Origin of the sequence: Streptomyces sp. 8K308 (assembly GCF_004348315.1) — a bacterium.
Classification (GTDB): Bacteria; Actinomycetota; Actinomycetes; order Streptomycetales; family Streptomycetaceae; genus Streptomyces.
Genome location: NZ_SMKC01000021.1, coordinates 1 through 42,094 on the forward strand (window position 1 = coordinate 1; position 42,094 = coordinate 42,094).

The window sequence follows — 42,094 nt, forward strand, 5'->3', positions numbered from 1 at the left end:
GCAGGGGGCGCGGGGTGCGGACGAGCGCCTGGTCACGCTCGTCACCGGCGACCGCGTCGTGCTGAACGACGCCGGGGAGGCCGCCGGCCTGGTCCGGGCGCCGGGGCGGGAGCGGATACCCGTGCAGTCGTGGTACTGGTTGAGGCCGCCGCTGTGCACCAGGGAGACCGTGAAGTCGTAGTAGCGGCCCTCGACCAGGTTGTGGCCGTCGTCCACGTCGTGGTCCATGCACCTGCCGTTGCCGCCGATGCTGAAGCTGTCCACGGTGTAGTTGTGGACGGTGTCGTAGACCTCGACCTCGACGGCCCAGCCGTCGGCCTCGATGTCGCAGATCTGCACGATGTCACCGAGGGCCTCGAACCGCAGGCGGCCGCCGGGGTCGGCGTCGTCGGTGTGCAGGGTGTGGTCCCAGTCGATGGCCTGGGCACTGGGGGTCGCCAGGACGGGCAGGGCGACGGCGGCGGCCAGGACGGCGCCGGCGCGCAGCACGGTTCTCTTGGTGGGCCTGCGGAGCTTGGGCATGGGTGCTCCCTGTTCGGCCACGGCCCGGACGCGCGCCGGCGAACCTGCCGGCGTGTCAACGGGGCCGTGGTGCAACGGACTTGTGGCGGGAGATTAGCGAGAGGTGTTCCCGGAGGTGAATGCCGTCTGACGTTTCTTGAGCATTTCCTGAGGTGTGGCTGCGTCGGGCGTGTGCTTTCGCGAGCGGTCGGGCCGTGACGGCGCCGACCGGCGAGGGGCCGGTGCCGGCGAGCCGTCAGGGCTCGTGCATACGTGGTATATACGCAGTATGCATCTGCTCTTCTCCCAACGATCACACCGGCCGTGGGCGAGCGCCGCGATCGCCTGCGCGGCCGTGACCGCGACCCTCGCCGCCGGTCCCGCCGCCTCCGGAGCCGCCGCCGAACCCGCGCCCGGCGCGTCGGCCGGGCAGGGGGCGCGGGGTGCGGACGAGCGCCTGGTCACGCTCGTCACCGGCGACCGCGTCGTGCTGAACGACGCCGGGGAGGCCGCCGGCCTGGTCCGGGCGCCGGGGCGGGAGCGGATACCCGTGCAGATCGTCAGGACGGCCGACTCGACCCTGGTGCTGCCGGCGGACGTGCGCCCGCTGCTCGCCGACGACGTCCTGGACCGGCGGCTGTTCGACGTCACCGCGCTCAGCGGCGCGGCGGACGGGCTCCGACTGCTCGTCGACCGCGAAGGGGAGGCGCGGGACGCCGCCGGCGCCGAGGCGCTGACCGTCGCGCCGGAACGGGCCGCCGCGGTGTGGCGGTCGTTGACCGACCCGACCGGCCGCGACGGGACGCTGGCCGCCGCGCCCGGTATCGCGTCGATCGCCCTGGACGCCCCCGCCGAGGACACCGCCGCCGGCCGGACCGACGGTGAGGAGCCGCTCGTCGAACTGACCGTCCGCGCCACTGACCGGGAGGGGAACCCGGCCGTGCCCTCGTCCACCCTGGTCGCCGACCTCGACCGGGGCGAGTTCCACGAGCTGGAGCCGAGCGACGACGGCACCACCCTCACCGGTCGCGTGCCGGCCGGCCGGTACTCGGTGGAGGCGACGCTCCTGGAGTGGGCCGACGACGGCACGACGCTGCTGGGCTCCGACTGGCTGGTCCGGCCCGACGTGACGGTCGCCGACGACACGACGGTCCGCCTCGACGCCGCCGACGCCCGGCCGGTGAACCTGACGGGCCCCGACGAGGACGCGACGCAGGAGTCCGTCATCCTGACCAACGAGTACGTGGCCGAGGACGGCGCCTTCGGCATGGCCGCCACCTGGCTCTACCCCGGCGCGCCCGAGGGCCACCGCACCGCGCAGCTCGGCGAGCTCGCCGACGGCTGGCGGATGTTCGCCACCGTGAGCACCTGGTGGGAGAACGGCGACCGCCGCTACCACCTGGTCGACCGCGACGAGGACGGCTTCTACACCGGCCTCGACCGGCACGTGCCGCTGCGTGGCCTGGCCAGGATCATCACCCGGCAGGGCGCCTGGGCCGAGGGCCGCCGCGGCGAGCTGTTCACCAGGTCGTCGTTGGTCGACTTCGCCACCGCGCAGGCGCGCGAACTGCCGCGCGTCACCGAGGTGTTCGTGCAGGCCGGCGCGGGCCGGTGGAGCCAGGAGCTGTGGCAGCTCGACGCCGGCGGCGACCAGGAGTCCTTCCACCGCTCCGAGCCCCGCGAGTACCGCGCCGGACACCGCTACCAGGAGTCCTTCAACACGGCCGTGTTCGGCCCCGCGCCGCACACCCGGGACGGCGGGATCCTCCGCACCGGCGACGTGATCCACGGCGGCACGAGCCCGTTCGGCGACGGCGCGGGCCACGCGGGGGGCAGCCTGGCCGAGGGCGCGCGCGTCACGCTGTACCGGAACGGCGAGGAGTACGCCGTCTGGGACGAGTCGGCCGACTGGTTCGAGTTCGCGGTGCCGGGCGACGAGGCCGCCTACGAACTGGTCGTCACCGCCGTCCGTCCGGGTGCGACGGCCGGCACGGAGGTCACCGCCTCCCACGCCTTCGAATCCGGCCCGGTCGGTGCGGACGAGACGGTCCGACTGCCGGCCGCCGCCGTCCGCTTCGCCCCCGCCCTCACGCCGGAGAACACCTCACCCGCCGGCCGGACCGTCCAGGTCCCGGTGGCCGTGCTGGGCGCCGCCGCGCCGGCCTCGCTCACCGTCGAGGTGTCCCACGACGGTGGCGCGACCTGGACCGGGGCCCGGGTCCGCGACGGCCGGATCCGGGTGACCAACCCGCCCGCGGGTGGCACGGTCTCCTTCCGGGCCGAGGTGACGGACGCGGACGGCAACACGACGGTGCAGACGCTGATCGACGCCTACCGGACGGCCTGACGCCGCGCGCCCGCGGCATACAGCAGGGGACGCGCAGCTGCCCCTCGGGCCTGCGCCACCAGCCGGGCGCCACCTCGGTCATACCCTCTCAGCGCGGCAGCACGTCCCAGTCCGTCTCCCACGGCCGGTCGACGTCGACGGTCAGGCCCGCCGCGCCGAGCACGTCGACGACGGTGTGCGTCCACTCGTGGCTGACGGTGGCGCCCTCCACCAGCGCGCCGCGCCGGGAGGGCGCGTACGTCCGCCGGCTGTCGAACGTCGTCGGCGGCCCGCCCGACAGGTAGTCGTGGCGGAGCGTCAGCGGCTCGGCGAGGCGGCGGACGCCGGGCCGGCCGAGGGAGTTCAGCAGCGGGTGGAACTCCATCACGTAGGCCAGGCCGCCGGGGGCCACCAGCGCGGCCACGACCTCGGCCCAGGCCCGAGGTCGGGCAGGAACATCAGGGAGCCGCGGCCGGTGTACACCAGGTCGAACGTCCGCCCGCCGAGCGCCGCCACCCCGTCGTACACGTCCGCCGCGACGAACTCGACGGCCACCCCAGCGGCCTCGGCGTTCCGCCGCGCCGCCGCGAGGCCGGCCTCGGAAAAGTCGAGACCGGTGACCCGCGCGGTGCCACGCTGGGCGAAGGCGATGGTCTCCACGCCGTTGTGGCACTGGAGGTGCAGCACCGACCGCCCGTCGAGGGGCCCGAAGTCCTCCCACTCCCTGGGGTGGAAGCGCGCGGCGGCGGGGCGGGCCGAGGGCTTAGGTCGCAAGACCGGTGGGGAGTCGATCCGGCGCCGGAACCGGGGCGGCGGGTCCTGGACATAGCGTTGCGGACATGAGTTCGTCGCTTGCATCTGATGTCGCCTCGGAGGGCGCCGGCCCGGCCGCCGGCCTCGACCTGGGGGCCTATCTCAACCGGATCGGCTGGTCGGGGCCGCGGGTGGCCGACGCCCGGACGTTGCGGTCCCTGCACCGCGCGCACGTGTCGGCGCTGCCGTTCGAGAACCTGGACGCCGTGGTCCTCGGGACCGCGCCGTCCCTGGCGCTGGCCGACCTTCAGGACAAGCTGGTCCTTCGGCGGCGGGGCGGCTACTGCTACGAGCACAACACCCTGTTCACCGCGGTCCTGAGGGCGTTCGGTTTCCGGGTGACGGGCCTCGCCGGTCGTGTGCGGGTCGGCGCCGCTGGCGCGGTCAGGCCGCGCACCCACATGACGCTGCTGGTCGGGGTGGCGGGCGAGCCTGAGCCTTACCTGGCGGACGTCGGGTTCGGGGCCGCCGGCGGTCTGTTGGAGGCGATCCCGCTGGTGGCCGGGCGGGAGTCGGTCGTCGCGCGGCGCCGCAACCGGCTGGTGCGCGAGCCGGACCCGGCCGGCCTCGAGGACCGGTGGGTGCTCCAGGGGTTCACCGACGGCGCCTGGCGGGACCAGTACGCGTTCAACCGGGAGCCGTTCGAACCGGCGGACTACGCCGTGATGAACTGGCACGTCGCCACCCACCCGCGGTCGCCGTTCCGTCGCTCCCTCCACCTCCAGCGCACGACCCCGCTCGGCGAGCACCGGGAGATCGCCGGCCGCGCCCTGACCGTCACCGCGCCCGACGGCTCCGTGATCGAGCGGCGGGAGCTGGCCGGCGATGCCGAACTCGTCGCGCTGCTGCGCTCCGACTTCGGCATCGACCCGCCCGATGGCACCCGCCTGACCGACTGACGGGCGCCGCCGCTCACCGGACGGCCGGTGACGACGCCCTGGGCGTCGGCCGCCGCCAGGCTCGTCGCCATAGTGAAGCCGCGCGACGCGGAGGGCAGGGCGGTGCGGTCGGTGCCGCTCCACTGGCGGAGGCGGGTGAACCGCGTCACGCCTCAGGCGGCGCGTCGGGCGGGGACCGACCGCCGCGGAGCCGGGCGTCCGTTTAGCCTGGGAGTCGGCCCGCCGTCACTTGTCTCCGCTGTCACCCGGTGACATCGTCGGGCTGACAGTGCCAGTGCCAGCCAGGGGGGTCGACGAGATGAGTCAGATGGATGTGCAGGGTCCCGCCGACATGAAGCCGCTGGGTTCCCGTGCGCCGAAGTTCGTGAAGCGCTCCCGCCCCCTCCACCTGGGCTGGCAGGTCGGCGTGTTCCTGGCCGGCCTCGTGGTCGTCGTGGTCGGCGTGATACTGCTGCCGCTGCCCGGCCCCGGCTGGCTGGTCATCTTCGCCGGCATGGCGATCTGGGCCACCGAGTTCGTCTGGGCCCAGCTGGTGTTGCGGTGGACCAAGCGCAAGGTCACGGAGGCCGCGCAGCGCGCCCTCGATCCCCGGGTGCGCCGCCGCAACCTCATCCTGACCTCGATCGCCGTCATCATCTGCGCCGTGCTGCTCTCGGTGTACGTGTGGCAGTTCGGCCTCGCCATGCCCTGGACCATCAGCGACTGAGCGCCTGGGGGTGGAGGGACTCCGCCGCCACCGTGGCGACGGTCTCGGCGACCAGCGCCAGGGCCGGCACGTCCAGCTTCCACTGCTGCCAGTACAGCGGCACGTCGAGCCGCCGCCCGGGCGCCAGCTCCGTGAGGGCGCCTGAGCGCAGCAGCGGCTCGGCCTGCGGCTCGGGGACCAGGCCCCAGCCGAGTCCGGCGGCCACCGCGTCGCGGAACCCCTCGGAGGTGGGCACGTGGTGGCGGAGCCGGCTCGCGCCCCGGCCGCCGGGCGTGAGGGACCGGACGAACCGGTCCTGCAGTTCGTCCCGCCGGTCGAAGACGATCAGTGGCGCCTCCGGCAGGCGGCGCTCCAGCGGCCCGGCCGACAGGTGGCGCGCCACGAACGGCGGGCTCGCCACCGGCAGATAGCGCGCCAGGCCGAGCGGCCGCACCGTGCAGCCGGCCACCGGCTCGACCGACGAGGTGACCGCGGCCATCACCTGCCCCTCGCGCAGCAGCCTCGCGGTGTGCGCCTCGTCCTCGCGGTGCAGCTCGAAGCAGACCGGCGGGTCGCGCGGCACCCGGGTCAGGGCCGGCAGGAACCAGGTGGCCAGGGAGTCCGCGTTCACGGCGATGGGTAGCCGGGCCGGATCGGACTCGGCCGCGATGCCCAGCTCCGTCCGCGCGTCCCGCTCGAGAACGGCCAACTGACGCGCGTACCGGACCACCACCTGCCCGGACTCCGTCGGCCTGACCGGCTTCGTGCGGGTGACAAGCACCCGCCCGACGCGCTGTTCCAGCGTCTTGACCCGCTGGCTGACCGCGGACGGCGTCACGTGCAGGGCCGCCGCCGCGGCGTCGAAGGTGCCCTCGTCGACGACGGCGAGCAGCGTACGGACCTGGTCGTAGGGCAGTTCGGCCATCACGAGAGCTAATGATAGGTAAGAAACATTAGCTGTACTGATGCTCCGGCGGTCCCTAGCGTCGGACCACATGACCAGCGGGTTCCTCCCGGCGGCCACCGCCGGATTCGCCACCGGCCTCTCCCTCATCGTCGCCATCGGCGCCCAGAACGCGTTCGTCCTGCGCCAGGGCGCGCGGGGCCAGGCCGTCCTGGCGGTGGTCGGCATCTGCGCCGCGTCCGACGCGATCCTGATCGCGCTCGGGGTGGCCGGCCTCGGCGCCGTGGTCACCGCGTGGCCCGCCGCGCTGACCGTGGTCGGCCTCGCCGGCGGCGGCTTCCTGATCGGCTACGGCGTGCTGGCCGCCCGCCGGGCCCTGCGCCCCGCCGCCGGACAGGCGCTGACGGCGAAGGGCGACCCGGTGGGCTCCGTCCGCACCGCGGTGCTCACCTGCCTGGCGCTGACCTGGCTCAACCCGCACGTCTACCTGGACACGGTGCTGCTGCTCGGCTCGGTCGCCGCCGACCGCGGCTCGTTGCGGTGGGTCTTCGGCCTCGGCGCGATGCTGGCCAGCCTGGCCTGGTTCGCCGGCCTCGGTTACGGCGCCCGGCTCCTCGGCGGCGTCCTGTCCCGCCCCGGCGCGTGGCGGGTGCTCGACGTCCTGGTCGCGGCCACCATGCTCACGATGGGCGTCCTGCTGCTGGCCCGCACGGTCTGAACGGACCGGCCGCCGGGCGGGCTCAGCTCCACGGGTCGGTGAACGACCGGCCGGGCACCGGCTTGGCGATGAGCGCCACCGCGACGAAGAAGTTGACCTGCCCGATCGCGAACATCAGCGTGGCGAGCGCCTTGGGCTCGTAGTGCTCGGCCGCCAGCGCGTACAACTCGTCGGAGACCCGCTCGCCGCCCGCCGGCGGCCAGAGCACGGCCTCCACCAGGGCCAGCGCGGCCCGCTCGGCGCTCGTGAAGTACGGCGAGTCCCACCAGGACGCCACCGAGGTGATCCGGTCCTCCGACTCCCCGAGCTTGCGGAGGAACCCCGTGTGCAGCACGGTCAGATAGGTACTGCCGACGATCTGACCGGCGCGCAGCTGGACCAGGCTGATCGTGGGGCGCGGCAGCGAGCCGTTGCCGACGACCCGGAACAGCGCCGCCGACACCTCGGCCAGCTCGGGCACGAGCTGGGCCGGGTCCTCGGGCATCCGCGGAACCATCGGGATCTCCGCCGTGATCGATGCCGTGACCGATGCCGTGCTCGAACGCGTTTCCATCGCCGCCTCCTCGGGGGCTCTCTCTTCGCTGTCACCCCACTGACGGATCGCGAGGGCGAGATGTGACGGACGGCGGACGGCCGTCGCTCCCGGGCTAGGGTGTGATCACGGTGAGCGGAGGAGAGCGGATCACCATCGGCGTCGATCCAGGACGAGCATGACTGACAGCCCGGGCGGCCCACGCCGTCGTGACCCCGACCGGCGGGAGCGGATCATCGCCGCCTGCCTGGACGTGATCGCCGAGGCCGGCGTCGCCGGCACCTCGCACCGCAGGGTGGCCGCCGCGGCGGACGTGCCGCTGGGGTCGATGACGTACCACTTCTCCGGGATGGACGAGCTGCTGCACGAGGCGTTCGCGCGCTTCGCCCGGTCGGTCAGCGACCGGTTCGAACGCCGGATGGCCGCGGCCGAGGACGTCGAGGCGGCCAGGCGCGCGGTCGTCGCGATCGTCACCGAGGAGGCGTTCGGCACCCGGCGCGACCTCGTCCTGACCCACGAGCTCTACACGCTCGCCGCCCGCGAACCGGCGTTCCGCAAGCTGACCAACGCGTGGATGGCCCGCAGCCGCGCCGCCCTGGAACGCCACTTCGACCCGACCACGGCCCGCCTGCTCGACGCCCTCATCGAGGGCCTCACGATCCACCGCGCCCTCGACACCGAGCCCCAGGACCCGGCCGTGGTCGTCGCCGCCGTCGAACGACTCACCTAGACCAGCGGCCGGCGCTCATGGGCGGGTGCCGGCGCCGAAGCCCGTCCAGCGCAGGTCGGGCGGCAGGTGGCCCATGTCGTTGTAGAGCAGCACCGTCGGCGGCCCGCCGTCGCGGTACTCGATGGCGGTCAGCGCCGTGTTCCCGCAGTTCAGGCCGAGCCAGCGGGCCGGCGGGGCGTCGAGGGCGTGCCGGACCAGCCAGGCCACCTGGTAGGCGTGGGTGACCAGGACCTCGTGGGTCTCGGACTCGGCGGGGCGCGCGAACCTGGTCGTGAGGGCGGCGGCCTGCCGCTCGCCGGCCGCGGCCTCCTCGGCGTCGTAGCCGTCGAAGAACGCCGCCCAGGCGGGAGGGGGTTCGGCCGGCACGTGCGGCACGTGGTCCACCAGTTCCGCCGCCTCCCGCACGGTGGCGCCCGGCAGGTGGGTGCCGATGATCCGCGCGCACCGCACCGCCCTGGGGAGGGGGGAGTGCCACACCGCGTCGATCGGCAGCGCGGCCAGGCGCCGCCCGACCAGCTCCGACTGGCGTGCCCCGACGTCGGTCAGTTCGCCCCACGGGTCGGCCGCGCCGTGCCGCAGCAGGTAGACGTGTCGAGTCGGCATCGCCGAGCTCCTTCCGATGTCGGTCACTCACGGGACGCCAGCGCGGCCTGGGCCGCCGCGAGGCGCTGGGACTCGTCGCGTTCCGAGCGGTCGCCCGAGACGTCGTCGGCCCAGCCGAGCAGCCGGCGGAGGTGGTCGCCGGCCGGGTCGGCGACGACCAGGGGACGGCCGAGGGCGACCTCGCCGCCGGTGCCGTCGATGGTGACGAGAGTGCCGTCGCGGAGGGTGCGACCGCCAGCCGTCACGGTGCCCCCGGCGACATCGACGACGAGGCCGGCGACGCCCACGACCGCCGGCTTGCCCATGGCCCGCGCGACGACCGCGGCGTGGCTGGCCGGCCCGCCGCGCGCCGTGACGATCCCGGTGGCGGCGGCGAGGCCGCGCATGTCGTCCGGGGAGGTCTCAGGGCGCACCAGGACGACCGGCGCCTCCCGGGCCATGCGCACCGCCAGGTCCGTGGTGGTCGCCACCCGGCCGACCGCGACGCCGGGGCAGGCGCCGGTCCCCCGGGCGAAGACGTCGACCTCCGCCGACGGGGCGACGCGCGGCGTGCGGACGTGGACGAGGTGCCGGGGCGAGACCCGGCGCAGCGCCTCGTGCCGCCCGATGACCCCCTCGTCGACGAGATCGGTGGCGACGCGGACCGCCGCGCCCCCGGCGAACCGCCCCGGCCTGACCTGGAGCAGCCACAGCTCGCCCGACTGGTAGGTGAACTCGACGTAGCAGGCGTCCCGGTAGTGCGCCTCGATCCGCCGCAGGGCGGCGTGCAGCTCGGCCCACACCGCCGGCTCCCGTTCGGCGAGCGCGCGCAGCGGCCGGGTGGTCGTCCCGCCGGAGACGACGTCCTCTCCCTGGCGCCCGAAGAGGACCTCGCCGAACGGCAGGTTCTCGCCGGTGGTGGGATCGCGGCTGAACGCGACCCCGGTGCCGCTGTGGTCGTCGCGGTTCCCGAACACCATCGCCTGGACGATCGCGGCCGTGCCGAGGTCGTGCGGGATGTCGTGCACCGCGCGGTAGGTGCGGGCGCGTGGCGCGTCCCAGGAGGAGAACACGGCCTGGAGCGCCAGCCGCAACTGGCCGGCGGCGTCGTCGGGAACCGGGCCGCAGGCGGGGACGGCGGCGGCGAGGCCGGCCAGGAGCCGTCGCCGCGAGTCGAGCGCGAACGGCCGGTCGCCCGTCTCGACGGCCAGGGCCTCGGTGGTCCCGGTGGTGAGGCCGAGGTCGAGGATCGTGGCCAGCATGCCGGGCATCGACACGCTCGCGCCGGAGCGCACCGACACCGCGAGCGGCCTCCCCGGCCCGCCGAAGGCGCGCCCGGTGGCGCGTTCGAGGTCGGCGACGGCGGTCATGAGCTCGTCGTCGAGACCGGCGGGCAGGCGCCCGTCCCGCAGGAAGGCGCGGCAGGCCCGGGTGGTGACGACGAATCCGGCCGGCACCCGCAGGCCGAGGCGGTGCAGCAGGGCGAGCCCGATGGCCTTGCCGCCCAGCGTCTCCGCCTCCTCCCCGAGCAGTTCGGCGGAGATCGCCCGGATCCACCTCATCGCCGCTTCCCCAGGGTGGTGAGCAGGTCCTCGTGCAACTCCGCCCACACGGTGTGGTACGAGGCGGTGCCGTCGGTCACGTACTCGAGCGCGCCGGCCCGGGCGCGTTCGAGGGCGTGGGTGAGGCGGAGGCGGTAGCGGTCGAACCGGGGCAGGGCGGCGGCCAGTTCGGCGCGGACCGGGGCGAGGCGCCGGTCGAGGTCGGCGAACCGGTCGAGTACCCGGGCGTCGTAGGCCGGGTCCGAGTGGTCGTTGGCGGTCACGGCGCCGTCGACGGTGTGGAGTTGCCAGGCCGCGCAGAGGTCGAGCAGCTCCGGGTTGAGGACGAGGAAGCGGTCGAACGCCGCCGTGACGGCGCCGCGGGCGCCGGCCGAGTCGAGCTCGTGGGCGATCCGCTCGGCGTCCGCGGCGCGGCCGGCCTCGGTGAGCAGCCAGTCGGGCAGGTCGGCGGAGAAGCGGGTGACGAGGCCCTCGACCCCGAGGTCGATGAGCTGGGACTCGAGGTCGGGCTCGGCGAGGCCGGTGACCGCGTGGAGCCTGGCGAGGCCGGCGGCGCCCGCGCAGCGCAGGGCGTGCAGGACCAGCAGGGCGGGGTCCGTGGCCCGGGTTTCCGGTGCGGTGTCGTCGATGGGCATGGGTTACTCCTGGCGGCCGTAGGCGCGGACGGCGAGCGGGCAGAAGACGGCGAACAGGACGGCCGACCACAGCAGGGTGCGGCCGACGCTGCCCGCGTCCGGGGTTCCGTTCAGCAGGGCACGGCAGGCGTCCATGACATGGGTGACGGGGTTGACGTCGGCCCAGGCCCGGAGCCAGCCGGGCAGGGTGTCGGTCGGGGCGGCCAGGCTGCTGCCGAGCTGGAGCGGGAGGAAGGCGACGAAGCTGAACGCCAGCACGGCCTCGGCGCTCCTGACGAGGACGCCGATGAGGACCGTGAGCCAGCTGAGGCAGAAGCCGAAGAGGATCGCGAGCCCGGCGGCCCCCAGCGCGGCGGGGGCGCCGCCCTGGGGGCGGAACCCGAGCAGCGCGCCGATGGCGAACAGGACGGCGACGGCGACCAGGTAGCGGAGGACATCGGCCAGCACGGAGCCGAGCAGCGGTGCCGTGCGGCTGATCGGGAGGCTGCGGAACCGGTCGGTGACGCCGTTCCTCAGGTCGAGGTTGATGGCCGAGCCGGTGGAGATCATGCCGGCGAGACCGGCGCCCATGACGAGGATCCCGGGGAACAGGTACTGCGCGTACTCGGCGGTGGAGCCGGCGACCGGGCGGCCGAACAGGTACAGGAAGAGGACCAGGAACAGCGCGGGGGTGACGACGCCGTTGACGACCGGGCCCGGGTTGCGGCTGGTCTTGGCGAGGCTGCGTCGGGCGAGGACGGCGCTGTGCCGGAGGGTGGCGAGGCGGCGGGGCGTGGTCATGCGGCGTCCTCGACGGTGGCGGTGGCGGTGGCGGTGGCGCCGGTCAGGGACAGGAAGACCTCGTCGAGGCTTGGCAGCCGGAAGGCGAGCTCGCCGACGGCGACGTCCCGCGCCCTGAGCCGCTCGGCGATCTCGAAGAACTCCGCGTCGCCGGCGACCGGGACGACGAGCTCGTGCCGGCGTGACCGGCCGGGCTCCCGGCCCGTGACGTGGGCGAGGACGGCCGCCGCGGCGTCGAGGTCGGCGACGTCGGCCGGCCGGAGGACGATCGTGTGCCCGCCGACCGCGCGCTTGAGGTCGGCGGGTATGCCGGAGGCGATCACCCGGCCGTGGTCGATGACGGTGATCGAGTCGGCGAGGGCGTCGGCCTCCTCCAGGTACTGCGTCGTGAGCAGGACCGTGACGCCGTCCTCGGCGAGCCGGCGGATCATCCGCCACAACTCGTCGCGCTTCCCCGGGTCGAGGCCGACCGAGGGCTCGTCGAGGAACACCACCTCGGGCCGCCCCACCAGGCTGGCGGCGAGGTCGAGCCGGCGGCGCGTCCCGCCCGAGTAGGTGGCGACGGGCCGGTCGGCCGCCTCGTCGAGGCCGAAGCGGGACAGCAGTTCGCCGGCCCGCCGGTGGGCGTCCCGCCGGCCGAGGTCGAGGAGCCGGCCGATCACGACCAGGTTGGACCGCCCGGACAGCTCCTCGTCGACGCTGGTGTGCTGGCCCGAGAGCGCGATGCGCCGGCGGACCCCGGCCGGATCTCGCCGCACGTCGACGCCGGCCACCCGCACCCGGCCGGCGTCGGGGCGCAGCAGGGTCGCAAGCACCCGGACGACGGTCGTCTTGCCGGCTCCGTTGGGCCCCAGCAGGCCGAGCACCTGGCCGCGCGGGGCCGAGAGGCTCACCCCGTCGACCGCGGTGGTCCGGCCGAATCTTCTGACCAGCCCCTCGACCTCGAACCCCTTGTCAGCCACGCCAACACTCCGATGCTCATAGTTTTCCGATGACGACGCCATCTGGATGTCGGTTGTATCATGCCACGTCGGAGGCGGAAGGGGACACGATGGTGAGGCTGACCCGGGCCCAGCAGCAGGAAAGGACGCGCGCGGCGGTGCTGGTCGCGGCGCGCGAGGAGTTCGCCGAGCGGGGCTACGTCGACGCCAAGGTCGACCGCATCGCCGAACGGGCCGAGCTGACCAGGGGCGCCGTCTACTCCAACTTCACCGGCAAGCGCGCGCTCTACCTCGCGGTGCTCGCCGACGCCGCCGAGCGGGCCCGCGCCGCCGCCGAACCGCCGGCGGAGTCGCCGGACTCGGCGGCGCGGGCGCTCGGCGCCTTCGCCCGGGTCTGGCTCGAACGGCTGCCGCTCGCCGGCGACACCCCGGAGAGCGGCCATCTTCAGCTGCGTTCGCTGTCCGGCGTGCTCGACACCCCGCCGGCCAGGGCCGCGCTGGCCGAACTCGTCCGGTTCGAGGCCCTGCTGCTCGCCCTGGCGCTCGAGTCGCGCCCAGCGGCGCCCGAGCGGATGGTGCGCCCCGCCGAGCTGGCGCTGACCCTGCTGCACGGCGCGGCCGGCCTCGCGGAGCTCGTGCCGGGGGTGGGCGACCCCTTCGACCTGGCCGGCGCCGCCGAACACCTGGCCGGCGTCGCCCTCACCGAGGACGCGGAGCCGCCGCACCTGCCGTTCGTCGCCCCGGCGCGGCCGGCGGCGGACCGGTGGACGGCGCCCCGGGGCCTGCGCGACGAGATCACCGGCCGCCAGGTCGACCTCGGCGACGACGGCGTGGTCGTCGTGCTGGGCGTGGCCCGGCTGTCCGCCGCCGAGGAGGCGGTGCGCGCGGCTCGCCCTGGCGACGCGGTGACGATCGTCGTCGTGACCGGCGACGCGGCCGAGCTCGGTCGGCTGGCCCGGCTCAGGATTCTCGATCTCGTCGGCTGCCTGCGGCGGGTGTTCGCGGCCGGGGAGCTGCCGTGGCCGCGCGTCGTCCTCGACGACGGCGGCGCGGTTCCCGCGGCCCTGGGCCGCGGTTCGGTCGACGACGGCGTCGAGTTCGCGGTCCGGGTGGGCGACGGTCTCGTCGTGGCCCGCGCCGAGGGGCGCGGCGCGGGCCACGCGGCGGCCGGCCATGGCGCCGCACGGCACCGTGACCGGCGGGCGGGTCCCGCCTGAGGCCCGGTCAGTCGGGAACGGGGAAGTCGCCGTGGAAGGTGACGGGCTTGCGGCCGGTCACCGGGAGGGCCTCGGCCAGGGCGCGCTGCCTGGCGGCGACCGCCTCGGCGGTGGCGGGATCCGTGGGGATGGACGCGCTCTGCAGGCCCTGCCGGGCCCACCAACGGGTGACCGGTGACCGGCACCGGGTCGGTGGGCCCGGGTGGGGCCTACTCCTCTTCTTCCTCCCTCTCCCCGCCCGGCCGCGGGCAGGTGATGTTCGGGTTGATGTGCTCGAACACGCCGTTGGGGTTCTCCTCCCAGACCCAGGCGTGCAGCGTGTGGTAGGGGAGGGTGGCCGGCGGGGTGAACTCCTCGCCGAAGAGGCTGGCCTCGCGCTTGGAGACGTAGCCCACGGCGACCAGCCGCAGGCTGCCGTCCGGCTCGGGCGCGTACACCACCGAGTTGGGCTCGGTGATCGCCAGCTCCTCCTGGCTCTCGGCCACCTCACGGACGAAGTGGTAGCCGAGGCCCGGGATGCAGGACTCGCCAAGCGTGTAGCCGTCGGCCTCCGCCAGCCGCACGTCGTGGTAGCGGGCGGTGGCCCTCCTGACCTGCTCCAGCTGGGCATCGAGATCGGCGGTCTCCTCCTTGGAGGTGTCGCCGTCACCGACCTCGTCGTGGTGGGAGCCGGCGGCCCGGTCCCTGGGGGCCTCCCAGGCCAGCGCGAGGCTCGCCGGGGTGAGGGCGAGCGTGGTGGCCAGGCCGAGGGCGCCGAGGGCCCTGAGCGAGCTTCTGTTCATCTCTAACTCCTTGCGCCTAGTGGCGGTATGTGAGGGAACGTCGTGGGATGAGTCTTTGGTTCTTTTCGTCGGGTCGCCATCGGGGCAGGCCGAACGTGTGGCGGGCGGTCGACCGTGTGGCCGACCGTGTCCGGCCGGGGTCCGGGCTTCCGTCGGGCGGCCACACCGGTCATGCTGGCGACTCGTCACGGACCGGTGGAAAGGAACGGGGTGGGGGCGTGAGCTTCGAGGATCCGGGGCGGTCGGCGGACCTGTTGGCCGCGGTGTGCGGGCACGCCAAGGAGATCCGCGCTGATCTCCTCCACGGTTCGGGCGGCGGCGCGGCGCCCCTGGACGACGTGCTGGCCGCCATGGCGGCCGGCGACGACCTCGCCGCCCCGCTGGAGGCGCTGCACGCCGTGCTCCGGGCGTCGGGCGACGCGCTCGGCCTGCTCGGCTACTCCGACCACGTCGCCACGACCCGCGGCCTCGAGCCGGCCGGCATCGTCGGCGTCGAGGACGGGCTCGTCGAGACCGTGTACCTGTGTCCGGCCGGCCGCTGCACGCGCTACTGGTTCCCCGTCGGCTCGGCGCCGGTCCCCCACTGCCGATTCGACGACGTGCCGCTGCGCGGGGAGCGCCTGTAGCCATGGAAGTCCTGCTGTCCGAGCTCGGGAGCAAGCTCGCCGAGAGGTGGCTGTCGCTCCTCGTCCTGCCCGGGGTGCTCTATCTGGCCGTCGTCGCCGCCGCCCGGGAGTTGGGCCACGCGCGGCCGTTCGACGTGGCACGCCTCGCCGACCGGATCGGCGAGGTGGCGGAGCACCCGGCCACGGAGACCGTGGGCGGTCAGGTCGTCATCCTCACCGCCGTCCTGGCCGCCGCGGCGGCCGTCGGCATCGCGGCACGGGCGCTCGGCTCCCTCGTCGAACGGCTCTGGCTGGCCGCCGAATGGCGCTCCTGGCCGCGCCCGCTCCGGGCCCTGGCAGCGCGGCGGGTCAGGGCGCGGCAGCGCCGGTGGTCCGCCGCCCACGACGCCTGGCGGCGGCTCCGCGCGGAGGCCGCACGCGCCAGGGCGCTCGGGCGGCGCCTCCCGGCGGCCGAGCGGCGGGCCGCGCGGCGGGCCATGGAGCGCGTGGCGCCCGAGTACCCCGACCGACCCACGTGGAGCGGGGACCGGGTGCACGCGGCGGCCGTGCGCGTCGCGCGCGATCAGCGGCTCGACCTGGCCACCGTCTGGCCACACCTCTGGCTCGTGCTACCCGAGGAGAGCCGCGTCCAGCTCACCACCGCCCGCCAGGACCTCGGCCGCGCCACCGCACTCGCCGCCTGGGCCCTGCTCTACCTGCCCGTCGCCGCCTGGTGGTGGCCGGCCGCGCTCGTCGGCCTCGGGCTCGCCGGCACCGGCTGGTGGCGCACCCGCGCCGCGGTGGCCGGCTACGCCGCGCTGCTGGAGGCCGCGGTCCGCCTGCACACCCTCGACCTGGCCCAGCGTCTCGGCCTCGACGTCACCGGGCGGCTCACCGCGGAGCAGTGCCTGGAGCTCAACCGGCTGCTCGAGACCACGCCCGAGCCCGCCGACGAGGAACGCTGAGCGGTCGCCGGACGGTGCGCCCGGCCGGGATCAGTCGTGCGGCGGCAGGGAACGGATCTGGTGGTCCGCGACGTTCAGCGCCTCGTCGACCAGGCGCCGCAGGTGCCCGTCGCGCAGCGAGTAGACGACGCGGCGGCCGTCCTTGTGGGTGGCGACCAGGCCGGCGAGGCGGAGCTTCGCCAGGTGCTGGCTGACGGCCGGCCTGGCGGCCCCGATGTGCTCGGTGAGCGTGGTCACGTCTGCCTCGCCCCGACCGAGCCGCTCGAGCAGCGCCAGCCGGGTGCGGTCGGCGAGCAGCGCCAGGACGGCGGCGGCGGCCTCGAGGCGGGCGACGTCGTCCGGCCGCCGCGAGTGCGGCGCGTCCGCGGTCTCGCTGCTCGTGCTCACCCGCACATCCTAGGGCCGCGCCCCCTCCGCGTTGAGGCCCAGTTCTCCCGCGCGCACCCCGGCCTGGAAGCGGGAGTCCGCGCCGAGCGCGGCGAGCAGTTCGGCGACCCGGCGGCGGTAGGTGCGCAGCGACATGCCGAGCTCCCGCGCCGCCGCCTCGTCGGTGACGCCGGAGCCGAGCGCGCGCAGGACCGACCGGCTCCGGGCGTCGAGGTGGGGCTGCTCGCCGCGGAGGAACACCTCGAGGTCGGTGGCCGTGGCCCAGGCGGCTTCGAGCAGCGCGTACACGGCGCCGACCAGGGCCGGCCCGGTGGTGACGGTGTACTCCCGGCCGCCCGGGGTGACCACTCCGGCGAGGATCGCGAACCGGCGGTCGATGATGATCGTCTCGTGGGGCAGGGCGGTGGCCGCGATCCGCACGTGGGCGCCCCCGGCGACGAGCGCGCGCAGGTGCGCCCGGTCCCGCTCGTCGGCCAGCGCGGCGGCACCGCACAGCTTGCGGACCCGGTGCGAGCCGCCATCCGGCGCCCGGCCGCCGGCAAGGTGTGACCAGGTGGAGAGATCATCGACGGCACAGAGGAACTCCTCGCGGATCGAGGAGAACAGGTGCTCGGTGCGGGCGACGAGGTCGAGGTCGCCGCGGATCGTCATGGTCTCCGCCACCCGTTCATTGTGCCCGTGGCAGCAAGCTGCCACGGGTGGCGGCCCGAGCGTGCCGCCGCCGAGCCTTGGGGCCATGAGCGACACCTTCCGCCTCGGCGGCGACCTGCCGGTCCACCGCGTCGGCTTCGGAGCCATGCGCCTGCCCACCAACAGCTTCCGCGGTCCGGCCCGGGACCCGGAGACCGGCCGGGCCGTGCTGCGCCGCGCGGTCGAACTCGGCGTCGACCACATCGACACCGCCGCCTTCTACCGCAGCGGCGACGGCACCGTCCGCGCCAACGCCCTGATCCGCGAGGCGCTCCACCCCTACCCCGCCGACCTGGTCATCGCCACCAAGGTCGGCCCGGTCGACACCCCGGACGGCGGCCTGGCCCACACCACCGACCCCGCGGTCCTGCGCCCGCTGGTCGAGGAGAACCTCGAAACCCTCGGCGTGGACCGCCTCGACCTGGTCTACCTGCGCGTCGGCCAGCTGGAGCCACCGCACGGCGAGTCGATCGCCGCCCGCTTCGAGACGCTGGCGGCGCTGCGCGAGGAGGGCCTGATCCGGCACCTCGGGCTGAGCAACGTGGACGTCGACCACCTCGCCGAGGCCCGCGCGATCGCGCCGGTCGCGGCCGTCCAGAACCACTTCCACGCCGGCCGGCGGGACGACGCCCGGCTCCTGGCCGCCTGCGAGGAGGCCGGTGTCGCGTTCGTGCCGTTCTTCCCGCTGGGCGGCGGCACCGGCGACCTCGCCGACGGCCGCCTGGCCGAGGTCGCGGCCCGGCACGGGGCCACGGTCCCGCAGCTCGCGCTGGCCTGGTTGCTCGCCGCCTCGCCCGTCACCCTGGCCATCCCGGGCACCGGCTCCCTCGCCCACCTGGAGGAGAACCTGGCCGCCGGCTCGATCGCCCTCACCGCGGCGGACCTCGCCGAACTCGGCTGAAGCTCCCCGCGCCCGGCCGACGCGCCGGGCTTCGGTGTAATGCGCCGCTCGGGGACGCCTCCCGCGCCACCTTCGGGAAGACGCCGGCTTCAGGTGGCGGCGAGGAGGAGGTGGCGGAACCGGCCATGGCTGAGGAGAGAGAGTGGACCGGTCGGAGAGCTTCGGCGAGCGGCTGCTCGACCGGGCCAGGCTGATGCCGTCGCAGCTGATCGCCCCGCTCATCGCCGAGGAGGTGGCCATCATCGGCGGCCGGGACGTCTCCATTGCGTCGAAAGCCTCAGAGAGGAGGAGCCGGCCGGGGTGCGGGCGCATCTGCGCCGGCTCTCCCACCAGCTGCGGCGGGAGCGGGGCGGGCGCACCAGCGACGACGCCACCCTCTTCATGGTCCAGTGGCACGGCGGCGGCCCCGAGCACCTGGCGGGCCTCGACTGACCCCTGGGCGGTGGTGGTTGTCGTGCCATACGATCAACCGTGCTTTCACCGAGGGAGAGTTCGGTTCGTCGGGTGGTGGGTGCCGTGGTGCTGCTCGCCGCGCTCGGGGTCGCGGCCCCGGCCGGGGCGTCGGACGCGCCGGAGGCCGCGGTGACCTTCCAGGCCGGGCTCACCCACACCCAGCAGAGCGTGGACGGCGACCCGGAGTCGCGGGCCAGCGCCGAGGCCCTGCTGGAGACGGTCGGGCCGCTGCAGAACCAGCACCTGATGGGCTGGGGCGCCGAGAACCCCGAGCCGGAGCCCGGCGTCTACGACTGGTCCAGCCTCGACGAGCGCATCGCGCTCATCGAGCGGACCGGCGGCGTGCCGGTGATCACGCTGTGCTCGGCGCCCGGCTGGATGAAGGGCGCCGACGACTGGGACATGGACGCCGCCCCCGCCCCCGAGCACTACGACGACTTCGCCGACCTGGCCGTGGAGACCGCGCGGCGCTACCCGCAGGTGCGCTACTTCCAGGTGTGGAACGAGCTCAAGGGCTTCTGGGACGAGGAGCGCAACCGCTGGGACCACGAGGGCTACACGGAGCTCTACAACCTGGTCTACACCCGGCTCAAGGAGCACGACCCGGACCTGATCGTCGGCGGCCCCTACGTCTCGCTCAACGTCTACGCGGACCCGGAGGGAATGAGCCACCCCTCGGACCTGAGCGGCGACTGGGGGACCGTCGACCAGCGTGACCTGGACGCCATCCAGTACTGGCTCGAGCACAACGCCGGCGCCGACTTCCTCGCCGTGGACGGCTGGTCCCGCACCAGGGACGGTCACCACCCCCCGGCCGAGCGCGCCGGCGACATGTTCCGCGCCGTCAGCGAGTGGCTCGTTGACCGCTCGGAACTGCCCGTCTGGTGGTCCGAGTTCTACGCGCCCCTGGCGCCCGACGGCTACGAGAGCTCGCCGGCCGCGATCCGCTCGGTGCTCGAGGGGATGCGGGACGGCGGGGCGTCCGTCGCCCTGTGGTGGGGGCCGGAGTGCGACGGCTCCGGCTTCCCCTGCGTCTGGACCTCGACCCGCGAGACCGGCGGTGGTCGGCCGACGGACTACCTGCCGGTGCTCCAGGAGTTCGCGGCCGGCTGACCCCGGTCCCGCGCGAACGGTTTACAGCCTTTACAGCCTCCGACTCCCTGTGCAATATCACACGTGACACCCGCTCAGCCCGCACGGTCTCCGTCCTCACGTCGCGTCACGCGGATAACGCAGATACGGAGGAGAGAACGTTGCACAGACGACGAACCGTCGCGACCGCCGTCACCGCCCTGCTCGTCGCCGGCCTCGCGGCGGCGCCCGCCACCTCCGCCGCCGAGTCGAGCGCCGCGCGGTGCAGGCTGCCCGCCGCCACCGACGACCTCGGCTCCGGCTTTCCTGTCGACGAACAGGCCCTGCCCGCCGTCGGAACGCTCAGGGCGGCGATGATCTTCGTCGACTTCGAGGACCACCCCGCCCCGCGCGGCTCGCTCCTCAAAGCCGAGGCCAACCTGCGCTCCGGGATCGAGTACCTGGAGGACGTCTCGGGCGATGACCTCGACATCGAGGTCACGAGCTCCGACGCCTGGGTGCGGATACCCGAGCTGTCGACCGCCTACCCCTTCGACCGGGGCCTGAGCTACGAGGACCACGTCCGGTACATCGGGGACGCGGTCGAGGCCGCCGACGCCGACTTCGACTTCTCGGACACCGACGTCGTCTGGGTGGTCGCCACCGAGGAGGCGGAGAACATCAGCTTCTCGCCCACCACCAACCACCTCGACGTCACGGCCGACGGCAACCACCTCACGCACGCCGTCACCTTCGGCCACGACCAGTGGCGGTGGGGCGGCCTGGTGCTCGCCCACGAGACCGGGCACACCCTGGGCCTGCCCGACCTGTACCTGTTCGAGGCCCCGCCCGACGACCCGGGCAACTGGGACGCGACGGTGGGCGGTTGGGACCTGATGGGGCTGATCTCCGGCCAGGCGCCCGAGTACTTCGCCTGGCACCGCTGGCAACTCGGCTGGCTGGGCGACCGGCAGGTGGTCTGCGCGGCGCGGGCTCGGCGAGCGCCACCCTGGTCCCGGTCGAGGAGTCCACCACCGGCCGCCCCTCCGACGACGCGATGCTGGTCCTGCCCGTCTCAGAGACCAGGGCCGTCGTGGTCGAGAACCGCCAGGCCATCGGGTACGACCGGGAGATCCTGACCACGGGCGCCCTCGTGTACACCGTGGACACCGCCGTGCGCACCGGCCGGGGACCGCTCCGGGTCGTGGACGCGACCCCAGGATCGGCCGAGGGCCTCGACGACGCCCTGTTCCAGCCGGGCACGTCGTGGGCCGAGCCCGCCACCGGCACGGTCATCTCGTTCGACGCGGCGCGCGGCGACGACCTCCGGGTCACGGTCGACCCCGCCGGTACGCAAGACCCGTCCTGAAAGCCTGAAGCACGCAAGCCGAAAGGTGGGACCCCCATGACCAGACCGCCGTCACGCCGCACGGTGCTCGGCATCGCCGCGGCCGGCGCCGCCGCGCTGCCACAGCTCGGCAGGACCGCCGCCGCGGCCCCGGCTACCGCCGCCCCCGCGAACACTCCCGCCGCCAACTCGCTTCCCGTCCCGCCCACCTGGCGGGTCCATCCGTTCCGGCTTGACCAGGTCGCCCTCGGCGACGGCGTCTTGCGGGCCAAGCGCGACCTGATGCTCGAGTACGCCCGCGCCTACCCCGCCGACCGGATCCTCGCCGTGTTCCGCGCCAACGCCGGCCTCGACACCAGGGGCGCCAACCCGCCGGGCGGCTGGGAGACCGCCGACGGCAACCTCAGGGGCCACTACGCGGGACACTTCCTCACCCTCGTCGCCCAGGCGTACGCCGACACCCGCGAGCCGGCGCTCCGCGAGAAGCTCTCCTACCTCGTCTCCGCGCTCGGCGAGTGCCAGGCCGCCCTCGCCGCGTCCGACAACCCCCCGAGCCACCCCGGCTACCTGGCGGCCTACCCGGAGACCCAGTTCATCCTGCTGGAGAGCTACACCACCTACCCCACCATCTGGGCGCCCTACTACACCTGCCACAAGATCATGCGGGGGCTGCTCGACGCCCACGTGCTCGGCGGCGACGAGGAGGCGCTGCGGATCGTCTCCGGCATGGCCGACTGGGCGCACAGCCGGCTGAGCCGGCTGCCGCGCGAGCAGTTGGAGCGGATGTGGGGCATCTACATCGCGGGCGAGTACGGCGGGATGAACGAGGTGCTCGCCGACCTGGCCACCCTCACCGGCAAGCCGGAACACCTCGCCGCCGCCCGGCTCTTCGACAACACCGCGCTGCTCAGGGCCTGTGTCGAGGACCGCGACGTCCTCGAAGGACGGCACGCCAACCAGCACATCCCCCAGTTCTCCGGCTACGTCCGGCTGTACGACGAGACCGGCGACGCCGACTACCTGACGGCGGCCAGGAACTTCTGGGGCATGGTCGTCGGCCACCGGACCTACGCGCTGGGCGGCACCGGGCAGGGCGAGATGTTCCGCGCCCGCGACGCCATCGCCGCCACCCTCGACGCCAACAACGCCGAGACGTGCGCCGCGTACAACATGCTGAAGCTCAGCCGGTACCTGTTCTTCCACGACCCGGAACCGGCGTACCTGGACTACTACGAGCGGGCGCTGACCAACCAGATCCTCGCCTCCCGCCTGGACCGGCCGTCCACCCGCGACCCGCAGGTGACCTACTTCATCGGCATGGGCCCCGGCGTCACCCGCGGCTTCGGCAACACCGGCACCTGCTGCGGCGGCACCGGGATGGAGAACCACACCAAGTACCAGGAGACGGTCTTCCTCCGCTCGGCCGACGGCGAGGCGCTGTACGTCAACCTGTATGTCGCCGCCACCCTGGACTGGGCCGAGAGGGGCCTCGTCCTCACGCAGCAGAGCGACTTCCCCTACGAGAGCGACCGTGTGCTGACCGTGCGCGAGGGCGGCGGTCGCCTCGACCTGAGGCTGCGCGTGCCGCACTGGGCCACCCACGGCTTCACCGTCACCGTCAACGGCGTGCGGCAGCGCCTCGCCGCCCGGCCCGGCACGTACGTGAGCCTGCGCCGCACCTGGCGGCGCGGCGACGTGATCCGCGTCCGGACGCCGTACGCGCTGCGCACCGAGGCCGCGCTCGACGACCCGACGGTGCAGTCGCTCTTCCACGGCCCCGTGCTGCTGGTGGCGCGGGACCCGGCGACCGAACTGATCGAGTACTCGCTCTACCCGCGGCTCGCCCTGGACGGCGACCTGTCGGCGGCCGTCCGACCGGCCGGCGAGCCGGGGCACTTCACCCTGGACGGCCGCACCCTCGCCCCCTTCCACCTCGGCGACGAGGCGCCCTACCACGCTTACTTCCGCCGCTCCGAGCCGGTCATCGCCTTCCGCGGCGCCCACTCCGGGGTTCAGAACCGCGCGGACGCGGACGGCACGACCTACCTGGACCGACTCTGGTCCCAGGCGCCGTTCCGCGACCGGTCGGCGTTCCTGCGCACCGCCCGCACGGTCGCGGACGAGTGGCGGGCGGCGGGCCGACTCGACGCCGCCGAACGGTCCGCCGTCCTGGCGGCGGCCGAACGCGCCGACCTGGAACCGTAGCCGGCCGGACAGCTGAGCAGGTCGGGCGCGGTCCGCTTCGGTGTGGCCGCTTCGGTTCGGCGGCGCCCCGAAGGGACGCGGGGCCGTAACGCTGAGCGGCTCCGCCGTGTGGGCGCGACCAGCCACGACGGTGCCGCAGACGATGAACGATCCGCTGCGGCACTCCAGCGGAGCGCTCACGCGTCCGCCCCGTCACTCAGGGCGGAGGTCAGGCGCGCGGCGAGGGCGGCGACCGCGGCGCGCAGTTCGGGGCCGCCTTCGACGCGGAAGTCGAGCGGCACGTTCGCCAGCCACTCCTGGGCGTACATCGTCGGGTTGCGGGTGCTGCCCACGAGCACGCACCCGTCGCCCGACGGTTCGAGGCGGCCCATGGGCGGCCGTATCCAGGGCGCGACCCGCTCCGGCGGGGCGTCAAACACCACGCGCGTGGCGAACTCCCAGCCCTTGCCGAGGTGTTCCTCAAGGGTCGCGACCGGGTCCAGGTCGGCTGGCGGCTCGAACTCGCGCGTGGTCTCGGTGACCGCGCGCACCCGGTCGATCCGGTAGGTGCGGATCGCGACCGCGCGGTGCGAGTGGCACAGCAGGTACCAGCGCCCGTGGCGGGCGACGACCGCCCAGGGGTCCACCTCGGCCGCCCACTCGTCGCCCGAACCGGTGCGGTACGTGACCACCACCCGGCGGCGGGCCGCGACGGCGGCGACGAGCGCGCCGGTGGTGTTGGGATCCGGCCGGGCCGCGTACCGGTCGGGCGTGGCCCTGGCGTGCGCCCGAAGCGCGGCCGCCTGCCGTCCGACGGTCTCGGGCAGGGCCCGGACGACCTTGTCCAGGGCGGCGCCGACGAGGTCGTCGCCCTCGACGGCGGCCGGGTGCCCGTCGAGCACCGCCATGACCAGACCCAGCGCCTCGGCCTGCGTGAAGACGATCGGGGGCAGCCTCGTGCCGCGGCCGAGCCGGTAACCGCCGTGCGGGCCACGGACCGACCGGACCGGTATGCCGGCCTCCCGGAGGATCCCGACGTACCGGCGCGCGGCGCGCTCCGTGACGCCGAGGCGCTGGGCGAGTTGGTCCGCGGTCGTGCCGGGGCGGGTTTGGAGGATCTCCAGGGCACGCAGGGCACGGGCGGTGGGGCTGGTCTCGGTGGGCACCCGGGCAGGTTAGGCAGTCAGGTCACATACCGGAAGTAGATCGTCCGGAATCGATCCTAGGGTGACGTGTGTGATCGCGTTCGGCGGCCGGCCGATCGCACGAGGAATGGAGATCGATCATGGACATCGTGCTCGTCGCGGGGATGTGGCTCGACGGGACCGCCTGGGACGGCGTCGCCGCCGAGTTGGCGGCGCTCGGCCACCGCCCGGTGCCGGTCACCCTTCCCGGGCAGGGGGACGGGGCCGTTTCCGCCACGCTGGACGACCAGGTGGCGGCGGTGCTGGCCGCCGTGGACGCCGTGGGCGGGCGGCCCGTCGTGGTGGGGCACTCCGCCGCCTCAACCCTGGCCTGGCTGGCCGCCGACGCGCGCCCGGAGCGGATCGCCAAGGTCGTTCTCGTGGGCGGCTTCCCTGCCGCCGACGGGCGGCGCTACGCCGACTTCTTCGCCGTCCGGGACGGCGCCGTGCCCTTCCCCGGCTGGGAGCCCTTCGAGGGCCCCGACGCCGCCGACCTGGACGAGGAGGCCAGGCGGCGCTTCGCGGCGGCCGCGATCCCGGTTCCCGAGGGGGTGGCCATGGCGGTGGTGCGGCTGAAGGACGAGCGCCGGTTCGACGTGCCGGTCGCCCTCGTCTGCCCCGAGTACACGCCGGAACAGGTCGGGGAGTGGATCGACGCCGGCGAGTCCCCGGAGCTGACCAGGATCCGGCAGCTTGAGCTGGTCGATCTCGACGCCGGCCACTGGCCCATGGTCACCAGGCCACGCGAACTCGCCCGAGCGCTCGCGGAGGTGGTGCCTGACGCCTGACGCCTGACGCAACGATCCCCTGATCATTCCGTCGAACGGTCAGGAAGGCGGCCTGGGGCGGCCGGTGACGTTGATACTCTTTGCCTTATCCTTACCTTGGAACCCGCCCCCCCGCACGTCTTTCCCTGGCATCCGGTACCTGCGTACGCGGTCTTGTCCAAGGGGAAACCATCTACATAGCGTGGTTGATATGCCCCTTACTGTTAACGAGCGCATCGGCCACCGCATCAAGAGGGTCGAGCAAGAACTGGTGTCGGCGAAGCACTCGGCGCTGCGCCCGTTCAAGGTCAGTGTTCCGCAGTACAACGTGCTGCTCGCGTTGGCCCATGAGTCAGGGCTGTCCGGCGCGGCGCTCGCTCGCAGGTGCATGGTCACGCCGCAGACCATGTCCTCGGTCCTCGCCACGCTGGAGAGCCGGGGGTTGGTGGAGCGCAAGCCCCACCCCGTGCACCAGCACGTCCTGGAAAGCCGGCTGACCCGCTCCGGGCGCACGCTACTCAACCGCGCCGACGCGGCCGTCACCGAAGTGGAACAGAAGCTGACCGATGCCTTCACACCGACGGAGGCGGAGTTTTTTCTCGCGCAATTGGACCGATGTCTCAAGGCGCTCGGTGGCGGAGCGGTCGAGTAGCCACATCGGGCGCAGTGACCGATTCCGATAGGTGTCCTCGCGTGAGGTGAGGCGGTTTTCGGCCGGGAGGCGGATCGGTGGCGGGTTTTCGACCCGCGCCGCGTCCTTCTCGGGGGCTCCGGCCGCTCCTCCCGTGTTCGCCGAACATACCCGAAACCTCATCCGGTAGGCTCCCTGACGGGGGGTCTGTATGAGGCATGTGAATGGACCGGACCTGGGCTGCCAGGTCGCCGCGTCACCGAGGGGGTCGGGCGGCACCGTCCGGAGAAAACCGGACGGTAAATTTCCGTTTTGCTGGGTGGCGCCATCTGTTTCCGTACGCGATTCGCCAACCGCGCACAAGATGCACCTATCGGAAACCAAATTCGGCCATCCGAGGGGTATCTTCTCCATAGCTGTGAGGGGCCGTTCCTGCCGGCCGCACGTTCGTCTGTGGTGGAGGTCTTAGGAGAATGTCGTCCACGAAGCAACCACCGAGAGAAGTCCAGGCGGAGATATCGGACACGCACCTGCGGTTGATCCTCCGCGGCGCCCGGCGCATCCCCTCCCTGCACCGCAAGTACCTGGACAGCCTCGAGTCGCGGGAGCCGCTGTCCCTGAGGGACCTGCCGGTGCTGACGCCACACGAGTTGTCGGCCGCGACCACCGAACTGCTGCGCGACAAGGGGCCGGACGACGGCTCGGTCATCTACGTGGGTGGTGGCACGCTGGCGAGACCCAGCATGAGTCTGCTGCCCCAGGGCATGTTCGTGGAGGAGATCCACGGCGCCTGGGGTGCCGTGAGCCCCGGTGACGTGGTGGCCAACTTCTTCCCCGCCGGGCGCACCTGGCCGACCCACTGCTTCTACAACAAGCTCGCCACCCATGCCGGGGCCTCCGCACTGTCCGTCAACGAGGTGCCGGAGGACCAGTTCGACCGCTGGCTCGGCTTCTGCGCCGAGTACGGGGTCAACGTGATCGCGGCCCCGCCCGATATCGTCGGCCGGCTGCTGCGCTACAGCGCCGCCGGCCATTCGCTGCCGTGGCTGCGGAAGTTGCTGATCGGCGGCGCGTTCCACGACCCGACGCCGGTGCGGGAGATCGCCAGGCGGCTGCCGGGCGTCGAGGTCTGGCAGCTCTACGGCTCGGCCGAGGCGTGGATGGTCGGCCACCGCGGCCCCGGCTGCGCCGACGGGGTCTTCCACCTGCTGCCGCACCAGCACGCCGAGATCGACGGCGGCCGGATCCTGGTCACCACGACCGGGGTGCACCGGGCGCCGCCGCTGATCCGGTATCTGATCGGCGACCGGGGAGCGCTGACCGACTGCGACTGCGGGCGACCGGGGCGCGCCATCCAGGTGCTCGGCCGGATCGCCCCCTCCGTCGTCTACCAGGGGCGGCCGGTCCGGGCCCGGGAGTTGGTGGATCTCGCCCTGGAAACCGGGGACGTGACCGCCGCGCAGGTGGCGGTCCTCACCGCCGACGGCGGGGACGGGACCGCGGGGACCGTCGAGTTAAGGGTCGTCCTCGCCGAGGGAGTGCCGGACGACCTCTACACCCGCGAGTGGATCAGGTTCCAGGCGTTGAGTGGCCATCTGGCCCTTGACCCCAGGGCCGCCGAGCACACCGAGGGCTTCCAGGTGGTCGTCGTGGACGGGTTGGAGGACGACGGGTCGGGCGAGCCGCCGGTGCTCGTGGTGGAGGAGTCCGGGTGACGCCGCCGCGTCGGCGGACGGCCTGACGAGCGTGCGGCTCACCTCGCTTCGGGAGCGTGGTGAGCCGCTCGTCGCGGTCGTCGGGGCCGATGGGGCGCCGGCCGTCACGCCGTCAGCGGCCGGGCGGCGGCGTTGACGCGGGCCGCGGTGCCGGGCAGGGGCCGCCGCGAGACCTCGGGCTCACCGAGCAAGGTGGTCAGTTCGGCCCGTAGCCGGCCCAGGTCGCCGGCGTGCCCGTGCGCGGCGATATGGCCGTCGGGGCGGACGAGGTAGTAGCCGCGCTGCCCGCACCCGGTCAACCGGCGTGCCGTGTCGGTCTCCACGCCGACCAGGCTGAGCCGCTTCCGCTCCGCCACCACCGCGTCGAGGCGCGCCTGCCAGGCGCCCGCCCCGGTTCCGTCGACTGCGACGAGGCTCCAGCCCATCGGATCAGCGCCGGGCCCGGCGATGCCGAGCGACAGCGCCAGCTCCCGGGGGAAGACGGAGCCGATGCGGAGCCGACCCGGGAGCCGGCCGAGGAGGCGGCAGGCCGACTGCCGGCCGCCGGGACGCTGGGTGTCGCGCACCGGGGGGTAGGCGATGCGGCGGCCCGCCATCACCGGCGCGTAGAGGCGGGACATCGCCCCGGTCCTGTCGGCCCACCGGAACGCGGCATCGCGGACGATCACCTCGGAGCGCCGCTTCACCATCCAGGCCCGCGTCTGGATGTCGGTGTCCCGCACCACCTGTCGTGCCACGGCCGCGCGTTCGGGGCCGTAGCTGAGCAGCAGCTCCGACGGGGCCTCCTCGCGGATGACCGCGGCCAGCTTCCAGGCCAGGTTGTGGGCGTCCTGCATGCCGGTGTTGAGACCCTGGCCGCCGGCGGGGCTGTGGATGTGCGCGGCGTCGCCGGCGATGAAGACGCGGCCCAGCTGGAAGTCGGTGGCGTGCCGGGCGTGCACGCGGAAGACGCTCTCCCACACCGGGTCCGTGATGCGCACGCCCTTCGGGCCGCGCTCGTCCACGATCCGCTGCATGCTCGCCACGCTCACCCGCTCGCCCGGGGCCAGGCTGCTGAAGAAGCGGAAGACGCCGTCCGGAAGCGCCACGATGACCAGGGCGCCGGCCGGGGACTGGTAGTAGAGGGCCTGGTCGCGCGGCAGCGAGCCCTCGATGCGCGCGTCGACGAGCGCGAAGGCCGACTCGTAGGTGGAGCCGGTGAAGCCGGTGCCGATCAGGCTGCGGACCGTGCTGCCGGCGCCGTCCGCGCCGATCACGAACGGGGCTCTGGTCCGCTCGATCCGGCCGTCCGCGTGTTCGAGGATCGCGGTGGGCCCCGGCACGCCGTCGACGCGTCCCGAGAAGTCGAGGCCGTCGAAGTTGAGCAGGCGGACGCCCCGTTCGACGGTGCCGCCGAGCCGCTCCAGGCAGCCGCGCAGGATCCGCTCGGTCTCGTTCTGCGGCAGGCACATCGGGACGAGCGGCTCGGGGAAGTCGAAGGTGGCCAGGCGCTCGCGGTCCGAGAAGTAGCTGAAGGCGTTGATCGCGAGCCCGGCCTCGCGCAGTTCGCCCAGCGCCCCCAGGTCCTCGAAGAGGTCGAGGCTGCGCGGCCAGACAAGCAGCGCCTTGGGGAAGGGTGACGGCTCGGGCGCGCGGTCGATGATCCGCACCCGGATGTCGCGGCGCAGCAGCTCGCAGGCGGCCATCATCCCGACCGGGCCGCCGCCGACGATCAGCACGTCGTATTCCTTCTCCCGTGTGTCGCCGAGCGGTGTCCCATCAGCAGTTGTCATGCCCTGACTCCTATCCGATTGACGACAAGCATCAGATCTCTTATGGTCGTTCGTGATCATATGATGGATCGGCCCCTTAGGCTAGGGAGCGCTTCGCTGACCACGAGGCGTGGGGGCTTGGTCGTCAACCCGGTCGACGCGGACCGGGAGTCAACGGGGACGGTGGCGATTCGAACGATCCACGGAAGAGGGCCGCGTGCTGCCTCGGCGCAGCGCCGCCGGCCCCCCGACCCCACCTGCTCAAACCAAGTACGGCCAGTACCAGTGGTGAAGGACTACCCCGGACAGAAAGGTCGCACGTCATGAGCACCACTTCGTTCACCCGCCGGCACGCGCCGGCGGCGATCCCGCCGAACGAGCCTGAGCTCGACTTCAGCCGCACCGTGGACCGGCTTCTGGTCCATCGGGACGCGCTGGGTGAGGTGTTCCTCACCGACCTCAAGCGGATCGACGACGAGAGCTACGCCGCGGCGGCCCAACTGCCGCGCTCACACGCCTACTACGGGGACCACCAGCTCCGTCCCAGCTTCCACGACCCGCTGCTGCTCCTCGAGGCCTGCCGGCAGGCCAACCTCGCCGGCGCGCACCGCTTCTACGACGTGGACGAGGACAACAAGTTCATCCTGACCCACCTGCGGCTGACGTTGACGCACCTTCGGTCGCTGGTGGTCGGCCCCGCGCCGCTCCCGCTGGTGATGCGGGTCCGGGTGGTCAACCGCAAGGAGCGGGACGGCCGGGTCACCGGCCTCGACTACGCGATCGAGCTGTCGGTCGACGGCACGGTCATCGGCACCTCGGAGATGGGCCTCCGGTTCAAGACGCCCACCGACTACCTGACGCTCCGGCTGAGCAACCGCGCCGGCCGCGCCCTGCCGTCGTCCGCCAACCACCCGGACGTCACCCCGGGCACCCCCGTGGCGCCGCACCTGGTGGGCCGGTCGGCGCCGGAGAACGTCGTCCTGGTCGACGCGTCCACCTCGGGCACCACCGGCAGCGCCGGGCTGCGCATCCCCGCCGACCACCCGAGCATGTTCGACCACCCGCAGGACCACCTGCCCGGCATGGTGATCACCGAAGGCGCGCGCCAGCTCGCCCTCCTCACCGCCCTCGACGTGTGCGGCATGTCCGCCGCCAAGGTCTTCCCGACCGACATCGACGTCCACTTCACCCGCTTCGGCGAGCTGGAGGACGAGACCGTCCTGACGGCCGAGGCGAGCGAGCGGCTGCGGATCCCGTCCGAGCCCGCCGACCCGGGGGTCTACTACACGCAGGGTGGCGTGCTCGAACTCCCCGAATCCGGCGAGGAGTCGGTCCGGCTCGGCGGGGGCGCCGCGCTGGAACAGCTCCCGGTGCGGGTGGAGGCGCGGCAGCGGGGCGAACTGCTGTGCGTGGTCGGCCTCACGCTGACCCGCGTCTCGCTCGGCTGACGGCGAACCAACGAGGCGGAAGCGAGACAAGGGGAGAAGCAGATGCCGAATTCAGTGGTGTTCTCAGACGTCGACGAGACCGTGATCCGGATCAAGAGCATGTTCCGGTTCCTGGAGTTCTACCTGGCCCGCCGCGGGGAGCCGGCCGGCACGTACGACCGACTGCTCGGGGAGATACGGCGCGGGGCCGACAGCGGGGTGCCGCGCCACGAGATCAACCGCAGGTACTACCGCTTCTACGCGGGGGAGGAGGCGGACCGGCTGGCCGCCGTCGGCAAGGACTGGTTCGCGCACGAGTCGGAGCAGGGCCTGTTCGTCCCCGAGACCCGGCGCGCCCTTGACGAGCACGTCGCGGCCGGCGAGCCGGTCGTGCTCGTCTCGGGATCGTTCTTCGCCTGCCTCGACCCGATCGCGGAGGAGGTCGGGGCCGACTGGGCCATCGGCACCCGGCCGGTGATCCGCCGCGGGCGCCTCACCGGAGAGGTGCTGGTGCCGATGATCGGCGCGGTCAAGGGGCGGGCGGTGCGCGTCTCGGCCGCCGTGCGCGGCGTCGATCTCGCCGAGTGCACCGGGTACGGGGACCACATCAGCGATCTGGACCTGCTCGAGGCGGTGGGGCACCCGGTGGTCGTGGGGGCCGACCCCGCCCTGAACGCCCACGCGGAGCAGGCGGGTTGGCGTCGCCTCCCGCTCGCGGAGCGGAGTGTCGCATGAGCCACATAGGGATCCTGGGCACCGGATCGATGCTGCCCAGCGTGGTCGTGACCAACGAGGAGATCGGCCGGGGCGCCGGAGTCACCGACGAGTGGATCATCCGCAAGACCGGAATCCGCGAGCGCCGCAGGGCCCAGGACAACCAGGCCACCTCCGACCTGGCCGCGGTGGCGGCCGAACGGGCGCTGCGGCAGGCGGGGGTGAGCCCCGAGGAGGTGGCGTACATCGTCCTCGCCACCTCGACGCCCGACCAGCCGCAGCCGCCGACGGCCAGCTTCGTGCAGCACCTGATCGGCGCCGGCAACGCGGTCGCTTTCGACGTCAACGCCGTGTGCAGCGGCTTCGTCTACGCGCTGTCGCTCGTGGAGCGGGTGCTCAGGACCGAGCCCGCGACCGAGCGCCGGTACGGGCTGGTCATCGGGGCCGACATCTACTCGCGGATCCTCGACTACTCGGACCGCAGGACGGCCATCCTCTTCGGGGACGGCGCCGGCGCCGTCGTGCTCGGCAGGACCGCCGAGGGCGAGGTGGGCGGCATCCTCGCGACGAGCCTGGTCAGCCGCGGCGACCAGCACCGGCTCATCGGGGTCCCGGCCGGCGGCAGCCGGATGCCGGCCACCGCCGACACCGTCGAACAGGGCTCGCACTTCTTCCAGATGGACGGCCGCGGGGTGCGCGGCTTCGTGCAGGAGAACCTGCCCAAGGCGGTGCACAGGCTGCTGGCGGACGCGGGAGTCGGCGTGGAGGAGGTGCGGCACTTCGTCCCGCACCAGGCGAACGGCGTCATGCTGCGGGAGGTCTGGCCCGAGCTGAAGCTCGTCAACGCGGACCTGCAGCTCACCGTCGAGCTCCACGGCAACACCGGGGCCGCCTCCGTGCCCATCGCCCTGGACGTCGTGCACCGGCGAGGCGAACTCGCCGAAGGCGACAACGTGTTGCTGTCCGCGTTCGGCGGCGGCATGGCGATCGGCTCCGCCCTGGTCAGCTGGGGCAGGACCCGGCACGCACGACCCGCCCGCGCCCTCCAGAGCACTTGACGCAGCACTCCACGAGCATAAGGTATCTTATGTCAGACAGTAATCTTACCGTCCGCGAGGGGGGTGACGTCCTGACGTCCGAACCCGAATCCGAGCCCGAATCCGCGACTGAGCCGTGGCCGGTGGCGGCCGTGGTGTGCCTGGCCGCCGCGCTGTTGCCCATCTCGCTGACCGGCGGCGCGCTGGCCGCCCCCGAGGTCGGCTCGGAGTTCGACAGCGGCGTCGCGGCCACCCAGTGGGTGGCCAACGCCTACATGCTGACCTTCGCCGCCTTCATGGCCGTCACCGGTTCGCTGGCCGACCGGATCGGCCGGCGCCGGGTGTTCCTCGGCGGCCTCACCACCTTCGCGGCCGCGCTCTTCCTCGCCGCCGCCGGCCCCTCGGTGGCCGTCGTCGACCTCGCCAGGGCGCTCGCCGGGGCCGGCGCCGCCAGCGTGATGACCTCGGGCAGCGCCATCCTGGCCGACGCCTACACCGGAGCACGGCGGGCCAGGGTCTTCGCCATGCTGGGCACCGGGATCGGCCTGGGGCTCGCGCTCGGCCCGCTGATCGGCGGCGGGCTGATCGCCCTCGGCGGCTGGCGGACGCTGTTCGCCGTGATCGCGGCGGTGGCGACGGTGGCGCTGCTGGTCAGCCCGCTGGTGATCCGGGAGTCCCGCGGCCCGGAGGGCGACATCGACTGGGGCGGCGGCATCACCTTCACCGCCGGCCTCTCCACGCTGATCTTCGCCCTGGTCGAGGTGCAGCAACGCGGCTGGACCGACCCGCTCGTGCTGGCCACCGCCGCCGCCGCGGCCGGCCTGCTCGTCGCGTTCGGCGTCATCGAACGGCGCCGCCCCGAGCCGCTGTTCGACGTCTCGCTGCTCGCCGTCCCGAAGTTCGCGGCCGTCTGCGTGGTGCCGACCGTGCTGGCCTTCGGCTTCGTCGCCCTGCTCGTGGTGCTGCCGCCGTACCTGGAGTCGGTGGAGGGCGCCGACTCGGGCGAGATCGGCCTGTCGCTGGCGATCATGACCATCCCGGCGCTCGTGGTCCCCATGTTCGCCGGGCTCATCGCGAACCGGCTGGCGCCCCGCACCATCCTCGTGCTCTCCCTCGCGGCGCAGGGCCTGGGCGCCGCCTGGCTCACGGCCGGCTTCCACCCCGTGGCCGTCGCCCTGGTGGGCGCCGGCTTCGGCTTCTCGCTCGCCGTGCTCGACGGCACCGCCGTCTCCGTCGTGGACCCGGGCCGCAGCGGCATGGCGGCCGGCCTGTTCAACACGGTCCGGCTGACCAGCGAGGCGGTCGGCATCGCCGCCGTCGGCGCCGCGCTGTCGACGCTGCTGCACGGCAGGGTCGGCGAGGAGTCCGCCGCCCTGCTGCGCGGCGAGGCGGCCGAGGGGCTCGCCATCGACTACACCGGGGCCCTCGCCGTCGTCCTGTGGGCGGTGGCTGGGCTCTCCGCCGCCGGAGCCGCCATCGTGTGGCGCCTGCTGTCCCAACCCGCTCCCAAGCCGGTCGCCGAGCCGGCCGTCCTGTCGTAGCCCGCCCGCTCCGCACTCTTCTCGCTCTCGTAGCTCTCGTAGGTAAGGAAAGTCCATGTGCAGTCCAGCCCTGATGCGTCAGGTCCACATGCCCGCGCACATATCGCCGCCGCACGTCCACGGCGCCGTGGTGGCGGAGCGCGCCCACGCCCCGCAGCACGAGGAGCACGAGGAGCACGAGCACGAGCACGGCGGCGCCGAGCCCGTTGCCGCCGCCCCCGGGCGGCGGGTCGGGCGGCGCTCGCTGTTCCGGATGTCCGCGATCGGCGGCGCGAGCGTCGCCGCCACCGCGGCGCTCGGCGGCGTCGCCAACGCCGCGACCGCGGCGGGCCGGGGCGCGGGCCCGAGCGGCAGGACGCAGCGGGTCGTGGACCTCACCCACGAACTGGGGGAGGACTTCCCCGTCGTCTACAAGCTCGTCGAGCAGCCCGAGATCGAGCAGATCAAGTTCCTCGACGTCGACGGCTTCAACGCCAACCAGCTCACCATCAACGAGCACTCGGGCACGCACATCGACGTTCCGGGACACTTCAGCCCCGGCGCGCCCACGCTCGAACAGCTCTCCGCCGAACTGCTGGTGGTCCCGCTCGTCGTGATCCGCATCGCCGACCGCGCGGCCCGCGACCACGACGCCCGCCTCACCGTGACCGACATCCGGCGCTGGGAGAGCCGGTACGGCCGGCTGCCGGCCCGGTCGTTCGTCGCGGTGGACTCCGGCTGGTGGCGCCGGGTGAACACGCCGGGCGCCTTCCTCAACGAGGACTCGGGCGGGACCTTCCACTTCCCTGGCATCAGCCCCGAGGCGGCGGCGTTCCTCGTCGAGGAGCGGAACGTGGTCGGCGCCGGCACCGACACCAGCAGCCTCGACGGCGGCGCGGCGGCCGTGCCGCTGACGCACCAGACGCTGCTGCCCGCCGGCAAGTACGGCATCGAGAACCTGGCGGCCCTGGACTCGGCCCCGGACCACGGCGCGCTGCTGGTCGTCGGCGCGCCCAAGCACCGCGGCGGTTTCGGCGGCCAGATCCGGGCGCTCGCGCTCGTCTGACCGCCGGGCCTCCGCTGGGGGTCAGCTCTCCAACGCCGTGGCGCAGCGGCCGAGATACTCGAGGAACGTCTTGCGCTCCTCCGGGCTGAACAGCTCGCTCAGCCGCTGCTCCACGGCGACCGCCGCCCGGTCGGCCTTGCGGAGCCTGCCCTTGCCGAGCGGGGTGAGTCGGGTTTCCAACACGTGCTGGTGGGTCGGGTGGGGCAGCCGCTCGACCAGGCCCACCCGCTCCATGGTGGTCAGCACGGCGGACATCGTCTGCGGCGTCACCAGGCAGCGGCGGGCCAGCCCGGCCCCCGTGAGCCCGGACTCCGTGGACAGCACAAGCAGCACGGTGTACTGGGAGACGGTCAGGCCGAACTCCTGTACGGCGGAGTGTTTGGCGGCGATGAGGTGCTGTTCCGCGCGCTTGACGTGGTGGCCGATGCGTTCATCGACCGGGAGATCGGTCACGGTGATTCCTGCTTCAGGGGCTGTTGCATGGCCGTCAGTATGTGGCCGAGCGGCGTCATGGAAGGTGCTGCACATGGTAAATGCTCTGAAAAGACGTATTGATATACGTATCCCTACGCCCATAAGGTAGCTGACACCTGGCAGCATGTGGAGGGAGGGGTTCCATGCCGGACCGCACGAGTCGGGTGATCGTGCCGCTCGTGGTCATCAGCGGCGTCGCGGCCACCGCCACCGGGGCGTACCTCCATCAGCTGCCCGACCCGCCGGCCGCCACCGCGGCGGCCGCCGAGCGGCCGGCCCCGGCGACCACGGCCCTGCTGCCGCCGACCGCGGAGAGCCTCGGCCTGGTCCGGATCTCCTACCGGCTCCACCGCATACCGACCCACGCGAGCAACCAGATCGCGGTCTGGATCGAGGACGCCGACGGCGCCTACGTCCGCACCCTCTTCGCGACCAGCTTCACCGCGAACGGCGGCTACGACCGCCGCCCCGAGTCGCTCTCCCAGTGGCGCGAGACCTCCGGCTGGGAACAGGCGTCAGAGGAGGAGATCCGGTCGGCAAGCCGCCCCGCCCAGGACAGCGGCGAGCACACCCTCTACTGGGACGGCACGGACGCCAACGGCGTCCCGGTGCGGCCCGGCCGCTACACCTACCGCATCGAGGGCAACGTGCTGTGGGAGAAGCGCGTGCTGCACACCGGCACGATCGAGCTCGGCACCGCCCCCAGCACCTCCCGCGCCGAGGTCGCCTACCTGCCGGACGCCGCCCGCGACGAGCCCGTCCTGGTCGAGGACGTGCGCGCGAGCTTCACCCCCGGCGAGCCGCTCGACCCGGACACCGTCACGACCTACACCCGCGGCTCCTGACGTGCGGGCCGTGCGCGAGCGCGTGATGGGCACCGAACTGCTCACCGTGCTGTCCCCCGGGGAGGCCGCGGCCGTACTCGGCTGGCTCCGCGACGTCGAGGCGGTCTTCAGCAGGTTCCGTCCCGAGAGCGACGTCTCCCGCGCCAACGCCGGCGGCCTGGTCGCCGTCTCGGAGCTCTTCCTGCGCGTCCTGGACGAGGCATGCGCCCACCAGGAGCGCACCGGCGGTCTCTTCAGCCCGTTCCTTGGCGCCGAGTTGGCCCGTCTTGGCTACGCGGTCGACTTCGACTCCGTCGGCGTGGCCGAACCCACCCCCTCGGGACCGGCCGCGCCCGGCCGGATCCCCCGGCCCCAGGTCCACCTCGACCACGACGACTCCACCATCCGACTGCCCGCCGGGGTCGCCGTCGACCTGGGCGGATTCGTCAAGGGCTGGAGCGTGCAGGCCGCCGCCGACGCCCTGCTCTCCGAGCGCGGCCTCATCGACGCAGGCGGCGACCTCGTGGCCTGGCGTCGCCCGACCGACCCGCCCTGGCGGGTCGGCGTCACCCACCCCCTGCGTCAGGAGCCCGTCGGCGTCCTTGAGTTGCCGGAGGCCGCCGCCGTGGCGACCAGCAGCGTGGTGCGCCGCAGCTGGCCGAGCGCCACCGGGGGCCGGCTGCACCACATCATCGACCCGCGCACCGGCGACCCCGCCGACTCGGACTGCCTCCAGGCCACCGTCCTGGCGGGCGACCTGGCCACGGCCGAGGTGCACGCCACGTGCCTCACGATCCTCGGCACCGGCGAGGGACCCGCCTGGCTGGCCGAGCAGGACCCGACCGCCGGCTGGCTCACCGTCGACCGCGGCGGGACCGTCCGCCACTCACCCGAACTGCCGCTGGGGCGAACGACATGACCCGGCTGATCGCCGTCATGCTGCTGACCGCCGTGCCGTTCCTCCCCGTGCTCGGCAGGACCGACGACGTGGGGGACGCCGCCAACCTCGTCGGTCTCGGCGGCGCGCTCGTGCTGTGGTGGCAGGTGGTGCTCGGCGCCCGCCAGATCTCGGAACGGCTCTGCGGCGACCGGCTGCGCGTCGTCGCCCTGCACCGCTGGCTCGGCGGCTGCGGCGCCTTCCTGGTGCTGCTGCACCCGCTGCTCGAGATGATCGCCAACCACCAGGACCTGCCCTACCTGGTGCTGCTCGACTTCTCCTGGGTGGAGTCGACGTACACCTCCTATGGCCGCGTCGCCCTGCTGCTGTTCCTCGCGCTGTGGCTGACCAGCACCCTGCTACGGGGCGCGATCCGCCACCGAGTCTGGCGCCACGTCCACTACGTCTCGTACCCGCTGACCGGCCTGGTGTTCCTGCACGCCCACGGCATCGGCACCTTCCTGGCCGAACTGCCCTGGCTGCGCGCCTACTGGCTCGGTCTCGCCGGCTGCCTCGCGCTGCTGGTCGCCTGGCGCCTCGCGATCCCGCTGTGGTCGCACCGCTACCGCGTCGTCGCCACGTCCCGCCTGACGCCCACCGTCACGCAGTACACCGTCGCCCCCCAGGGCCGGCGGCGGATCCGCCGCCCGGCACCGGGTCAGTTCTGCTACCTGCGCCTGCGGGCGCTGTCCCGGGCGCACCCGTTCAGCGTCGTGGGACAGGGCGAGGACTCCACGCTGACCTTCGCCGTCAAACGCGCGGGACCGTTCACCAGCCGACTGCGCGACCTCGAGCCGGGCACGGTGCTCCGCCTCGACGGCCCCTACGGCACCTTCACCCGGCAGGCCCGCCTCGACGACCGGCCCGCCGTCCTCATCGCCGGCGGCATCGGGGTCACCCCGTTCGTCGACCTGGTCCGCCGGCACGCCGGCCCGCACATGTCGCTGCTGCACGTCGTCTCATCCCCGGCGGAGGCCGCCTTCCGGGACGAGCTGCGCGCCCACCTCGGCCCCCGCTACACGGAGGAGTGCCGCCCCGACCCGCGCGCCCGCTACTTCATCTGCGGCAGCCCCGCCTTCGTCGAGTCCACGGCCGGCGGCCTCCGAGCCGAAGGCGTCAGGCGCGACCAGCTCTTCACCGAGCACTTCGACTGCTAGTGCCTCAGCTACCTCAGCCGTGAGACGAAGTCGGCGATCAGCGGGGCGATCTCGGGCAGGTGGTCCTCCAGGGCGAAGTGGCCGGTGTCGAACAGGTGGAGTTCGGCGTCCGGCAGATCGGAGAGGTAGGCGAGCGCGCCGGGTTCGGGGAAGAACGGGTCGCGGCTGCCCCAGGTGATCAGCGTCGGCGGCCGGTGCTCGCGCAGCCATGCCTGCCAGTCGGGGTAGGCGGCGATGTTGCTCTTGTAGTCGTAGGCGAGCGCGCGCTGCGCGTGCTTGCGGCCGGGCTGGTCGAGAAAGTGCTGGTCGAGCAGCCAGCCCTCGGGGGCGATCAGTTCGGGGTCGGCGGTGCCGCCCTCGTACTGGGCGCGGGTGGCGTCCAGGGTGAACAGGTCGAGGATGGCCTGCTCGGCGCCGGGGGTGTCGGGAGTGAGGGCGGTGAACTCGCGGGCCGCCGCCGACAGCCCCTCGGCGTACGCGTTGCCGTTCTGCACGATCAGGCCGGCGACGCGATCAGGGCGGCGGAGCGCCAGGCGGAAGCCGACGGGGGCGCCGAAGTCGAAGAGGTACATCGCGAAACGGGCCAGGCCCAGGCGTTCGGTGAAGCGCTCGACGACATCCGCGAGCCGCTCGAAGGAGTAGGGGAATCCGTCCGGGGCGCGGGTGTGTCCGAAGCCCGGGTAGTCGGGGGCGATGAGCCGGTAGTGGCGGCCGAGGGTGTCGATGAGGCGGCGGAACTGGTGCGAGGCGGAGGGGAAGCCGTGCAGGAGCAGTACCACCGGGGCGTCGGGGCGCTCGGGCAGGGACTCCCGGTAGAAGACCTCCACCTGGTCGACCTCGACGAACCGGTGGGCGGTCCGGGCCGGAAGGGCGATGCGAGGTGGGGTCGTGGACATCATATTCACATGCCTCCTTGATGCAAAGACACATTAGTTCTAGCTCCGCTGCGGCTAATGCGTCAAGCGTGCGATATAGCATTAGGGCATGGCTGACAGCGCACCGCTGACCGGTGAGGCCCTGGCCCTGGACCTGGTCAACACCCGCCCGGTGGGCGCCCACGGGCGCGTGGATCTGCTCGCCACCCCACGGCAGTTGTCCGACTGGCTGACCCTGGAGGAGGACCGCCTCCATGGGGAGGCCCGGGGCACCGCGCCGACCCGGGCCGACCTCGCCCCCCTCCACGCCGTCCGAGCGCACACCGAAGCCGCCGTCCGGGCACTGCTGAACGGAACGCAACCCCCCGGGACCGCACTGCGTGGGCTCACCGAGGCCCAGCGTTCGGCACCGCCTGTCCGCGAACTCGGCTGGGACGGCACTGCGGTCACCGCCGTTCCCCGCCGCACCGGCCCACTCGGCACCCGCCTCGCCGCACTGCTGGCCGAGGACGCCGCCGAGCTGCTCAGCGCCCCCACGATCAGCAGGCTCAAGGAGTGCGAGGCTGACGACTGCGTCCTGGTGTTCCTGCCGTCACACCCACGCCGTCGCTGGTGCTCGCCCACCCGCTGCGGCAACCGGACCCGCGTCGCCCGCTACTACCGGCGTCACGGCCCGCCCGACGCGTCCCGTGTCTGACGGGAGACGGCGACCACTCCCGCGGACCTGCTCGCCGGTGCGGACCAGGGCCTGCCCCCGGCCCTGGGTGTGCTGTTCGGGCCAGGGGCGGCGCCCGTCAGTCGGTCGCGGCGCGACCGCGCTGTCGGGCGATGAGGACGCCAGCGCCCGAGGCGAGGGCGAGGGCGCCCAGGGCGCCGACGGTCGGAAGCACGCCGCCACCGCCGGTCTCGGCCAACTGCGGGCGCCTGTCGTCCGGGGTGGACGGCGAGGGCGGCGGCGACGTGGGCTCGGTGGGTCCGGGCCCGGGATCCGTGGGCGTCGGCTCGGGCTCTGTGGGCTCCGGATCCGTCGGCTCCGGCTCCGGCTCGGGCTCAGGCTCAGGCCCCGGCTCGGCGACGGCGTGGGTGATGGTGGCGGACTCCTGGGACCGGGAGCACAGACCCTCGGAGGTGACGGTCATCGCGCTCAGCGAGCCGACCATCGAGCCGTGGGCCTCCTCGTCGAGCCGGACGCGCACCCGGGGCTCGACCCAGTCGCCGGGCGCCAGGGTGTCGACGCCGGCGAAGTGGCCCGCCCAGCCGTCGGACTCGAACGGGACCTCGCTCCAGCCGCCGGGCGCCCGCCACTGGAACGAGTAGCCCCAACGGTCCTCGGGCGGCGTGTGGTCCGGGTACTCCGCCCGCCACAGGTCGGCGTAGATCAGGAGGTCGGTCAGCGGCTCCGCGCCCTCGTTGGTGGCGTGGAAGGAGAACTCGGCCCACTCGCCGGGCACCAGCACCTCCGGCGCGTCCAGCACCTCCCAGCCGATCGCGGGGCGCTCGCCGTTCGGGCCGACGCACTCGCCGTCGAAGCCGCCGGCCACCTCGCTCGGCCAGCGCACCGGCACCTCGGCCGCCTGCGCCGCACCGGCCAGCGGGAACAGCGTCACCAGACCGGCCGCCCCGCGGCCGCGCCCCATCGCCCGATACCTCGTCGCCCGATACCTCGTCGCCCGATACCTCGTCGCCCGGAACCCCGTCGCCCGGAACCCCGTCGCATGAACAACCCCCCTGTTGTAGGTGACATCTGTGTGACGGTCGGACGGGGGAGGAAGTTGTGCGTTCGCGCGGCGAAACCGCTCAGCCCGTCACGAGCTTCACCAGGTCCCCGACCGCGCTCTCGACCGGCGGCAGCGTCAGCATCGCGAGACGTGCCCGGCGGACCCGGGCCGCGATCCCCGAATCCGCGAGCACGGCACGGCAGTCGGCGGCGACGCCATCCGGCGTGCGCGTCGTGACCCGCCGGCCGAGGCCCAACTCCTCGACCCGCCTGGCGTTCGGGTACTGGTCGGCGAACTGCGGCAGCACCACCATCGGCGTCGCGGTGCGCAGCGACTCCCGGACGCTGTTGAAGCCGCCGTGGGTGAGGAACACGTCCACCGCCTCCAACAGCAGCGGCTGCGGCACCTGTTCGACGACGTGCACATGCGGCGGCAGGTCGTCGGGTACCGGCCCGACGCCCGCGGTGGCCAGCACCACGACGCAGTCGTCGAGCCGCGCGACCGCCTCGGCCATGGTGCGCAGCGTCTTGCGCGCGTTCGGGAACAGGGCGGGCGGCGTGGGGGAGTACACCTGGTCGCGCGCCATCGGCAGCGCGGTGCCGAGCGCGGCGAACACCAGCGGCCGGTCGGTGGCCAGCTCGGCGACCCACGCCGGGAGCGCGGCGGCGCGCGCCACGTCGACGGTCTGCCGGTACGCCAGGGACGAGGGGCCGAGGTACCGGGCGAAGGACAGGGCCGGCGGCACGTAGTCGATCCGCCCGTGCGGCAGGAGCGACAGCGGATCGTTTCTCACGGGCAGGCCGACCGCCTCCCGGGTGGCGTTGAGCGGGCCGAGGATCTTGGCGGGGTTGAGGATGTTGGTGGTCCCCGACGGGGTGGGCAGCTGCGGCACGCCGAGCCGCTCCGCGACCAGGCAGGCGCCCAGGTCCATCCCGTCCCGCAGGATCAGGTCGGGCCGGAAGCCCTCGGCCACCGGTAGCACGGCCGTGTAGGAGTCCACCGCGCCCACCCGCGTCATGCCGTGGAACAGGGCCGGCATCAGGGTGCTCTGGAACGCCTCGGGATCGTCCGCCGGCGCCCCGGCCC

44 protein-coding genes and 1 pseudogene are annotated in these 42,094 nt (G+C 73.6%); 26 read left to right on the forward strand and 19 right to left on the reverse strand.

The features are described 5' to 3' along the window. A partial coding sequence (locus tag E1265_RS05475) for a hypothetical protein (protein WP_132929073.1) occupies window positions 1-522 on the reverse strand: 522 nt, incomplete at its 3' end. Window positions 523-790: 268 nt separating this feature from the next. Here E1265_RS05475 and E1265_RS05480 point away from each other — a divergent pair. Then, window positions 791-2,848 carry a hypothetical protein gene (locus tag E1265_RS05480; protein ID WP_132929074.1) on the forward strand — a complete coding sequence of 686 codons (2,058 nt, stop codon included), beginning with the start codon at window positions 791-793 and terminating at the stop codon, window positions 2,846-2,848. An 88-nt stretch (window positions 2,849-2,936) separates the two neighbouring features. Here E1265_RS05480 and E1265_RS05485 read toward each other — a convergent pair whose 3' ends face one another. Together E1265_RS05485 and E1265_RS05490 are read right to left on the reverse strand one after the other, a co-directional pair. Further along, complete coding sequence (locus E1265_RS05485) at window positions 2,937-3,251, reverse strand: hypothetical protein (RefSeq protein ID WP_132929075.1); 315 nt, start codon at window positions 3,249-3,251, stop codon at window positions 2,937-2,939. Next, window positions 3,212-3,601 carry a class I SAM-dependent methyltransferase gene (locus E1265_RS05490; RefSeq protein WP_207930960.1) on the reverse strand — a complete coding sequence of 130 codons (390 nt, stop codon included), beginning with the start codon at window positions 3,599-3,601 and terminating at the stop codon, window positions 3,212-3,214. Before E1265_RS05490 ends, E1265_RS05485 begins: the two co-directional genes overlap by 40 nt. Window positions 3,602-3,666: 65 nt before the next feature. Between E1265_RS05490 and E1265_RS05495 the strand changes: the two genes are divergently transcribed. Beyond that, window positions 3,667-4,539, forward strand: a complete 873-nt coding sequence (locus E1265_RS05495) for an arylamine N-acetyltransferase (RefSeq protein ID WP_132929077.1) — start codon at window positions 3,667-3,669, stop codon at window positions 4,537-4,539. A 298-nt stretch (window positions 4,540-4,837) separates the two neighbouring features. Then, entirely contained in the window at window positions 4,838-5,245 is a 408-nt protein-coding gene (locus E1265_RS05500) for a TIGR02611 family protein (RefSeq protein ID WP_132929078.1), read from the forward strand. On the opposite strand, the gene E1265_RS05505 is transcribed toward E1265_RS05500, so the two are convergent. Next, window positions 5,235-6,149: a LysR family transcriptional regulator ArgP gene (locus tag E1265_RS05505; protein WP_132929114.1), complete on the reverse strand. Its 915-nt coding sequence runs from the start codon at window positions 6,147-6,149 to the stop codon at window positions 5,235-5,237. The two genes, E1265_RS05500 and E1265_RS05505, sit on opposite strands and share 11 nt — an antisense overlap. 70 nt (window positions 6,150-6,219) lie before the next feature. On the opposite strand from E1265_RS05505, the gene E1265_RS05510 reads away from it, so the two are divergent. Continuing rightward, the gene (locus E1265_RS05510; protein ID WP_132929079.1) at window positions 6,220-6,846 is read left to right on the forward strand and encodes a LysE family transporter; all 627 of its coding nucleotides are present in this window, start codon (window positions 6,220-6,222) and stop codon (window positions 6,844-6,846) included. Window positions 6,847-6,868: 22 nt separating this feature from the next. On the opposite strand, the gene E1265_RS05515 is transcribed toward E1265_RS05510, so the two are convergent. Further along, window positions 6,869-7,399, reverse strand: a complete 531-nt coding sequence (locus tag E1265_RS05515; protein WP_132929080.1) for a carboxymuconolactone decarboxylase family protein — start codon at window positions 7,397-7,399, stop codon at window positions 6,869-6,871. 157 nt (window positions 7,400-7,556) lie between these two features. On the opposite strand from E1265_RS05515, the gene E1265_RS05520 reads away from it, so the two are divergent. Further along, window positions 7,557-8,108 carry a TetR family transcriptional regulator gene (locus E1265_RS05520; RefSeq protein ID WP_132929081.1) on the forward strand — a complete coding sequence of 184 codons (552 nt, stop codon included), beginning with the start codon at window positions 7,557-7,559 and terminating at the stop codon, window positions 8,106-8,108. 15 nt (window positions 8,109-8,123) lie between these two features. Here the strand turns inward: E1265_RS05520 and E1265_RS05525 are convergent, their stop codons facing one another. The 5 genes from E1265_RS05525 to E1265_RS05545 are packed head-to-tail and all read right to left on the reverse strand — an operon-like array spanning window position 8,124 to window position 12,629. Then, entirely contained in the window at window positions 8,124-8,711 is a 588-nt protein-coding gene (locus E1265_RS05525; RefSeq protein ID WP_132929082.1) for a histidine phosphatase family protein, read from the reverse strand. Window positions 8,712-8,734: 23 nt separating this feature from the next. Then, entirely contained in the window at window positions 8,735-10,252 is a 1,518-nt protein-coding gene (locus tag E1265_RS05530; RefSeq protein ID WP_132929083.1) for a pyruvate, phosphate dikinase, read from the reverse strand. Beyond that, a complete protein-coding gene (locus tag E1265_RS37850) occupies window positions 10,249-10,887 on the reverse strand; it encodes a transcriptional regulator (RefSeq protein WP_132929084.1) in 639 nt (212 codons plus the stop codon). Before E1265_RS37850 ends, E1265_RS05530 begins: the two co-directional genes overlap by 4 nt. A 3-nt stretch (window positions 10,888-10,890) precedes the next feature. Beyond that, window positions 10,891-11,667: an ABC transporter permease gene (locus E1265_RS05540; protein WP_132929085.1), complete on the reverse strand. Its 777-nt coding sequence runs from the start codon at window positions 11,665-11,667 to the stop codon at window positions 10,891-10,893. Continuing rightward, window positions 11,664-12,629 (reverse strand): ATP-binding cassette domain-containing protein, encoded by a 966-nt coding sequence (locus E1265_RS05545; RefSeq protein WP_243740551.1) that lies wholly within the window; start codon window positions 12,627-12,629, stop codon window positions 11,664-11,666. Before E1265_RS05545 ends, E1265_RS05540 begins: the two co-directional genes overlap by 4 nt. An 89-nt stretch (window positions 12,630-12,718) precedes the next feature. Between E1265_RS05545 and E1265_RS05550 the strand changes: the two genes are divergently transcribed. After that, window positions 12,719-13,825, forward strand: a complete 1,107-nt coding sequence (locus E1265_RS05550) for a TetR/AcrR family transcriptional regulator (RefSeq protein ID WP_132929087.1) — start codon at window positions 12,719-12,721, stop codon at window positions 13,823-13,825. 209 nt (window positions 13,826-14,034) lie between these two features. Here the strand turns inward: E1265_RS05550 and E1265_RS05555 are convergent, their stop codons facing one another. After that, a complete protein-coding gene (locus E1265_RS05555; RefSeq protein ID WP_132929088.1) occupies window positions 14,035-14,607 on the reverse strand; it encodes a hypothetical protein in 573 nt (190 codons plus the stop codon). 218 nt (window positions 14,608-14,825) lie between these two features. On the opposite strand from E1265_RS05555, the gene E1265_RS05560 reads away from it, so the two are divergent. Continuing rightward, the gene (locus tag E1265_RS05560; protein WP_132929089.1) at window positions 14,826-15,233 is read left to right on the forward strand and encodes a hypothetical protein; all 408 of its coding nucleotides are present in this window, start codon (window positions 14,826-14,828) and stop codon (window positions 15,231-15,233) included. A 2-nt stretch (window positions 15,234-15,235) separates the two neighbouring features. Then, window positions 15,236-16,177, forward strand: a complete 942-nt coding sequence (locus tag E1265_RS05565) for a hypothetical protein (protein ID WP_132929090.1) — start codon at window positions 15,236-15,238, stop codon at window positions 16,175-16,177. Between the two features lie 30 nt (window positions 16,178-16,207). On the opposite strand, the gene E1265_RS05570 is transcribed toward E1265_RS05565, so the two are convergent. Next, window positions 16,208-16,480: a metalloregulator ArsR/SmtB family transcription factor gene (locus tag E1265_RS05570; protein ID WP_243740554.1), complete on the reverse strand. Its 273-nt coding sequence runs from the start codon at window positions 16,478-16,480 to the stop codon at window positions 16,208-16,210. Between the two features lie 93 nt (window positions 16,481-16,573). Beyond that, the gene (locus E1265_RS05575; RefSeq protein WP_243740552.1) at window positions 16,574-17,227 is read right to left on the reverse strand and encodes a DNA-binding response regulator; all 654 of its coding nucleotides are present in this window, start codon (window positions 17,225-17,227) and stop codon (window positions 16,574-16,576) included. A gap of 73 nt (window positions 17,228-17,300) precedes the next feature. Between E1265_RS05575 and E1265_RS05580 the strand changes: the two genes are divergently transcribed. The 6 genes and pseudogenes from E1265_RS05580 (at window position 17,301) to E1265_RS05610 (ending at window position 23,232) form a co-directional block, all read left to right on the forward strand. Continuing rightward, window positions 17,301-18,155: an oxidoreductase gene (locus E1265_RS05580; RefSeq protein WP_132929092.1), complete on the forward strand. Its 855-nt coding sequence runs from the start codon at window positions 17,301-17,303 to the stop codon at window positions 18,153-18,155. A 297-nt stretch (window positions 18,156-18,452) separates the two neighbouring features. Continuing rightward, window positions 18,453-18,587 (forward strand): annotated as a pseudogene (locus E1265_RS05590) (serine/threonine-protein phosphatase); the annotation flags it as partial. A gap of 72 nt (window positions 18,588-18,659) precedes the next feature. Next, window positions 18,660-19,721 carry a xylan 1,4-beta-xylosidase gene (locus E1265_RS05595; RefSeq protein WP_132929093.1) on the forward strand — a complete coding sequence of 354 codons (1,062 nt, stop codon included), beginning with the start codon at window positions 18,660-18,662 and terminating at the stop codon, window positions 19,719-19,721. Window positions 19,722-19,861: 140 nt separating this feature from the next. Beyond that, entirely contained in the window at window positions 19,862-20,818 is a 957-nt protein-coding gene (locus tag E1265_RS05600) for a peptidase M6 (RefSeq protein WP_132929094.1), read from the forward strand. Continuing rightward, complete coding sequence (locus E1265_RS05605; RefSeq protein WP_132929095.1) at window positions 20,773-21,048, forward strand: hypothetical protein; 276 nt, start codon at window positions 20,773-20,775, stop codon at window positions 21,046-21,048. The genes E1265_RS05600 and E1265_RS05605 overlap by 46 nt, the downstream gene beginning before the upstream one ends. 36 nt (window positions 21,049-21,084) lie before the next feature. Next, complete coding sequence (locus E1265_RS05610; RefSeq protein ID WP_132929096.1) at window positions 21,085-23,232, forward strand: beta-L-arabinofuranosidase domain-containing protein; 2,148 nt, start codon at window positions 21,085-21,087, stop codon at window positions 23,230-23,232. A gap of 176 nt (window positions 23,233-23,408) precedes the next feature. On the opposite strand, the gene E1265_RS05615 is transcribed toward E1265_RS05610, so the two are convergent. Next, window positions 23,409-24,377 (reverse strand): WYL domain-containing protein, encoded by a 969-nt coding sequence (locus tag E1265_RS05615; RefSeq protein ID WP_132929097.1) that lies wholly within the window; start codon window positions 24,375-24,377, stop codon window positions 23,409-23,411. 119 nt (window positions 24,378-24,496) lie between these two features. Between E1265_RS05615 and E1265_RS05620 the strand changes: the two genes are divergently transcribed. The 3 genes from E1265_RS05620 (at window position 24,497) to E1265_RS05630 (ending at window position 27,508) form a co-directional block, all read left to right on the forward strand. Then, window positions 24,497-25,183, forward strand: coding sequence for an alpha/beta hydrolase (locus E1265_RS05620; RefSeq protein ID WP_132929098.1), 687 nt, complete (start codon window positions 24,497-24,499; stop codon window positions 25,181-25,183). A gap of 190 nt (window positions 25,184-25,373) precedes the next feature. Further along, window positions 25,374-25,814 carry a MarR family transcriptional regulator gene (locus E1265_RS05625; RefSeq protein WP_207930962.1) on the forward strand — a complete coding sequence of 147 codons (441 nt, stop codon included), beginning with the start codon at window positions 25,374-25,376 and terminating at the stop codon, window positions 25,812-25,814. Between the two features lie 452 nt (window positions 25,815-26,266). Continuing rightward, on the forward strand, window positions 26,267-27,508 hold the full coding sequence (locus tag E1265_RS05630) for an AMP-binding protein (protein ID WP_132929100.1): 1,242 nt from the start codon (window positions 26,267-26,269) through the stop codon (window positions 27,506-27,508). A 104-nt stretch (window positions 27,509-27,612) separates the two neighbouring features. On the opposite strand, the gene E1265_RS40205 is transcribed toward E1265_RS05630, so the two are convergent. Then, window positions 27,613-29,280 carry an FAD-dependent monooxygenase gene (locus E1265_RS40205; protein ID WP_132929101.1) on the reverse strand — a complete coding sequence of 556 codons (1,668 nt, stop codon included), beginning with the start codon at window positions 29,278-29,280 and terminating at the stop codon, window positions 27,613-27,615. 302 nt (window positions 29,281-29,582) lie between these two features. Between E1265_RS40205 and E1265_RS05640 the strand changes: the two genes are divergently transcribed. From E1265_RS05640 to E1265_RS05660, 5 genes are all read left to right on the forward strand, one after another. Further along, entirely contained in the window at window positions 29,583-30,707 is a 1,125-nt protein-coding gene (locus E1265_RS05640; protein WP_132929102.1) for a ScbA/BarX family gamma-butyrolactone biosynthesis protein, read from the forward strand. A 42-nt stretch (window positions 30,708-30,749) separates the two neighbouring features. Beyond that, window positions 30,750-31,421: an HAD-IB family hydrolase gene (locus E1265_RS05645; RefSeq protein ID WP_132929103.1), complete on the forward strand. Its 672-nt coding sequence runs from the start codon at window positions 30,750-30,752 to the stop codon at window positions 31,419-31,421. Then, a complete protein-coding gene (locus E1265_RS05650; protein ID WP_132929104.1) occupies window positions 31,418-32,458 on the forward strand; it encodes a ketoacyl-ACP synthase III in 1,041 nt (346 codons plus the stop codon). The genes E1265_RS05645 and E1265_RS05650 overlap by 4 nt, the downstream gene beginning before the upstream one ends. A 122-nt stretch (window positions 32,459-32,580) precedes the next feature. Beyond that, the gene (locus E1265_RS05655; protein WP_165953650.1) at window positions 32,581-33,978 is read left to right on the forward strand and encodes an MFS transporter; all 1,398 of its coding nucleotides are present in this window, start codon (window positions 32,581-32,583) and stop codon (window positions 33,976-33,978) included. Window positions 33,979-34,033: 55 nt separating this feature from the next. Beyond that, window positions 34,034-35,023 (forward strand): cyclase family protein, encoded by a 990-nt coding sequence (locus E1265_RS05660; RefSeq protein ID WP_132929106.1) that lies wholly within the window; start codon window positions 34,034-34,036, stop codon window positions 35,021-35,023. Between the two features lie 21 nt (window positions 35,024-35,044). On the opposite strand, the gene E1265_RS05665 is transcribed toward E1265_RS05660, so the two are convergent. Beyond that, window positions 35,045-35,476: a MarR family transcriptional regulator gene (locus E1265_RS05665; protein WP_132929107.1), complete on the reverse strand. Its 432-nt coding sequence runs from the start codon at window positions 35,474-35,476 to the stop codon at window positions 35,045-35,047. Window positions 35,477-35,640: 164 nt separating this feature from the next. Between E1265_RS05665 and E1265_RS05670 the strand changes: the two genes are divergently transcribed. From E1265_RS05670 to E1265_RS05680, 3 genes are read left to right on the forward strand one after another with little or no spacing between them, the layout of a single operon-like run. Further along, a complete protein-coding gene (locus E1265_RS05670; protein WP_132929108.1) occupies window positions 35,641-36,342 on the forward strand; it encodes a DUF2271 domain-containing protein in 702 nt (233 codons plus the stop codon). Window positions 36,343-36,352: 10 nt separating this feature from the next. Beyond that, window positions 36,353-37,240 carry an FAD:protein FMN transferase gene (locus E1265_RS05675; protein ID WP_132929109.1) on the forward strand — a complete coding sequence of 296 codons (888 nt, stop codon included), beginning with the start codon at window positions 36,353-36,355 and terminating at the stop codon, window positions 37,238-37,240. Next, window positions 37,237-38,415: a ferric reductase-like transmembrane domain-containing protein gene (locus tag E1265_RS05680; protein WP_132929110.1), complete on the forward strand. Its 1,179-nt coding sequence runs from the start codon at window positions 37,237-37,239 to the stop codon at window positions 38,413-38,415. The genes E1265_RS05675 and E1265_RS05680 overlap by 4 nt, the downstream gene beginning before the upstream one ends. An 8-nt stretch (window positions 38,416-38,423) precedes the next feature. On the opposite strand, the gene E1265_RS05685 is transcribed toward E1265_RS05680, so the two are convergent. Further along, the gene (locus E1265_RS05685; RefSeq protein ID WP_243740553.1) at window positions 38,424-39,314 is read right to left on the reverse strand and encodes an alpha/beta hydrolase; all 891 of its coding nucleotides are present in this window, start codon (window positions 39,312-39,314) and stop codon (window positions 38,424-38,426) included. Window positions 39,315-39,399: 85 nt separating this feature from the next. Between E1265_RS05685 and E1265_RS05690 the strand changes: the two genes are divergently transcribed. Then, on the forward strand, window positions 39,400-39,987 hold the full coding sequence (locus tag E1265_RS05690) for a CGNR zinc finger domain-containing protein (RefSeq protein ID WP_132929111.1): 588 nt from the start codon (window positions 39,400-39,402) through the stop codon (window positions 39,985-39,987). A gap of 97 nt (window positions 39,988-40,084) precedes the next feature. On the opposite strand, the gene E1265_RS05695 is transcribed toward E1265_RS05690, so the two are convergent. Both E1265_RS05695 and E1265_RS05700 read right to left on the reverse strand, forming a co-directional pair. Then, on the reverse strand, window positions 40,085-40,927 hold the full coding sequence (locus E1265_RS05695) for a hypothetical protein (protein ID WP_132929112.1): 843 nt from the start codon (window positions 40,925-40,927) through the stop codon (window positions 40,085-40,087). Between the two features lie 160 nt (window positions 40,928-41,087). Then, on the reverse strand, window positions 41,088-42,094 hold a 1,007-nt coding region (locus tag E1265_RS05700; RefSeq protein WP_132929113.1), incomplete at its 5' end, for a glycosyltransferase.

What these genes read in the sequence shown, in the direction of transcription:
- E1265_RS05685 (WP_243740553.1), bottom strand. Translation starts at nt 39,314, where the DNA reads ATGATGTCCACGACCCCACCTCGCATCGCCCTTCCGGCCCGGACCGCC.
- E1265_RS37850 (WP_132929084.1), bottom strand. Translation starts at nt 10,887, where the DNA reads ATGCCCATCGACGACACCGCACCGGAAACCCGGGCCACGGACCCCGCC.
- E1265_RS05650 (WP_132929104.1), top strand. Translation starts at nt 31,418, where the DNA reads ATGAGCCACATAGGGATCCTGGGCACCGGATCGATGCTGCCCAGCGTG.
- E1265_RS05500 (WP_132929078.1), top strand. Translation starts at nt 4,838, where the DNA reads ATGAGTCAGATGGATGTGCAGGGTCCCGCCGACATGAAGCCGCTGGGT.
- E1265_RS05695 (WP_132929112.1), bottom strand. Translation starts at nt 40,927, where the DNA reads ATGGGGCGCGGCCGCGGGGCGGCCGGTCTGGTGACGCTGTTCCCGCTG.
- E1265_RS05565 (WP_132929090.1), top strand. Translation starts at nt 15,236, where the DNA reads ATGGAAGTCCTGCTGTCCGAGCTCGGGAGCAAGCTCGCCGAGAGGTGG.
- E1265_RS05505 (WP_132929114.1), bottom strand. Translation starts at nt 6,149, where the DNA reads ATGGCCGAACTGCCCTACGACCAGGTCCGTACGCTGCTCGCCGTCGTC.
- E1265_RS40205 (WP_132929101.1), bottom strand. Translation starts at nt 29,280, where the DNA reads ATGACAACTGCTGATGGGACACCGCTCGGCGACACACGGGAGAAGGAA.
- E1265_RS05480 (WP_132929074.1), top strand. Translation starts at nt 791, where the DNA reads ATGCATCTGCTCTTCTCCCAACGATCACACCGGCCGTGGGCGAGCGCC.
- E1265_RS05680 (WP_132929110.1), top strand. Translation starts at nt 37,237, where the DNA reads ATGACCCGGCTGATCGCCGTCATGCTGCTGACCGCCGTGCCGTTCCTC.
- E1265_RS05625 (WP_207930962.1), top strand. Translation starts at nt 25,374, where the DNA reads ATGCCCCTTACTGTTAACGAGCGCATCGGCCACCGCATCAAGAGGGTC.
- E1265_RS05540 (WP_132929085.1), bottom strand. Translation starts at nt 11,667, where the DNA reads ATGACCACGCCCCGCCGCCTCGCCACCCTCCGGCACAGCGCCGTCCTC.
- E1265_RS05670 (WP_132929108.1), top strand. Translation starts at nt 35,641, where the DNA reads ATGCCGGACCGCACGAGTCGGGTGATCGTGCCGCTCGTGGTCATCAGC.
- E1265_RS05520 (WP_132929081.1), top strand. Translation starts at nt 7,557, where the DNA reads ATGACTGACAGCCCGGGCGGCCCACGCCGTCGTGACCCCGACCGGCGG.
- E1265_RS05510 (WP_132929079.1), top strand. Translation starts at nt 6,220, where the DNA reads ATGACCAGCGGGTTCCTCCCGGCGGCCACCGCCGGATTCGCCACCGGC.
- E1265_RS05525 (WP_132929082.1), bottom strand. Translation starts at nt 8,711, where the DNA reads ATGCCGACTCGACACGTCTACCTGCTGCGGCACGGCGCGGCCGACCCG.
- E1265_RS05690 (WP_132929111.1), top strand. Translation starts at nt 39,400, where the DNA reads ATGGCTGACAGCGCACCGCTGACCGGTGAGGCCCTGGCCCTGGACCTG.
- E1265_RS05620 (WP_132929098.1), top strand. Translation starts at nt 24,497, where the DNA reads ATGGACATCGTGCTCGTCGCGGGGATGTGGCTCGACGGGACCGCCTGG.
- E1265_RS05645 (WP_132929103.1), top strand. Translation starts at nt 30,750, where the DNA reads ATGCCGAATTCAGTGGTGTTCTCAGACGTCGACGAGACCGTGATCCGG.
- E1265_RS05580 (WP_132929092.1), top strand. Translation starts at nt 17,301, where the DNA reads ATGAGCGACACCTTCCGCCTCGGCGGCGACCTGCCGGTCCACCGCGTC.
- E1265_RS05495 (WP_132929077.1), top strand. Translation starts at nt 3,667, where the DNA reads ATGAGTTCGTCGCTTGCATCTGATGTCGCCTCGGAGGGCGCCGGCCCG.
- E1265_RS05550 (WP_132929087.1), top strand. Translation starts at nt 12,719, where the DNA reads ATGGTGAGGCTGACCCGGGCCCAGCAGCAGGAAAGGACGCGCGCGGCG.
- E1265_RS05610 (WP_132929096.1), top strand. Translation starts at nt 21,085, where the DNA reads ATGACCAGACCGCCGTCACGCCGCACGGTGCTCGGCATCGCCGCGGCC.
- E1265_RS05555 (WP_132929088.1), bottom strand. Translation starts at nt 14,607, where the DNA reads ATGAACAGAAGCTCGCTCAGGGCCCTCGGCGCCCTCGGCCTGGCCACC.
- E1265_RS05660 (WP_132929106.1), top strand. Translation starts at nt 34,034, where the DNA reads ATGTGCAGTCCAGCCCTGATGCGTCAGGTCCACATGCCCGCGCACATA.
- E1265_RS05530 (WP_132929083.1), bottom strand. Translation starts at nt 10,252, where the DNA reads ATGAGGTGGATCCGGGCGATCTCCGCCGAACTGCTCGGGGAGGAGGCG.
- E1265_RS05640 (WP_132929102.1), top strand. Translation starts at nt 29,583, where the DNA reads ATGAGCACCACTTCGTTCACCCGCCGGCACGCGCCGGCGGCGATCCCG.
- E1265_RS05515 (WP_132929080.1), bottom strand. Translation starts at nt 7,399, where the DNA reads ATGGAAACGCGTTCGAGCACGGCATCGGTCACGGCATCGATCACGGCG.
- E1265_RS05630 (WP_132929100.1), top strand. Translation starts at nt 26,267, where the DNA reads ATGTCGTCCACGAAGCAACCACCGAGAGAAGTCCAGGCGGAGATATCG.